The 57,671-nt window shown below is 32.3% G+C and carries 47 protein-coding genes and 5 tRNA genes (2 of these 52 cut by a window edge); 47 read left to right on the forward strand and 5 right to left on the reverse strand.

What is annotated here, in order from left to right; translation table 11 throughout:
* Both DK441_RS17345 and DK441_RS17350 read left to right on the forward strand, forming a co-directional pair.
* Window positions 1–1,841, forward strand: the 3' end of a protein-coding gene (locus DK441_RS17345; protein WP_109851820.1) for a gliding motility-associated C-terminal domain-containing protein. The gene continues 3,622 nt to the left of window position 1, outside the view; the window shows 1,841 of its 5,463 coding nt (coding positions 3,623–5,463); its start codon lies beyond the left edge, outside the window; its stop codon occupies window positions 1,839–1,841.
* Window positions 1,842–1,844: 3 nt separating this feature from the next.
* Complete coding sequence (locus tag DK441_RS17350) at window positions 1,845–2,771, forward strand: type IX secretion system membrane protein PorP/SprF (RefSeq protein WP_109851821.1); 927 nt, start codon at window positions 1,845–1,847, stop codon at window positions 2,769–2,771.
* A gap of 63 nt (window positions 2,772–2,834) precedes the next feature.
* Here the strand turns inward: DK441_RS17350 and DK441_RS17355 are convergent, their stop codons facing one another.
* The 4 genes from DK441_RS17355 to DK441_RS17370 form a co-directional block, all read right to left on the reverse strand.
* Entirely contained in the window at window positions 2,835–3,479 is a 645-nt protein-coding gene (locus DK441_RS17355) for a response regulator transcription factor (protein ID WP_025665910.1), read from the reverse strand.
* Between the two features lie 90 nt (window positions 3,480–3,569).
* Window positions 3,570–5,645 (reverse strand): tetratricopeptide repeat protein, encoded by a 2,076-nt coding sequence (locus DK441_RS17360; RefSeq protein ID WP_160112148.1) that lies wholly within the window; start codon window positions 5,643–5,645, stop codon window positions 3,570–3,572.
* A gap of 267 nt (window positions 5,646–5,912) precedes the next feature.
* On the reverse strand, window positions 5,913–8,078 hold the full coding sequence (locus DK441_RS17365; RefSeq protein ID WP_109851823.1) for a tetratricopeptide repeat-containing sensor histidine kinase: 2,166 nt from the start codon (window positions 8,076–8,078) through the stop codon (window positions 5,913–5,915).
* 69 nt (window positions 8,079–8,147) lie between these two features.
* Window positions 8,148–9,428 (reverse strand): exo-beta-N-acetylmuramidase NamZ domain-containing protein, encoded by a 1,281-nt coding sequence (locus DK441_RS17370; RefSeq protein WP_109851824.1) that lies wholly within the window; start codon window positions 9,426–9,428, stop codon window positions 8,148–8,150.
* A gap of 8 nt (window positions 9,429–9,436) precedes the next feature.
* On the opposite strand from DK441_RS17370, the gene DK441_RS17375 reads away from it, so the two are divergent.
* The 3 genes from DK441_RS17375 to DK441_RS17385 all read left to right on the forward strand — a co-directional run bounded on the left by DK441_RS17375 (window position 9,437) and on the right by DK441_RS17385 (window position 13,260).
* Entirely contained in the window at window positions 9,437–10,678 is a 1,242-nt protein-coding gene (locus DK441_RS17375; protein ID WP_109851825.1) for an ABC transporter permease, read from the forward strand.
* Window positions 10,679–10,770: 92 nt separating this feature from the next.
* Window positions 10,771–12,132 (forward strand): pyridoxal-phosphate dependent enzyme, encoded by a 1,362-nt coding sequence (locus tag DK441_RS17380; protein WP_109851826.1) that lies wholly within the window; start codon window positions 10,771–10,773, stop codon window positions 12,130–12,132.
* Between the two features lie 147 nt (window positions 12,133–12,279).
* The gene (locus DK441_RS17385; RefSeq protein ID WP_109851827.1) at window positions 12,280–13,260 is read left to right on the forward strand and encodes an AraC family transcriptional regulator; all 981 of its coding nucleotides are present in this window, start codon (window positions 12,280–12,282) and stop codon (window positions 13,258–13,260) included.
* Between the two features lie 374 nt (window positions 13,261–13,634).
* On the opposite strand, the gene DK441_RS17390 is transcribed toward DK441_RS17385, so the two are convergent.
* On the reverse strand, window positions 13,635–14,489 hold the full coding sequence (locus DK441_RS17390; protein WP_109851828.1) for a peroxiredoxin: 855 nt from the start codon (window positions 14,487–14,489) through the stop codon (window positions 13,635–13,637).
* Window positions 14,490–14,684: 195 nt separating this feature from the next.
* On the opposite strand from DK441_RS17390, the gene DK441_RS17395 reads away from it, so the two are divergent.
* From DK441_RS17395 to DK441_RS17600, 42 genes are all read left to right on the forward strand, one after another.
* Window positions 14,685–15,965, forward strand: a complete 1,281-nt coding sequence (locus DK441_RS17395; RefSeq protein ID WP_109851829.1) for a DUF2851 family protein — start codon at window positions 14,685–14,687, stop codon at window positions 15,963–15,965.
* Between the two features lie 29 nt (window positions 15,966–15,994).
* A complete protein-coding gene (locus DK441_RS27055) occupies window positions 15,995–16,216 on the forward strand; it encodes a PspC family transcriptional regulator (protein WP_024768898.1) in 222 nt (73 codons plus the stop codon).
* Window positions 16,213–17,229, forward strand: coding sequence for a TrkA family potassium uptake protein (locus DK441_RS17405; RefSeq protein WP_109851830.1), 1,017 nt, complete (start codon window positions 16,213–16,215; stop codon window positions 17,227–17,229). Before DK441_RS27055 ends, DK441_RS17405 begins: the two co-directional genes overlap by 4 nt.
* 99 nt (window positions 17,230–17,328) lie before the next feature.
* The gene (locus DK441_RS17410) at window positions 17,329–18,930 is read left to right on the forward strand and encodes a sodium:alanine symporter family protein (RefSeq protein WP_109851831.1); all 1,602 of its coding nucleotides are present in this window, start codon (window positions 17,329–17,331) and stop codon (window positions 18,928–18,930) included.
* 14 nt (window positions 18,931–18,944) lie between these two features.
* Entirely contained in the window at window positions 18,945–19,823 is an 879-nt protein-coding gene (locus tag DK441_RS17415) for a helix-hairpin-helix domain-containing protein (RefSeq protein ID WP_109851832.1), read from the forward strand.
* A 149-nt stretch (window positions 19,824–19,972) separates the two neighbouring features.
* Entirely contained in the window at window positions 19,973–21,139 is a 1,167-nt protein-coding gene (locus DK441_RS17420; protein ID WP_109853551.1) for an acyl-CoA dehydrogenase family protein, read from the forward strand.
* A gap of 240 nt (window positions 21,140–21,379) precedes the next feature.
* Window positions 21,380–22,759 (forward strand): alpha-amylase, encoded by a 1,380-nt coding sequence (locus tag DK441_RS17425; RefSeq protein ID WP_109851833.1) that lies wholly within the window; start codon window positions 21,380–21,382, stop codon window positions 22,757–22,759.
* An 88-nt stretch (window positions 22,760–22,847) separates the two neighbouring features.
* The gene (rpsU, locus tag DK441_RS17430; RefSeq protein ID WP_024768892.1) at window positions 22,848–23,042 is read left to right on the forward strand and encodes a 30S ribosomal protein S21; all 195 of its coding nucleotides are present in this window, start codon (window positions 22,848–22,850) and stop codon (window positions 23,040–23,042) included.
* 124 nt (window positions 23,043–23,166) lie between these two features.
* Window positions 23,167–24,057 carry a tyrosine-type recombinase/integrase gene (locus tag DK441_RS17435; RefSeq protein ID WP_109851834.1) on the forward strand — a complete coding sequence of 297 codons (891 nt, stop codon included), beginning with the start codon at window positions 23,167–23,169 and terminating at the stop codon, window positions 24,055–24,057.
* A 68-nt stretch (window positions 24,058–24,125) separates the two neighbouring features.
* Complete coding sequence (gene hpf, locus DK441_RS17440; protein WP_025665924.1) at window positions 24,126–24,428, forward strand: ribosome hibernation-promoting factor, HPF/YfiA family; 303 nt, start codon at window positions 24,126–24,128, stop codon at window positions 24,426–24,428.
* A gap of 101 nt (window positions 24,429–24,529) precedes the next feature.
* Window positions 24,530–24,603: transfer RNA gene (locus tag DK441_RS17445), tRNA-Thr, on the forward strand.
* A gap of 128 nt (window positions 24,604–24,731) precedes the next feature.
* Window positions 24,732–24,813 (forward strand) — tRNA-Tyr (locus DK441_RS17450).
* A 100-nt stretch (window positions 24,814–24,913) separates the two neighbouring features.
* Window positions 24,914–24,986 (forward strand) — tRNA-Gly (locus tag DK441_RS17455).
* Window positions 24,987–25,232: 246 nt separating this feature from the next.
* Window positions 25,233–25,304 (forward strand) — tRNA-Thr (locus DK441_RS17460).
* 58 nt (window positions 25,305–25,362) lie between these two features.
* Entirely contained in the window at window positions 25,363–26,550 is a 1,188-nt protein-coding gene (gene tuf, locus DK441_RS17465; RefSeq protein WP_024768889.1) for an elongation factor Tu, read from the forward strand.
* Window positions 26,551–26,608: 58 nt separating this feature from the next.
* Window positions 26,609–26,681, forward strand: a tRNA-Trp gene (locus DK441_RS17470).
* Window positions 26,682–26,783: 102 nt separating this feature from the next.
* Complete coding sequence (secE, locus tag DK441_RS17475) at window positions 26,784–26,981, forward strand: preprotein translocase subunit SecE (protein ID WP_025665926.1); 198 nt, start codon at window positions 26,784–26,786, stop codon at window positions 26,979–26,981.
* A gap of 9 nt (window positions 26,982–26,990) precedes the next feature.
* Window positions 26,991–27,545, forward strand: a complete 555-nt coding sequence (gene nusG / locus DK441_RS17480) for a transcription termination/antitermination protein NusG (protein WP_024768887.1) — start codon at window positions 26,991–26,993, stop codon at window positions 27,543–27,545.
* A 75-nt stretch (window positions 27,546–27,620) separates the two neighbouring features.
* Window positions 27,621–28,058, forward strand: a complete 438-nt coding sequence (gene rplK, locus DK441_RS17485) for a 50S ribosomal protein L11 (protein ID WP_024768886.1) — start codon at window positions 27,621–27,623, stop codon at window positions 28,056–28,058.
* An 18-nt stretch (window positions 28,059–28,076) separates the two neighbouring features.
* A complete protein-coding gene (gene rplA, locus DK441_RS17490) occupies window positions 28,077–28,772 on the forward strand; it encodes a 50S ribosomal protein L1 (RefSeq protein ID WP_074408232.1) in 696 nt (231 codons plus the stop codon).
* Window positions 28,773–28,787: 15 nt separating this feature from the next.
* Window positions 28,788–29,309 (forward strand): 50S ribosomal protein L10, encoded by a 522-nt coding sequence (gene rplJ / locus DK441_RS17495; RefSeq protein ID WP_024768884.1) that lies wholly within the window; start codon window positions 28,788–28,790, stop codon window positions 29,307–29,309.
* Between the two features lie 68 nt (window positions 29,310–29,377).
* The gene (rplL, locus tag DK441_RS17500) at window positions 29,378–29,755 is read left to right on the forward strand and encodes a 50S ribosomal protein L7/L12 (protein WP_025665929.1); all 378 of its coding nucleotides are present in this window, start codon (window positions 29,378–29,380) and stop codon (window positions 29,753–29,755) included.
* A 136-nt stretch (window positions 29,756–29,891) separates the two neighbouring features.
* A complete protein-coding gene (gene rpoB, locus DK441_RS17505) occupies window positions 29,892–33,701 on the forward strand; it encodes a DNA-directed RNA polymerase subunit beta (RefSeq protein ID WP_109851835.1) in 3,810 nt (1,269 codons plus the stop codon).
* 98 nt (window positions 33,702–33,799) lie between these two features.
* Window positions 33,800–38,098, forward strand: coding sequence for a DNA-directed RNA polymerase subunit beta' (gene rpoC / locus DK441_RS17510; RefSeq protein WP_109851836.1), 4,299 nt, complete (start codon window positions 33,800–33,802; stop codon window positions 38,096–38,098).
* Window positions 38,099–38,163: 65 nt separating this feature from the next.
* Entirely contained in the window at window positions 38,164–38,478 is a 315-nt protein-coding gene (locus DK441_RS17515; RefSeq protein ID WP_025665932.1) for a DUF3467 domain-containing protein, read from the forward strand.
* A 568-nt stretch (window positions 38,479–39,046) separates the two neighbouring features.
* The gene (locus DK441_RS17520) at window positions 39,047–39,619 is read left to right on the forward strand and encodes a hypothetical protein (protein WP_160112149.1); all 573 of its coding nucleotides are present in this window, start codon (window positions 39,047–39,049) and stop codon (window positions 39,617–39,619) included.
* 28 nt (window positions 39,620–39,647) lie between these two features.
* On the forward strand, window positions 39,648–40,244 hold the full coding sequence (locus tag DK441_RS17525) for an acyltransferase (RefSeq protein ID WP_109851838.1): 597 nt from the start codon (window positions 39,648–39,650) through the stop codon (window positions 40,242–40,244).
* A 75-nt stretch (window positions 40,245–40,319) separates the two neighbouring features.
* Window positions 40,320–41,285: a Gfo/Idh/MocA family protein gene (locus DK441_RS17530; protein WP_370444325.1), complete on the forward strand. Its 966-nt coding sequence runs from the start codon at window positions 40,320–40,322 to the stop codon at window positions 41,283–41,285.
* A gap of 58 nt (window positions 41,286–41,343) precedes the next feature.
* On the forward strand, window positions 41,344–42,786 hold the full coding sequence (locus tag DK441_RS17535; RefSeq protein ID WP_109851840.1) for a lipopolysaccharide biosynthesis protein: 1,443 nt from the start codon (window positions 41,344–41,346) through the stop codon (window positions 42,784–42,786).
* A 19-nt stretch (window positions 42,787–42,805) separates the two neighbouring features.
* A complete protein-coding gene (locus DK441_RS17540; RefSeq protein WP_109851841.1) occupies window positions 42,806–43,636 on the forward strand; it encodes an FkbM family methyltransferase in 831 nt (276 codons plus the stop codon).
* Complete coding sequence (locus DK441_RS17545) at window positions 43,637–44,728, forward strand: glycosyltransferase (protein ID WP_109851842.1); 1,092 nt, start codon at window positions 43,637–43,639, stop codon at window positions 44,726–44,728.
* Between the two features lie 32 nt (window positions 44,729–44,760).
* The gene (locus DK441_RS17550) at window positions 44,761–46,137 is read left to right on the forward strand and encodes a glycosyltransferase family 39 protein (RefSeq protein ID WP_160112150.1); all 1,377 of its coding nucleotides are present in this window, start codon (window positions 44,761–44,763) and stop codon (window positions 46,135–46,137) included.
* A 12-nt stretch (window positions 46,138–46,149) separates the two neighbouring features.
* The gene (locus DK441_RS17555; protein ID WP_109851844.1) at window positions 46,150–47,919 is read left to right on the forward strand and encodes an asparagine synthase-related protein; all 1,770 of its coding nucleotides are present in this window, start codon (window positions 46,150–46,152) and stop codon (window positions 47,917–47,919) included.
* The gene (locus tag DK441_RS17560; RefSeq protein WP_109851845.1) at window positions 47,888–48,946 is read left to right on the forward strand and encodes a RimK family alpha-L-glutamate ligase; all 1,059 of its coding nucleotides are present in this window, start codon (window positions 47,888–47,890) and stop codon (window positions 48,944–48,946) included. Before DK441_RS17555 ends, DK441_RS17560 begins: the two co-directional genes overlap by 32 nt.
* Before the next feature lie 22 nt (window positions 48,947–48,968).
* Entirely contained in the window at window positions 48,969–49,892 is a 924-nt protein-coding gene (locus DK441_RS17565) for a glycosyltransferase family 4 protein (protein ID WP_109851846.1), read from the forward strand.
* Complete coding sequence (locus tag DK441_RS17570) at window positions 49,892–50,893, forward strand: peptidoglycan bridge formation glycyltransferase FemA/FemB family protein (RefSeq protein ID WP_109851847.1); 1,002 nt, start codon at window positions 49,892–49,894, stop codon at window positions 50,891–50,893. The genes DK441_RS17565 and DK441_RS17570 overlap by 1 nt, the downstream gene beginning before the upstream one ends.
* 21 nt (window positions 50,894–50,914) lie before the next feature.
* Window positions 50,915–51,982: a DUF354 domain-containing protein gene (locus DK441_RS17575; protein ID WP_109851848.1), complete on the forward strand. Its 1,068-nt coding sequence runs from the start codon at window positions 50,915–50,917 to the stop codon at window positions 51,980–51,982.
* Window positions 51,979–52,743 carry a hypothetical protein gene (locus DK441_RS17580; protein ID WP_200822862.1) on the forward strand — a complete coding sequence of 255 codons (765 nt, stop codon included), beginning with the start codon at window positions 51,979–51,981 and terminating at the stop codon, window positions 52,741–52,743. The genes DK441_RS17575 and DK441_RS17580 overlap by 4 nt, the downstream gene beginning before the upstream one ends.
* Entirely contained in the window at window positions 52,740–54,176 is a 1,437-nt protein-coding gene (locus DK441_RS17585) for an MBOAT family protein (RefSeq protein ID WP_109851849.1), read from the forward strand. Before DK441_RS17580 ends, DK441_RS17585 begins: the two co-directional genes overlap by 4 nt.
* 1 nt (window position 54,177) lies before the next feature.
* Window positions 54,178–55,113, forward strand: coding sequence for a hypothetical protein (locus DK441_RS17590; RefSeq protein ID WP_109851850.1), 936 nt, complete (start codon window positions 54,178–54,180; stop codon window positions 55,111–55,113).
* A 444-nt stretch (window positions 55,114–55,557) separates the two neighbouring features.
* Complete coding sequence (locus tag DK441_RS17595) at window positions 55,558–56,718, forward strand: sugar transferase (protein WP_109851851.1); 1,161 nt, start codon at window positions 55,558–55,560, stop codon at window positions 56,716–56,718.
* Window positions 56,719–56,859: 141 nt separating this feature from the next.
* A protein-coding gene (locus DK441_RS17600; RefSeq protein ID WP_109851852.1) for a tyrosine-protein kinase crosses the window boundary here: on the forward strand, window positions 56,860–57,671 show its 5' portion. Its footprint extends 1,543 nt past the window's final position; 812 of the gene's 2,355 nt are visible here — the first part of the coding sequence; the start codon lies at window positions 56,860–56,862; the stop codon falls past the right edge of the window.

The raw sequence follows: 57,671 nt of genomic DNA on the forward strand, positions 1-57,671 counted from the left end.
CTTCTTCGATGGCTGTTGTAGGTGATCAAACTATTGATATTGGTGTTACAGGAGTAGAAATTACATCTTCAGATTTTACCTTAAGTACTACTACCATTACTATTCCTGATGGGATGACTATGGGTGCAGTGACTTTTACTATTGTTGATGATACTGTTATGGAAGGCATAGAAACAGCAATAGTAACGATTAGCAATCCATCTACAGGTATCACTCTAGGAAGGACTACGACGCAAAATGTTGTTATTACAGATAATGATTCAGAATCTACTCCTACTGTAAATCTTTCAGCTTCGTCAAATACAGGTACAGAAGCAGATGAGACAATAATAACAGTTAGAGCTACTTCTTCGATGGCTGTTGTAGGTGCTCAAACTATTGATATTGCTGTCACAGGAACAGGAATTACACCTTCAGATTTTACCTTAAGTAATAGTACGATTACTATTCCTGATGGGATGACCACAGGTATAGTGACTTTTACTATTGTTGATGATATTGATATAGAAGGCACAGAAACGGCAACATTAACAATTAGTAATCCATCTATAGGTATTGCTCTAGGAAGGACTACAACACAAAATATTGTTATTATAGATAATGATTCAGCACCTATCCCTACAGTGAATCTTTCAGTTTCAGCAAATGCAGGTACAGAGGCTGCAGGGACAGTAATAACAGCCACAGCTACTTCTTCGATAGCTGTTGTAGGTGATCAAACTATTGATATCGCTGCTGCAGGAGCAGAAATTACACCTTCAGATTTTACCTTAAGTAATAGTACGATTACTATTCCTGATGGGATGACCACAGGTATAGTGACTTTTACTATTGTTGATGATGCTCTTGTAGAAGGCACAGAAACAGCAATAGTAACAATTAGCAATCCATCTATAGGTATTGCTCTAGGAAGGACTACAACACAAAATATTGTTATTATAGATAATGATTCAGCACCTATCCCTACAGTGAATCTTTCAGTTTCAGCAAATGCAGGTACAGAGGCTGCAGGGACAGTAATAACAGCCACAGCTACTTCTTCGATAGCTGTTGTAGGTGATCAAACTATTGATATCGCTGCTGCAGGAGCAGAAATTACACCTTCAGATTTTACCTTAAGTAATAGTACGATTACTATTCCTGATGGGGTGACCACAGGTATAGTGACTTTTACTATTGTTGATGATGCTCTTGTAGAAGGCACAGAAACGGCAACATTAACAATTAGCAATCCATCTACAGGTATTACCCTGGGAACAACTACAACGCAAGATGTTGTTATAGAGGATAACGACGACCTTATAATATGTACTATAGAAGCAGGTGATGATGAAGAGATTATACAAGGGCAGGAGGTGCAATTAAATGCGACTGCTTCTGGTAACGGAACATTTGTTTGGACACCCTCAATAGGTCTTACTAATACTAATATTGCTAACCCAATAGCAAACCCTGATCAAACAACAACCTATACTGTTCTTTTTACCAGTGATCAAGGATGTATTGAAGAAGATACAGTTACCGTCTATGTAGAGGCACAAGAAGAAGATCAAACACGATATGGTTTTTCACCAGATGGTGATGGGATCAATGAATATTGGGAGATTCATAACATTGAAAATTACCCAAATAATAAAGTATCGATATATAATCGATGGGGAGATATAGTTTTTGAAGTTGAAGGATATAATAATACTTCAAGAGTTTTTAGAGGAATTGCCAATCGAAAGAGAAGTTTGGGAGGAGATAAATTACCCGAGGGGACGTATTTCTTCAATATCAAAATAGAGGGTTCTCATAATTTAAAAAAGCAAACTGGTTTCCTTGTTTTAAAGCGTTAATTTATGAAAAAAGTATATATATTATTGATAGTTGCAATACTATCTAAAGGATTTTTATGCCCAATATTTGGGCAGCAAACGCCGGTTTTTGCAAATTATAATTACAATACAGTAGTTATTAATCCGGCCCATGCCGGTTTCTATCCCGATTCTGATATTACTCTCACCAATAGAGGATATTTAAATCAGTTAGATGGTAGTCCGAGAAATATTGGATTAACAGTCAATTCGCCATTGCGTTCAAAAAATATGGGATTAGGAGCAGGAGTTTATAGTGACCAGGTAGGAGTAACTACAACAACAAGCTTATTTGGAGCATATGCTTATAAAATAGTTTTTGACCATAATTATAACCAGGCACGATGGTGGTCGTATAATCCCAACGTATTATCTTTTGGGATTACGGGAGGTGCAATGATTTATAATGAAAACTTGCTAGAATTAGGTATTGATAATGATCCTAATTTTGCAAATAATATTAATACTGTTATCCCTACTTTGGGAGTAGGAGTTTTGTATAATAGAGAGCATGTTTATATAGGGGTTTCTGCTCCAAATTTATTAGGAGATTCTTTGTCTTCTGAGGATAACATTAATTTAGAGACACCATATTATGCGTATGCAGGATATCGTTGTTTTGCTTCACGTTTTAAAGAAGTATTAATCACTCCCAGTGTTTTGGTTAAATATGTTTCTGGAGCTCCGATTCAGGTAGATATTAATACTACAGTGAACTACAAAAATAAAATTGAGATTGGTGCTGGATACAGAACGAGTTCTTCGATGAATTTTCTTGCAGGATTTTATATTTCTAATCACTTACGGGTATTGTATAATTATAATCAAACCCTAAGAGATACTCCCATTAATAATACACATGGGATTATACTTAGTTATCGTTTAGGGGATGGGTTTGGTAATAAGAAATAATTAGCCAGATCAAGATTCAATACCTCTTAATTTTAGTATTGATAAGAATAGAATTACACCTTATCAAGGTTTTATATATTTCATTTTTAAGGCATATTTAGTTAACCCTGCCAAGTTTCTAACATTAAGTTTAGCAATAAGATTTTTTCTATAACTTTCGATAGTATGTTTACTCAAAAACAATTGATCCGCAATTTCCTGTGTAGTATGCTCTTGCGCAATAAGGGTAATAACATCAATTTCTCTTTGAGTAAGTTTAATATCTTCCTTCTTTTTTTTAGCAAACTTATTTTCTAAATAAATATCTTTTATATCTTTTGAGAAATATTTCTCTCCCTTAAGTATTGTCTTTATAGCTTTTAAAAGCTCTTCTTTTTCAGCATTTTTTGGCACATATCCGTCTACATCATGTTCTATAAGATTATCAATCATATCTGCATCATTATGCATACTAACCACTAGAGTTCTTATACTTTTCTTTCTTTCTTTTATAATTTTGTTTAGAGAAATACCATCTAATTCTGGCATAGAAATATCGGTGATAATAAGATCGATTTTTTCATCCGGATTAATTTCCAGATATTTTGCAATATGTTTACCATCTTTGGCAGTTAATAAAATATTGTATTCTTTCTCTGAGTTAAGAATGCTTAGTAAACCATCCAAAAACATTTTATGGTCATCTGCTATGATTAAATTATATTTCATTGGTTTATTTTTTTGTAATTAGGTTTAAATAAAACTCACTATGTGCAATCCTAATCTTATTTGCCATCAGGTAGGCAAACTAGGATTGGTCTAATGATTATAACTCATTTTGTTATTAATTGATGTTAATGCCGGAACTTCTATATCTATAATAGTACCTCGATTAATTCTAGAATCTATATGAAAAGTGCCTGATACTTTTTTTAATCGATTTTTTATATTCTCAAACCCAAGTCCGGTAGCCTTGTTTTTTGCGTTAAAACCTATACCATTATCTTCGAATAGTACATTTATCATATTTTCTACTAGATTTAATTGAAGTTCTACAGAAGTAGCTTTGGCATGTTTAATAGTATTAGTTATAAGTTCCTGAATAATTTTAAAAATTTCGATTTGCAACGTTTCGTCCAAAAGATCAATTTCTGTTCTTGGGTATGCTACAAAAGAAGTACTTAGACTAGTCGTACCACCAATATTATTAAAATACTCTTCAAGGACATCACAAAAGTTGTTTTCACTAAATTTTTTAGGAATCAGGTTATGCGATAAATTACGTACCTGCTCATAAGTGTCATCTAATTGATTGTTAATAGTTGTTATTGTTTTTTTATTTCCATTAAGCACAGTGTTATTTAATTGTAGCTTTATAGCAGCAAGATTACCGCCGATACTATCGTGTAGCTCTAACGCAATTCGTTTTCTTTCTTTGTCCTGACCTTTAATAGATGCTTTAATTAGTTTTAACTCTTGCTCTTTAATTAAAGAAGAAATTTTTTGCTCACTTATCTCTTCCTGTTTTTTATTTAATTCATTCTGAGTCTGAAGTTTTTGATAGTATGTGAATAATAAACCAATAACCGGAATAAGAAGAATTAAAAAAGAGTACAAGATACTATTTTTAATACTTTTTTGCCGGGCTAATTTAGATTCTTGAATTTCCTGATCTTTTTTTAGTAGTGTAATTTCGTTAAGTTTTTTTTCTGAAGCATTCTGAAAAGATAAAATCTTGTTGTGAGTTTCTTTTTTTTCAATCTCTTGTTGTAATCTGAGATTTTTGATAGCTTCTTCCTGATTTTTTAAATCCAATTCTCGGTTTGCATTTTCGACCTGAAGAACTTTTATTTCTTTTTCTTTTTGAAGGGTGTTAAATTTTACTTCAAGTTCATTAAGTTCTTTACTCTTTTGTAATTTACTTATTGAATCTTTGATTTTTATTTCTTTTTTAAGATATGAATAGGCATCTTTATAATTATTCTGAGTTTTAGAAACTTCTTTGAGGTTATTGTATATTGTTATCTGTTTGTCAAGAAAACCTAATTCCTTTGAAATAGATAAGGCTTCATCATAAGATTCTTTAGCTTTATTATATATTTTTTTATCTTGATAAACCAAACCGATATTAGTTAGGATATCAATAAGTGCTCTATGAAATTCTGTTTCTTCCGCTATAGGGCGTGCTTTATAATAATACTCAATAGCTTTATCATGATCTCCCATAAGATGATATATGGCACCTATGTTTTGTAAAATTGCAGCTTTTATTCTCGAAGCTTTTTTATTTTTAAAAAAATCAAGAGCTTTTTTAAAGTAAGACATCGAAACTTCATAATTATCTTTAGAAGAATATGCATTGGCAAGATTATTATAAATCATAAACGTAAAATCTGGATCTTCTTTATACTCCAAACAAGCTTCTAAAAGTTTTATTGAATTATCATAATTGCCCAGTTTGATGTCCATGATTGCCAAATTATGTAATTTTACATAGTATTGCCTTTTTGGTTTCAATTTTTTGACGATTTCTAACCCTTTTAAATGCCACTTTTTAGCCTCTTCAAATAGGCCTTTGTGCGCATACGAAAGTGCTATTATATTATATGCAAATGATTTTCCGTGTGTAAAGATTGAATCATTTCTTTTACCAATGATTTGTAAAGTCTTGTTTCCGTAAAATAATGCTGAATCCCCTAGATTTCGTTCATTAAAATAAACTCCTAGATTTATGTAGGCTTGTAATTTTATTTTTCTATATCTGGTTTTTTTTAAGATTTTATGACTTACAATATAAGCTGTCCTATCTTTTTTTGTATCAAGATCTTGGAATGCTTGAGAGATTATTTTTTCCTGTGCTGCGTATGTATTTGATTCTAAGCGAGATAAAGGCATTGTTTTTTCCTTCACTTGTGCATGTAAACCAATTGAACAAAAAAATAAAAAAACCGTAAATAGTTTTAGTGAAAATTTTAACATATACAAATGTATCATTTCTTCTGTATACTGACATCCCTGAAAATAGGGGTTTTATAGAATTAAATAATGCTATTGATAGATGAGATATTGCTTTCTATTGGGGTTAATTTTATTTTGATTTTTGCAAAATTTGGCTAGATGTAATTCTGTTTGCCATCGAGTAAATCAAAATCGATTTAATGGTTATAGTATCTTATTATTAATCGGTGTGAATACCGGAACTTCTATATCTATAATAGTACCACGATTAATTCTAGAATCGATATGAAAAGTACCGGATATTTTTTTTAATCGGTTTTTGATATTCTCAAACCCAAGTCCGGTAGCTTTGTTTTTTGTATTAAAACCAATACCATTATCTTCGAATAGTACATTTATTATATTTTCTACCAGGTTTAACTGAAGCTCTACAGAAGTAGCTTTGGCATGTTTAATAGTGTTAGTTATAAGTTCCTGAATAATTTTAAAAATTTCGATTTGTAAAGTTTCATCCAAAATATCAATTTCTGTTCTTGGGTATGCTACAAAAGAAGTACTTAGACTAGTCGTACCACCAATATTATTAAAATACTCTTCAAGAACATCACAAAAGTTGTTTTCACTAAATTTTTTAGGTATTAAATTATGCGATAAATTACGTACCTGATCGTAAGTATCATCTAACTGGTTATTGATTGTTGTTATTGTTTTTTTATCTCCATGAAGTACAGTATTATTTAATTGCAGTTTTATAGCAGCAAGATTACCACCAATACTATCGTGTAGTTCTTGTGCAATACGTTTTCTTTCTTTATCCTGCCCTTTGATAGACGCTTTAATTAGTTTTAACTCTTGATCTTTAATTAGAGAAGAAATTTTTTGCTCACTTATTTCTTCTTGTTTTTTGTTTAATTCATTCTGAGTCTGAAGTTTTTGATAGTATGTAAACAATAAACCAATAACCGGAATAAGAAGAATTAAAAAAGAGTACAAGATGCTATTTTTAATACTTTTTTGCCTGGCTAATTTAGATTCTTGAATTTCCTGATCTTTTTTTAGTAATGCAATTTCGTTACGTTTTTTTTCTGAGGCATTCTGAAAAGATAAAATCTTGTTCTGAGTGTCTTTTTTTTCAATCTCTTGCTGTAATTTGAGATTTTTGACAGCTTCTTTCTGGTTTTTTAAATCCAATTCTCGATTCGCATTTTCGACCTGAAGGACTTTTATTTCTTTTTCTTTTTGAAGGGTATTGAATTTTACTTCAAGCTCATTGATTTCTTTGCTCTTTTGCAATTTAGCTACAGAATCTTTGATTTTTATTTCTTTTTCAAAATATGAATAAGAACTTTTATGATCATTTTGAGCTATGGCAACCATTTTGAGGTTATAATAAATAATGATCTGCTTGTCAAGAAATCCTAATTTTTTAGCAACGGATAATGCTCCATGATACTTTTTTATAGCTTCATTATACATTTCTTTATCTTGGTAGGCTTCTCCCAAATTAATAGCGATATTAACAAGTGTTCGGTTAAATTGCCTATCTTTTGCTATAAGATAGGCTTTATTATAGTACTCAATGGCTTTTTCTTTTTCCCCCAAATAAGAATAGTGAACACCAATGTTCATTAAAGTTGTTGTCTCTCCGTGTAGTGTGAGTCCTGTTAAGCTTTTGTCTTTTTTATAAAACTCGAGAGCCTTTTTTGAATATAATAGAGCCTTCTCATAATCACCTTCATAACCATAAAGTATAGATACACTACCATACACTTTAGTGATATACCTTGGATTTTCTTTATATTCAAGACAAATCTTTAGAAGTTTAAGAGCGCTGTCATATTCTTGTAACCTAATATGTATATTTGCTAGATTATTTAATTTGACATAATATGGCCATTTGTCTTTCAGTTTTTTAGCAACTTCCAACCCTTTAAAAAACCATTTCTTACTTTCCTTAAATAGGCCTTTGTGATTATATGAAATAGCTACTATATCACATGCAGATGATTTTCCTTTCATTGAGGTTGAATCATTTCTTTTTCCAATAAGTTGTAGTGCATTATTTCCATAAAATAATGCTGAATCTGACTGACTTTTATAATTAAAATATTTCCCCAAATTAATATACGCCTGTAACTTTGATTTTTGGTATTTAGTTTTTTTTAAAATGTTGTGACTTGTAGAATAGGTTTCCTTATCTTTTTTTGTTCCAAGATATTGATATACTTTGTTAAGCAATTTTCTCTCTTTGCTTTCGAGTGTAACCTCCTCGGAAACGAGTAAAGAATCTCCTTTTTTTATCTGCGCATTGATGATAAAAGGAAGTATTAATATGCCATATATAAATAGTAGATGTAGAAATCTTAACATAAACAAATGTATTAATTCTTCTGTATATCAATATCCCTGAAAACAGGGGTTTTTTAGAGCTAAATAATGTTATTGATAGATGAGATATTGCGCTCTTTTAATCTTAAATTTTTCGAGATCTTCTGTCCATGTATTTTTAATTTCTTGAAAAGAAAGACCTTGTTCAATTTGTTGTTGCAATTTTTTTGTTCCTGCGTGAATGGTGAATGATTTGGTATTAAAAAACTTTTCTTTGATTTTGGTATGATTATAGGCATTAATTAACCACTCTAAGTTTATAGAATCTAATGACTCACTTTCTCTTAAATCTTTTCCGTAACATACTTCTCCTCTATGTTTAGGATATTTAGAACCAAAATTTGGCTTGGGGATATAAGCATAATCATGTTTTTCTATACTCAAATCGGGAGAGCCAAAAATTTGAAACTGTGTTTCTGTACCACGGCCTGCATTAATGGTAGTTCCTTCAAAAAAACCAAGACTAGGATATAAATTGATAGCTTTATCATTAGGTAAATTTGGTGATGGCCGTATTGGTAAACTATATGAAGCAGTATGAGAGTAGTTTTTAACAGGAATAATATTGATCTCACAGGTCAAATTTTTTCCCAACCAACCTTCGCCATTGATCATTTTTGCATATTCGCCAATAGTCATACCATGAACTAATGGTATTGGGTGTACTCCCAGAAAACTTGAGTGGTCAGGTTCTAAGGTAGGTCCATCAATGTAATGTGCATTTGGATTTGGACGGTCTAGTATCAAGACAGGTATGTTGTTTTCTGCACAGGCTTGCATTACGTAATGTAATGTCGAAATATAGGTATAAAAACGAACTCCTACATCTTGGATGTCAAAAACAACAATGTCGATATTAGATAAAGCTTCTTTAGATGGTTTTTTGTTTTTTCCATGGAGAGAAAAAATAGGAAGTCCCGTTTTGATATCTTTACTATCAGCAACTAATTCTCCCGCATCTGCTTTACCTCTAAAACCATGTTCTGGAGCAAATACTTTCTGAATTTTAATATTTCTAGACAATAAAGAATCAACAAGATGTACATAATTTTGACTAGTAATACTATCTTTAAAAATAACAGAAGTTTGGTTTCCTACAATAGCTACTTTCTTATTTTCTAAAATAGGAATATAATCATCAGTAAGATTGGCTCCAACTACTATAGATTCTTGAATTTTTGTAGTATCTTGAGCAATATATGCTGCAGATATTGAGTTTTCAATTTTTACAGAAGTAGGGGGTAAAGTTGTTTTTATTCCACTTACACAAGAAATAAAAATTATGAAAAGGAATAAAAATGTATTTTTGAATGCATTTCTAACAAAAACCATAGTTAAGCTTGAATTTCGAGTATTTTATTGCTAAACGCCTCATCAAAGGTAAGGAACATAAAAGTAGCATTTCGACTCCAATTATAAAAATTGCAATCTTTGCTATTGCTGTTGGTATGATCATGATGCTAATTACAGTTGCTACTGGCGTAGGACTACAACGCAAAATAAGGGAAAAAGTTGCTGCATTTAATGGGCATATATTAATTTCTAGTTTTGATAATAACAGTAGTGTAGAATCTCTTATACCTATATCTACCGATCAAAACTTCTATCCAGAGTTTTCTGAGGTTGAAGGGATTGTTCATATGCAAGGTGTGGCAACAAAAATGGGACTTATACGCACAGCATCTGATTTTGATGGTGTGGTGGTTAAAGGAGTGAGTAAAGGTTATAACTGGGATTCTTTTAAAGAATATCTTGTAGAAGGAAGAATACCCGATTTTACAGGAGAGCTCAATGAAGAAATTTTGTTGTCTTCACATATAGCAAATCGTTTAGGGTTTAGTATTGGAGATAAAGTAATTACATATTTTCTAAAAAAGAACACTGCTTCAAACTCAAAAACTTTTATTAGAGCTTTTGAGATTGTAGGGATTTATAATTCAGGATTTTTAGAGTTTGATGAAACCTTCCTTTTTGCAGACATTAGGCATGTAATAAAAATGAATAAATGGAAACCGGATGAGGTCGGAAATTTTGAAGTTTTTATTGATGATTTTGATCAAATCGATAAAAAAGGGCAGGAAATCTATGAGAATATTCCTTCTACCTTAGATAGCCAGACAATTTCATTAAAGTATGCTACAATCTTCGAATGGTTAAAACTATTCGATCTTAATATTATTGGGATTATTGGGATTATTATTTTGGTTGCCGGTATCAATATGATTACCGCTTTATTGGTTTTGATCCTTGAGAGAACTCCTATGATTGGGATTTTAAAAGCTTTAGGAACAAATGATTGGAGTATAAGAAAAGTGTTTCTTTATAATGCTGCATATTTGATTTTGATAGGTCTGTTTTGGGGTAACCTTATTGGTATAGGTTTACTTCTTATACAAGAGCATTATGGAGTTGTAGGGCTTAATCCAGAAACGTATTATGTAAGTACCGCCCCAGTGTATATTGATATAGGATATATTGTGCTGCTCAATATAGGAACAATGCTATTATGTTTATTAATGCTACTTATCCCTTCATATATTATAGCAAAGATATCACCAACCAAATCCATCCGTTTTCAATAATTTGTTATTCTCTATTTTAAAATTGCCAATCGATAATCTAGGTCGTATCTTTGCCGTGTTGAAATACCCTATGGGGTTGTAAATTATAACGAGTGGAATACGCAAAAAACATACTAGAAACTATTGGAGATACACCATTAGTCCAATTGAATACATTGGTGAAAGATATAGACGCTTTGGTTTTGGCTAAATATGAAACTTTTAACCCAGGGAATTCTGTAAAGGATCGAATGGCTTTAAAAATGATAGAAGATGCAGAAGCAGATGGTCGATTACAGCCAGGAGGAACTATTATAGAAGGTACATCAGGAAATACAGGAATGGGATTAGCATTAGTAGCTATTATAAAAGGGTATAAACTGATTTGCGTAATGGCAGATAAGCAATCTAAGGAAAAAATGGATATCCTTAGAGCAGTAGGTGCAAAGGTAATGGTTTGTCCAACTAATGTAGAACCCGATGATCCAAGGTCGTATTATTCGGTTTCTAAGAGATTAGCAGAAGAAACTCCAAATTCCTGGTATGTTAACCAGTATGACAATCCTTCGAATGCTCAAGCACACTATGAAAGCACAGGTCCCGAAATTTGGAAACAAACAGATGGTAAAATAACACATTTTATTGTTGGAGTAGGTACTGGAGGTACGATATCTGGTGTAGGAAAATATCTAAAAGAAAAAAATCCTAATGTTAAAATCTGGGGAATAGATACCTATGGTTCTGTTTTTAAAAAATACCATGAAACAGGGATTTTTGATGAAAACGAAATCTATTCTTATATCACAGAAGGTATTGGGGAAGATATTTTACCAAAAAATGTAGATTTTTCGGTTATTGATGGATTTACCAAAGTGACAGATAAAGACGCTGCGGTTTATACTCAAAAACTTGCGAAAGAAGAAGGAATGTTTTTAGGTAATAGTGCTGGGGCAGCTATAAAAGGATTACTTCAATTAACCAAACATTTTACCAAAGATGATGTTGTCGTGGTTTTATTTCATGATCATGGCAGTAGATATGTAGGGAAAATGTTTAATGATGATTGGATGCGAGAAAGAGGTTTTCTTGATGAGGAAGTATATACAGCCGATGATTTAGTGAAAAATCATATAGAAAAACCATTGGTTACTGTTAAGACAGAAGAACTGGTATCACATGCTATTGAGCGTATGCGTAAATTTAAAATTTCGCAAATACCAGTAGTTGATAGTGATGGATTTGTTGGTTCTGTAGATGAGAGTGCACTTTTTACTGCATTTTTAGATGATAAAAATACAGGTAGTACACCAATTAAAGATGTTATGAAAGATTCCTTTCCGATTGTAAACGCTAAAACTTCACTTGATGAGATATCCAAACTTATTAAAAATGGAAGTTCTGCAGTTTTAGTTGAGTTAGAAAACGGAAAACACCACATCATAACAAAGTATGATGTTATTAGTCATATAAAATAAATTCTTATATTTAAATAATAATTCTCCCCCTCTATTAGCTTTTTTAGTAAGCTAATAAAGGGGTTGTTTTTGTGTTTATTTGTTTTTTTGGTTACCAGGAATACATCTACATGGGCCTAAAAAAGATAAGTGTAAATTGATGGTGGTATGTGTAAATATTTGTTTGATTTTTCTGACATAGACAAACTAAGTGACTATTTTAGATCTCAACTAAGTCCAAATAGTTCTACTGATCGAATTTATTTCCCTCCCGATATTGGAGAAGGGTATTTGTTGTATTATAAAATATCTCCAGAAGTCTTTCTTATTATAAACAATTATAAAGCTAATACAGATATTGAATATATTAGGCGACCCATCGGTGAAAAAGATATTATACTTCATTTTAGGAAATATGCTCTAGATCATCAATTAAAGGAAGATCAGATTATAAGCCAATATTCTGATAGTTATACTCCAGGTAATATGAGATGCATGGATGCTCGACAAGGAGAACAAGTTTTTATTACAAAAGGAGCAGAAGTAAAATCTACCATGATTGTGTTAAAAAGTTCATATACCAAACCTTTTTTTTTAAAGAATAACGATATGGCAGAAAAACTTGATAATTATATTCGTTATTCTCACCAACATATTAATAAATTTTATCTTTCTTATAAACAATCAAGTCTTTTTGATCAGATTGTACAACCTGATGTAGATAAGGTAGAGAATTACCTTTATTTTATCGCTAGAGGTGTTCGGCTATTAGAAACTTTTTGGAAAGATGTATTAAGATGGGAAACAGAAAGCAATCCTTTTAGTATCAATTGTGGACAAGTGGGTAATATTTATAAGGTAAGTGACTATCTAAAAAATAATCTTAAAGAACCTTTTGTTGGTGTTGATCAATTAGCAGCTATGGCACATATGAGTCGTACAAATTTTTTTAATATGTTTAAAGAAATTCATAATCAGACTCCTTTAGAGTTTTTTAATAATAAAAGACTAGAGATTTCATATAATATGATTATCGGAGAAGGATTATCAATACGTGAGGTAATGGATACGCTTAATTATTCTAATTCTTCAAAATTTAAAAAAGCATTTTTTAATAAGTTTGATATCTACCCAGATATGAATACATAAAATATGTAAAGCCCAGATGCTGGCTTTCTTATTGTTTGGATATATATAAAAATAAAGATGGTCGCCAAAAATGGCAACCATCAATAACCTAACACAAACTCAACTTAGCTTAGGGTTTTGTAATCTTAATATTTTTAGAATGAATTAATTTTCCCTTTAATTCATAACAAAGTAAAGAAATGAATTTGTGGTTAAGTTTTCCATTAATACATAAAATCTTACCAATAGTACATTTTTGTAAGGAATTAACTTGATTTTAAGAATATTAAGTAGTAATCGTACTATTTAAAAGGAGTTAGTTCTGTGTTTTTTGTGTTTATAGCAACTTTAACCTTCTTTTTTTGGGGGGTACTAACTAATGTTAGTATTTTAAACTAAAGACTGTGCTGATCAATAATTTTTAAAAATATTTCTGGTTCTGGTCGTACTCTATAATTATTAGTAAGGTCTGCAAAGATTATTTTTCCTTCTTTATTAGTTATGATTACAGTTGGCATTACAGTATCACTGCTATATCCTAGTATTTGGAAACCCATAGGAAGACCATTTTTTGAGAAAATTTGTAATTGTTTAGCAACTTTATTTCCTTGATCCACCAAATAATTGAAATTTAATCCAAATTTTTTTGCTAGAGATTTGGTATGCTTATGAGGTTGGGGACTAATAAGAACTATATTAATTTTTCTTTTTTCAAGCTCTTTATATTGCAAAGCAATTTCTTTGATCTGTGCCATGCATAATGGACACCAATTTCCGCGATAGAACAGAAAAATTGATGAGTTTCCTATAAATTTAGAAGTATTTATATTGTGTTTTTCTGGATCCTGTAATTCGAGTTCTGGTAACAGATCGCCTACTTTAATAACCGTGTTTTTTTCTCTATTCTTAAAAGTAGAATACCATCTTATATATAATACCCATCCTAAAAATAAACCAATCCCTGGTAAAGATCCATTTAAATCTTGTTCGATAATACCTCCAAATAATAGACTAATTAAGAAACCAATAGCAATAGGTAACGTGTATTTTTTTAGATTAGCATCGGTTCGTGCAACGGGTTTTACAAAAATCAAAATGAAGAGTGTTACAATAGAAAGCGAAATAATTAACCTTCCTATATATCTATAAGATACTCCATGATCAATCAGATGTATAACACTGTCAATAGCAAAATAAAAAGCAATTACAGGGAAAACAGATATGAAAATGGACTTTAAAATATTAGTCATTTATATGCTGATTTAAAAATTAGTCAATGTTATTTAGTAGAGCTTACAAGATTTTAATAAATTTTAGTATTTTCATCGTGTAAATTTTAGAAAAGCTATTCTTCTTATTTTCTATCCTACCCGAAATATTTAGTAGCTAATACCACCTGTTTGCTTACAGGTAGGTCTTATAATTATAAACAATCTATAGAATATATGACTGAGGATTTTTTACAATACCTTTGGAAATATAAAAAATTTGGGTTTGCTGATCTTAGAACAACAAGGCATGAGGAGCTTATACTTCAGCAAATAGGGACACATAATATAGAAAACTCTGGACCTGATTTTTTTAATGCAAGACTTATTATCCAAGGGCAAAAATGGGCAGGAAATGTTGAGGTGCATATCAGATCAAGTGACTGGTATGTTCATAACCATGAGAATGACCCTGCATACGATAATGTAATTCTTCATGTAGTTTGGGAAGATGATGTAGAAGTATACAGAAATGATAACTCGATTATACCAACATTACAACTTAAAGAATACATAAGAGAAGAGTTGTTGGTTCGCTATAAAAAGCTCTTTGATAAAAGCGCTCAACAATGGATTAGTTGTGAAAAGCAGCTTCCCGAAGTTTCGCGTTTTATGTTGTCAAATTGGCAAGAAAGACTGTATTTAGAGCGACTAGAAAAAAAATCGACTTTAATTTTGAAACTTCTAAACGACTCTGCAAATAATTGGGAAGCTGTGTTGTTTAAACTACTGTCCAAAAATTTTGGTTTGAAAACTAATGGAGCCGCTTTTTTGAGTTTGGCAAATTCGATAGATTTTGCAGTGCTTAGAAAATGTAGAGGCCAACTAGAAGAATTAGAAGCCTTATTTTTTGGTCAGGCAGGTTTCTTAGATGTTGATGTAAAAGGAGAGTATTTCAATACCTTGAAAAATGAATATCAATTTTTGAAAAATAAATTTAAATTGAGTACACATGGAGTAGATCCATTTCTTTTTTTTAGGTTAAGACCACCTAATTTTCCAACAATACGATTGGCGCAGTTAGCAATGTTATATTTTGAAAATCACCAACTTTTTAGCAAAGTGATCAATAGTAATACTATAGATGATTTTTATACTCTTTTCAGTGTAGAAACCAGCGAATTTTGGCAAAACCATTATACTTTCGAAAAAGAATCAAAGGCAAGTAAAAAGAAACTAACAAAATCATTTATTGACTTGTTGTTGATCAATACGATTATTCCTATAAAATTTGTTTATGCCAGAAGTGTAGGACAAAATCCCGAAGAAGATATTTTTGAGTTAATTACTAAATTACCTTTTGAAAAAAACAGTATTATTAGCAATTTTATGGACTTAAACGTACCAATTGAAAATGCAATGCATTCTCAAGCTATGATTCAACTCAAAAATACATACTGTGACCAAAAAGCATGTTTAAAATGTGCAATAGGGAATTATTTATTAAATGGTGAATAGAATTTAGGATAATATAATTATTTTGCGACATGCTTTATAATCTAAGACAATTTTTAGAACGTAACGGGTTTTATGTTTCCTCCAGGTTAGCCGATAGGTTGGGAATGCGAGCAAAAAATGTACGGTTGTTCTTTATTTATTTAACCTTTGCCACTGTGGGATTAGGTTTTGTAATATACCTTAATCTGGCATTTTGGCTAAAATTAAAAGATTTGGTTTATACTAAACGAACTTCAGTATTTGACCTATGAAAAAGATCTATAGATGGGGAGTGCCAAAAATATATATTGCATTAATTTTATTAATTATAGTAATTGCTATCGGAGTACTGGGATTTCGGTTTTTTTCTAACTATTCCTGGGTAGATGCCTTATATATGACAGTTATTACTTTGTCTACTGTGGGTTTTGGAGAAGTTCAACCATTAGATGATAGTGCAAAGTTATTTACTGTATTCCTTATCTCGACTAGTGTAGCCATATTTGCATATTCTGTATCAGTAATAACAGAATATATTGTAAGTAAAAATGATCCTAAAAGACTTCAATATCGAAAAACACAAAAAATGATACATCATATTGAAAATCATATTATTATAATTGGTTATGGCCGTAATGGTAAACAAGCTGCCGCCAAATTGTTAGCATACAATAAACCATTTATTATTATCGAAAAAGACGAAGCAGTAATAGAAAGATATCAAAATGAAAACCTGTTTTTTCTAAAAGGTAACGCCACAGAAGACGAAGTATTAATAGAAGCAGGTATTAAAAGAGCTGCTTGTTTAATATGTACATTACCAGAAGATGCAGATAACTTGTTTATTGTGCTTTCTGCAAGACAAATTAATAAAAAACTCAAAATAATTAGTAGAGCTTCTCAAGATACTTCTTATAAGAAAATACGATTAGCCGGTGCAGATAATGTTATTATGCCAGATCGTATTGGTGGAGATCATATGGCGTCTTTAGTAGTAGTGCCCGATTTAATAGAGTTTTTGGATAACCTTTCTATTGTAGGTAAAAAATCTATAAATATCGAAGAAATTTCTTTTGAAGACATGTTTGATGATAAAATAGAAAGAACTATTCTTGATATCGATATGAGATCCAGAACAGGATGTACCATTATAGGTTACAAATCACCAGAGGGAGAATATATTGTAAACCCAGAAGCTAATACCTTATTAAAACCAAGTTCTAAGATTGTAGTTTTAGGCCGCCCTGAACAAATTAATCTTTTAAATAAGGAGTTCGATATTTGAGAATTAGAAACATTTAACATCTAAAAAAATTGTAAACAAATGTTTTTTTTACCATCTTGCTCACTTCTTAACAATTAAATTCAATTAATTCACAAAATCATGAAGAGAATTCTTCTTTCACTTTTAGCACTTACCATTCCATTTTTTACATTCGCACAAGAGGTCACAGAAAAGGGACTTGATCAGAAAATAGATGAAGGTTTTAAACCTGTATCCGACTTTTTCTCTGCAGTAATTTTCTTTGAAGTTTTTGAAGGTGCTCCGTTTGTTATCATATTATTAGTATTAAGTGCCCTGTTTTTTACTTTGTATTTTGGTTTTCCTAATTTCAGGTATTTTGGAAAAGCCATTAATGTGGTACGAGGAAAATATGATGATGTTGAAGGACATAGCTTAGGAGATCCATCGGCTGCGGTAGATGGTGATATAAGAGATACCATACGTGATGAGTCTAAGGAAGGAGAAGTTAGTCATTTTCAAGCACTGGCAACAGCAGTTTCTGGTACTGTGGGTAACGGTAATATTGCTGGGGTAGCTTTGGCAATTGCACTTGGAGGTCCAGGAGCAACATTTTGGATGATTATTTGTGGATTATTAGGGATGTCTACCAAGTTTGTAGAATGTACCCTTGGAGTTCAGTATAGAGATGTAGGAGAAGATGGTACTGTATATGGAGGTCCTATGTATTATTTAAGTAAAGGATTAAAAGAAAGAGGATTTAATGTTCTAGGGAAAATTGCAGCAGTTATATTTGCTATATTTTGTATAGGAGGATCTTTTGGAGGTGGTAATGCAGCGCAATCTAATCAGGCTACAGTTGTTTTAAAGGAGCTTTTAGATCTTCAAAGTACAGGAGCAGGGTTTTGGATTGGAATAGTCCTGGCAATTCTTGTTGGAATTATTATTATTGGAGGAATTAAACGTATCGCTTCTGTAACAGAAAAGGTAGTTCCTTTTATGGCTATCTTATATTTGTTAGCTTGTTTATATATAATTTTTGGTAATTTCTCTTTAGTAGATGATGCTATTGGTTTGATTATTAGTGAAGCTTTTAATCCAACAGCTATTGGAGTAGGAAGTATTATAGGAGTTTTACTAGTTGGTTTTAAAAGAGCTGCATTTTCTAATGAGGCAGGAGCAGGTTCGGCATCTATTGCGCATTCTGCAGTAAAAACTAAATACTCTGCCAGTGAAGGACTTGTTGCTTTGCTAGAACCTTTTATTGATACAGTAGTGATATGTACAATGACTGCATTAGTAATTATTATTTTCAATTTTGGCGGAGCATTTGAGTATGGAGGTGATGGTTCTGGAGCAGTGTTCATTGATGGAGTATCCTATGAAGGTGCGGGGATAACTTCTATGGCTTTTGCAAAATATATACCTTATTCTAATGTATTTTTAACCATTGCTGTAGTGTTATTTGCGGTGTCGACTATGATTTCGTGGTCGTACTATGGTTTACAATCCTGGAAATTCTTATTTGGTAGAGGTAGAGCTGCTGATTTAACTTATAAACTATTGTTTTTAACGTTTGTAATAATTGGAGCAGCAGCGAGTATGAGTTCTATTTGGGCATTCTCTGATGCAATGATTTTTGCGATGGTATTTCCAAATATGATTGGACTGTTCTTTTTATTTCCTGTCGTTAAAAAACAACTATCTAGATATTTTGAGGCGATAAAAGCATCAAAAAGTTAAAAAGACTATTTTTTATGAATTATAAAAAATCCCATTTCGAAATACATTCACGTTTTCGAAATGGGATTTTTCTTTTATCAATTATCCTATTTGCTACACTTATAGGATATTATTTTTATCCAAAATCCCCTTCTCAACAGTATAGTTTTGCTGAACTTACCTCTTTTCAGAAGCAAATAGACTCGCTTAAGAGTGTAGCCGAACAACAAAAAAAAGAATATCATCTACAACCTTTTAACCCAAATTTTATCTCAGACCATAAGGGGTATATGTTAGGACTTTCTACAAGAGAGCTAGATCGACTTCATATGTACAGAAAAGATGATAAATGGATCAATTCTATTGCGGATTTTAAAAAAGTAACTCAGGTTTCTGATTCGGTTCTTTCGGTTATCTCTCCTTTATTTAAATTTCCAGAATGGACAAAAAAGAGTAATGCTACAGTATATAGAAAATACCCTAAAAAGAAATTCCCTGCTAAATCATATGATCAAAAAAAAGATTTAAACACAGTTTCTAGTGAAGAACTAGAGCAAAGTATTGGCCTACCTGATTTTGTTGCAGAAAGAATAATCAAATATAGAAATAGTATAGGAGGCTTCAATCTGGATATTCAACTTGAGGATGTTCGCGGTCTATATGATAATCAGAAAGATAAAATTTTATCCATGTTTACGGTTAAAACACCTAAAAAGATAAAAAAAATAAATATCAATACTGCGTCAGTCAATGAATTAGTAGAAATACCATATTTTGATTTTGAAATGGCGTTGGATATTAAAGAATTTATTGAAGACAATGGGAATATTTCAAACTTTAATGAATTAGGAAAAATTGAGGGTTTTTCTCTCAAAAAAATAGATAGAATAAAGTTATATTTGACATTGAATTAAGAATCATTAAAAAATTGCTGCGAATTTTGATGAATCATTAAAATAATAATTGATTCATAAGCCCATTTTATGAATTTCGGTTTTATTGTATTGAGGAAGTAATCATTATGAGTAGTAATATGTTAACTAAAAAAAACGAAGGTTGTCATATGAATAGTATGTATTTTACAGAAGAGCACGAATTATTTAGGCAAAGTCTCAGGGAATTTCTGAAAAAAGAAGTAACTCCACATATAGACAAATGGGAAAAAACTGGAGATATTGATCGGTTTATTTGGGAGAAGTTTGGTGAAATGGGGTACTTTGGAATTGCGTATCCAGAAGAATACGGTGGACTAGATCTCGATCTGTTTTATACTGTGATACTTTTAGAAGAACTACAAAAAATTAATTCTGGTGGTTTTGCTGCTGCTATATGGGCACATGCATATTTGGCGATGACACATCTAAATAAAGAAGGTGATCATAGAATTAAAGAAATGTACTTGAAACCCAGTATATCTGGTGAAAAAATAGGATGTTTAGGTATTACAGAACCTTTTGGGGGGTCTGATGTTGCAGGAATGAGAACCACAGCAATAAAAGAAGGAGATCATTATGTAGTTAATGGATCTAAAACCTTTATTACTAATGGTGTTTATAGTGATTATCTGGTTATTGCTGCAAAAACAAATCCCGAATTAGGAAATAAAGGGATAAGTATCTTTGTTGTTGACAGAGATACTCCAGGAATTTCTGCTACCAAATTAGAAAAATTGGGATGGAAAGCTTCTGATACAGGAGAAATTGCTTTTGATAATGTGAAAATTCCTGCGAATAACTTAATGGGAGAAGAAAACAAAGGGTTCTCATATATTATGCAACATTTTGCTTTAGAAAGGTTGATAATGGGAGTTAATGCACATGCGCGAACAGAGTATGCATTAGAATATGTTATACAATATATGTCAGAGCGAGAAGCTTTCGGGAAGACAATTGATAAATTTCAGGCGCTAAGACATACTGTAGCAGATATTGCAAGTGAAGTAGAAATGTGTAAAGAATTTAATTACTCTGTTGCTAAACGACTTAATGATGGGAAATATGTAGTTAAAGAAGCCAGTATGTCGAAGTTGATTTCTACCAAAATTGCTGACGAAGCAATATATAAATGCCTACAACTATTAGGAGGCTACGGGTATATGGAAGAGTATCCAATAGCAAGGCTATTTAGAGATAGCCGATTAGGTCCAATAGGAGGCGGAACTTCTGAAATATTAAGAGAAGTAATTGCTAAGATTATAATTGATAAAAAAGAATATAAAGCGGCAACGTAAAATAGTATAGATTTTTTTAATAAAATTTTATATACCAAAAAAACCTCGGGGAGAAATCTCGAGGTTTTTTTTATTCTATACTTTTTAGGTTTAAAATAAGTGCTTATTATTTTTTACTAGTAAAAAATAATAAAGTTTAAAGTTTTATCAACACGCAAACGTTTGCGTGAGATTTCAAACGTTTTCGGCTTTTGTAAAATACTTAATTTGATAAAAATTTAACACAAACATTAGTTAATTATGAAAATCAACACATTTTTTTATGGACTTCTCACTATAACGTTTTTGTTTATTAGTTGTAGTAAAGATGAGATTTTAGACGAAGCAGCACCTGAGTCTGGGGATTTACAGGAAGAGGTTTCTTCAAAAGCACTAAAACAAATTGGTTCGGGAGTAATGATGCAAGCTTTTTATTGGGATGTTCCGGCAGGAGGCACCTGGTGGAATGTTGTAAAAGGAAAAGTAAATAGTTGGAGTAATGTAGGTATAGATGCTATTTGGTTACCACCTGTTAGTAAGGCTATGAATGGAGGGTTATCTATGGGATATGATCCCTTTGATTATTATGATTTTGGGGAGTATAATCAAATGGGGAGCACCGAAACCAGATTTGGTTCGCGCTCAGAATTAACCAGTTTAATTACAACAGCACATAATAATAGTCTAAGTGTAATTGCAGATATAGTGATTAATCACAATAGTGGAGGAGATTCTGAAGCCAATATTTTTACTAATTCTAATACATATACAGATTATAACCCTCTATCTGGGTTGTTTGAAAGAACTCAGTATGATTTTCATCCAAATGATTACCATACTAATGATTCTGGTATTTTTGGAGGTTTTGCAGATATGTGTCACCACAAAAGTTATGTACAGGATTGGTTATGGAAAAAACCTAATTCTGTAGCGAAGTATTATAAAAATACTATGAAATTTGATGGTTGGAGATTTGATTACGTAAAAGGATTCGAACCTTGGGTTCCAAAAGAGTTTAGAAATGCAGTAGGAGGATTTGCTGTAGGAGAGTATTGGGATGGAAATGTAAATACATTAAAGTGGTGGACAGATCAGACACAGATGTCTGCATTTGATTTTGGGTGTTATTACAAAATGAGAGATGCGTTTATGGGGAATAACCTGAATGCGCTTAGCGGAGATATGCTATGGAAAAGAAACGCCTCTAGAGCAGTTACTTTTGTGGCTAATCATGATACCGATGAAATTATTAATAACAAAATACTCGCCTATGCATATATTTTGACTCATGAAGGATATCCCGCGATTTTTTATAGAGATTATGAGGATTGGTTAGATAAAAATAAAATGAATAATCTAATTTGGATCCATAACAATCTTGCAGGAGGAAACACAACAAACCTTTGGACAGATAATGACGAATATATCGCTAGAAGAAATGGAGGAAGTGGTAAAAATGGTTTAGTGGTATATATTAATAATTCAGATTCATGGCAGGAAAGATGGATCCAGACCAATTGGTCAAACAAGAAAATTAAAGATTATACCGGTCATTCGGGATGGGAACCAACTACGCAAGGAGGTAAATGGGTTAAAATTCAGGCACCACCAAAAGGCTATTCTGTTTGGTCTTTGAAATAATATTAAATATTATTGAAGAAAACTTTGTGGATAATAGTTTTGTATTATCTTTGCACCCTAATTATTTCTAAAGAAAGGAGGTGCCACTATGTTAATTATACCAGTTAAAGACGGAGAAAATATAGATAGAGCGTTAAAACGTTTTAAAAGAAAATTTGATCGAACAGGAACGATGCGTCAGCTTCGTAAACGTCAAGCGTTTTCAAAACCTTCTGTTGAAAGAAGAGCGCAGATTCAAAAAGCGCAATATATTCAACACTTAAGAGATCAAGAAGAAATTTAAAGATAAATAACGCTGTCTTTATAATGTTTCTTCTTACGAAGAAACTAGACTGCCGTTTTTCAGTATAAATTTTAACCGTTAGGATGCCAAAAGTTTTATACTTTTGTTTTCTAACGGTTTTTTTATGTTCATTTCTGAGTTTATAGAGTACTTACTTCATGAAAAAAATTATTCTAAGCATACAGTGACAGCTTATAAAGCAGATTTGCTGTCTTTTTTAGAATTCTATCAAATAGAATACGATACTTCGAAGATAGCCGATGCAAACTATGCTCAGATTCGTTCCTGGATTGTGAACCTCGTTAATGATGGTGTTTCTAATCGAACGATTAATAGAAAGGTGTCTTCTCTTAAAACATATTATAAATTTCTGCTTAAGTCAGAACAGATAGATAAGAACCCTCTGGCGAAGCATCAAGCTTTAAAAGCACCTAAAAAGCTTCAAATACCATTTTCTACGCAAGAAGTAGAAGATGTTTTGAATGATTTAAGAGATGATCAGGATTTCGAAAGTGTTAGAGATAGGCTGATTGTAGAGCTTTTTTATGCTACAGGAATAAGAAGAATAGAATTAGTAAATCTTAAACTATCAGATGTAGATATAAGTCAGAAGCAAATAAAAGTCTTGGGTAAACGTAATAAAGAAAGATATTTGCCGCTTCTTTCGTCGGTTTGCGATACGTTAAGCTTGTATTTGATCGTGAGATCTGATTTGATTACGGGGCAAGAACCTTCCTTTTTGCTTTTGACAAAAAAAGGAGTTAAAATCTACGAAACACTTGTGTATCGCATTATAAATAGTTATTTTAGTAAGGCATCTTCAAAAGTAAAAAAGAGTCCGCATATTTTAAGACATTCTTTTGCGACACATTTACTAAATGAAGGGGCAAATCTAAATGCTGTAAAAGAATTGCTTGGCCATTCCAGTTTAGCTGCTACTCAGGTATATACTCATCATAGTGTAGCTCAGTTAACAAAAGTATATAAGCAATCTCATCCAAGGAATAAAAAATAAAGATGAGTTGTTAGCTTGTCAATCTTTTTGGCTTAAAATTTTGTTCAATCTAATTAAACTAACAACCTATGAAAGTGAACTTGCAGTCCGTAAATTTTAATGTAGATCAAAAGTTGGTGAATTTTACTCAAACTAAATTGGATAAGTTAGAAACTCATTTTAATCGAATAATTCATGCAGATGTATTTTTGAAAGTTATGAATACGAGCAGTAAAGAAAATAAAATTACGGAGATTTTATTAAGTGTACCGGGAGATGAATTTATGATAAAAAAAATTAATAAATCCTTTGAAGAAGGTGTAGATGAGTGTGTTAGTTCGTTAGAAAGACAGCTTAGAAAACGTAAAGAAAAATTAAATGCACATGTTTGATTATTTTTTTTGAAAAATAGTTTTGTGAAAGAAATAAATTCTATACATTTGCAGTCCGTTAGAAATAGCGGACTTTTTTATGTTCTAAAACATGGTGAAAAGCCGATGTAGCTCAGCTGGCTAGAGCAGCTGATTTGTAATCAGCAGGTCGTGGGTTCGAGTCCCTCCATCGGCTCTAAAAAAGCAATTTTTTTAAATAAAAAATAAAGCTTTTTAAATAGAATTTTGAATTGTAAAATAAATGACTATTTTTGCGCACTCAAAATTCAATAAGTTCATTTTAAAATATTGAATTTTTTAATCGGGGAGATACTCAAGCGGCCAACGAGGGCAGACTGTAAATCTGCTGACTATGTCTTCGCAGGTTCGAATCCTGCTCTCCCCACATAATTTTAAAATAAGCATCAACTTAATTTGTCTAGATGTTTTTTTTAAAGAAGTTAAAAATAAAATTCTGTTCTGAAATTTTTAATTCAGAACTAAAAGCGGGAGTAGCTCAGTTGGTAGAGCGTCAGCCTTCCAAGCTGAATGTCGCCAGTTCGAACCTGGTCTCCCGCTCTAAGAATTTTCTTTAACCGATAAATGATCTTCTTTGAATTTTATATATCGGTAATAAAAAAAAGCAGGATGAAAAACTTGCATAGAGAGTGAGGCCTTATTTTTGAGGTTTTTAACTTTAAAATAGAGCAAATCTTAATTGTAAACTAATTAAGGTTGGATTTTTAACATAAATGTAATGATTGATCGGATTCCTTTCTTATAGTAATGAAAGTGCTCTGATTTGTCATTATACTCGTGTAAAAAGCCGGTGTAGCTCAGGGGTAGAGCGTTTCCTTGGTAAGGAAGAGGTCACGAGTTCAAATCTCGTCATTGGCTCTAGGTTCAGAATTTTAAATTGAACACTAATATATAACTAAGATTAAATAAATTAATTATGGCAAAGGAAACTTTTGATCGTTCCAAACCGCACTTAAATATTGGTACTATTGGACACGTTGATCACGGTAAAACGACTTTAACTGCTGCGATTACTAAAGTATTGGCAGATGCAGGTCTTTCTGAAGCAAGAGATTTCGATCAAATCGATAACGCTCCTGAAGAAAAAGAAAGAGGTATTACTATTAATACATCTCATGTTGAGTACCAAACGGAGAATCGTCATTATGCACACGTTGACTGTCCAGGTCACGCCGATTATGTAAAGAACATGGTTACTGGTGCTGCTCAAATGGACGGAGCGATCTTAGTAGTTGCTGCTACAGATGGTCCTATGCCACAAACTCGTGAGCACATCCTATTAGGACGTCAGGTTGGTATTCCTAGAATTGTTGTATTCCTTAATAAAGTGGATATGGTTGATGATGAGGAATTATTAGAGCTTGTTGAAATGGAAGTAAGAGATCTTCTTTCTTTCTATGAGTATGATGGAGATAATGGTCCTGTAATATCTGGTTCTGCACTTGGAGCTCTTAATGGAGAACAAAAATGGGTAGATACTGTAATGGAATTAATGGCTGCTGTAGATGATTGGATCGAGTTACCAAAGCGTGATGTTGAGAAAGATTTCTTAATGCCGATTGAAGATGTATTTTCTATTACTGGTCGTGGTACTGTTGCTACAGGTCGTATAGAAACAGGAATTGCTAATACTGGAGATCCAGTTGAGATTATTGGTATGGGAGCTGAAAAGCTTACTTCAACTATAACAGGTATCGAGATGTTCCGTCAAATCCTTGATAGAGGTGAGGCAGGAGATAATGCTGGTATCCTATTAAGAGGTATTGAGAAAACTCAGATTTCTCGTGGTATGGTAATCACTAAGCCTGGTTCTGTAACTCCACACAAAAAATTCAAAGCTGAGGTATATATCCTTAAGAAAGAAGAAGGTGGACGTCACACTCCATTCCATAATAACTACCGTCCTCAGTTTTATGTACGTACAACTGATGTAACAGGAAATATTGCTCTTCCTGATGGAGTTGAAATGGTAATGCCTGGGGATAACTTAACTATTACTGTTGAGCTAATTCAGACAATTGCAATGAATGTAGGTCTTCGTTTTGCGATCCGTGAAGGTGGTAGAACAGTAGGTGCTGGTCAGGTAACTGAAATTTTAGACTAATACAAGATAGTATATAAAAGTTAAGGTATTCGTTGATACGAATACCTTGACTTATGTTACGGGTTTAGCTCAGTTGGTAGAGCACTGGTCTCCAAAACCAGGTGTCGGGAGTTCGAGTCTCTCAACCCGTGCAAAGTCAATCAATATTGTATGTATACAGTATGGATTGTTATAATAATGAGTTTTATAACGAAATTAAAATTTGTTTTTGATTCGTTTAAAAAATAAACAAGATGGCTGGACTAGTAAATTACATTGCAGAATCATATAATGAGCTAAAGAATCATGTGACTTGGACCCCTTGGGCAGAAGCACAAAGACTTACTTTGATTGTAATCGTTTTTTCGGTTATTTTTTCCTTAGTTATCTGGGGTATAGATACTGCATTTAGTAATGTGATAGAATATTATTTTACTTTAGTTAAATCTTAAATTTTTAAAATGGCTGAAGTAGATAATACGAAGAAATGGTACGTGGTAAGAGCGGTAAGCGGTCAGGAAAATAAAGTTAAAGACTATATCGAGCGAGAGATTGCTCATATGGGACTTGAAGATTATGTTTCTCAGATTCTTGTACCTACAGAAAAAGTAGTGCAGATTCGTAATGGAAAAAAAATAAATAAAGAAAGAGTGTATTTTCCCGGTTATGTTATGATAGAAGCTAACCTTTCTGGAGAAATACCACATATCATTAAATCTATTAATGGTGTAATAGGTTTTCTTGGTGAAGTAAAAGGAGGAGATCCTGTACCACTAAGAAAAGCAGAAATTAATAGAATGCTAGGTAAGGTTGATGAACTTGCAGTTAAGACTGATAATGTTGCAATTCCTTATACAGTAGGAGAGACAGTAAAAGTTATCGATGGACCATTTAATGGGTTTAACGGTACTGTTGAAAAAGTAAACGAAGAAAAGCGTAAACTTGAAGTAATGGTTAAGATTTTTGGAAGAAAAACACCATTAGAGTTGAGTTATATGCAAGTAGAAAAAATATAATAATTGTTACATTATAGATCCAGAGTTGTTCTTTTGCTTCCACTTATAGAACAATTCTAATTTAAAATTAGAAAAATGGCTAAAGAGATAGGTAAAGTAGTAAAATTACAAGTGCGTGGAGGAGCGGCAAACCCATCCCCACCAGTTGGACCTGCTTTAGGTGCTGCCGGAGTAAATATCATGGAATTCTGTAAGCAATTCAATGGTAGAACACAAGATAAAGCTGGTAAAGTATTACCGGTTGTAATTAATGTGTATACAGACAAGTCTTTTGACTTTGTTATCAAAACTCCACCAGCAGCTGTTCAGATACTGGAAGCAGCAAAACAGAAAAAAGGTTCTGGAGAGCCTAATCGTAAAAAAGTAGCTAGTGTTACTTGGGATCAAGTTCGTACAATCGCAGAAGATAAAATGCAGGATTTAAATGCATTTACTGTAGAATCTGCTATGAAAATGATTGCCGGTACCGCTCGTTCAATGGGTGTAACTGTAAAAGGACAAGCTCCTTTTTAATCCAAAAACGTTTACAAAATGGCAAAAGTAACTAAAAAGCAAAAAGAAGCGAAAGCTAAGGTTGATAGCAACAAAGCATATTCGGTAGAAGAAGCTTCTTCTTTAATAAAAGAAATAACAAACGTAAATTTTGATGCTTCTGTAGATCTTGCTGTTCGTCTGAACGTAGATCCACGTAAAGCAAATCAAATGGTACGTGGCGTGGTAACATTACCTCACGGAACAGGAAAAGATGTTAAAGTATTAGCATTAGTAACACCAGATAAAGAAGCTGAAGCTAAAGAAGCAGGAGCTGATTTCGTTGGTCTTGATGAATATCTTGATAAAATTAAAGGTGGATGGACAGATGTTGATGTAATCATCACTATGCCTAGTGTTATGGGTAAATTGGGACCATTAGGTAGAGTATTAGGACCTCGTGGATTAATGCCTAACCCAAAAACTGGAACAGTAACCATGGATGTTTCAAAAGCAGTTTCTGATGTAAAGGCAGGTAAGATTGATTTTAAAGTAGATAAAACCGGTATTGTTCATGCAGCAATAGGTAAATCTTCTTTCGATGCCGAGAAAATAGCAGGAAACGCTAAAGAATTATTAACAACATTGGTAAAGTTGAAGCCACAGACTGCAAAAGGAATATATATTAAATCAATATATATATCTTCTACAATGAGTCCTGGTGTAGAGATTGATACTAAAAACTTTGCTGGGTAATTAAGATAAACGATTATGACAAGAGAAGAAAAATCACTAGTAATTGATGACTTAACTGCTCAGTTAGCTGATAACACTAATATCTATTTAGCTGATATTTCAGGTTTAGATGCAGGAACAACTTCAAATTTACGTAGAGCTTGTTTTAAAGCTAATGTATCATTAAAAGTAGTTAAGAACACACTCCTTGCAAAAGCAATGGAGAATTCAGATAAAGATTTTGGAGAATTACCAACAACATTAAAAGGTAATACTTCCATTATGTTTGCTGAAACCGGAAATGCACCAGCAAAGGTAATTAAGGAATTTCGTAAGAAATCCGAAAAACCTGTATTAAAAGGAGCATTTATAGAAGAGGCAGTATATGTAGGTGACGAAAACTTAGACGCTTTAGTTAATATTAAGTCTAAAGAAGAAGTTATCGGAGACATTATTGGTCTATTACAATCACCAGCTAAGAATGTTATTTCAGCATTAAAATCAAGTGGTGGTACTATAGCCGGTATTCTTAAAACATTATCCGAAAAAGAAGGGTAATTAATAGTAGTGTACGCACTTTTTAACAATTATATTTCAATTAAAAAAATTATTTAAAACGATAGAAAATGGCAGATTTAAAAGATTTCGCAGAACAATTGGTTAACTTAACAGTAAAAGAAGTTAATGAGTTAGCTGATATATTAAAAGAAGAATATGGTATCGAACCTGCTGCTGCTGCAGTAGCTGTAGCTGCTGGCGGTGGTGCTGGTGGAGGAGATGCTGCTGAAGAAAAAACAGAATTTGATGTAATCCTTAAGGCTGCAGGTGGTGCTAAACTAGCTGTTGTAAAACTTGTAAAAGAACTTACAGGTCTTGGTCTTAAAGATGCTAAAGGATTAGTTGATGAAGCTCCTAAAGCAATCAAAGAAGGAATATCTAAAGATGAAGCAGAAGCTCTTAAAGCACAATTAGAAGAGGCTGGAGCTGAGGTTGAGCTTAAATAAGCTTACCATATATTGACATATAGGTTTAGACCCATCATGCAATGATGCCTGATGAGGTCTAAACCATTTTGCGTATATAAACATTAAGTTACAAATACGCACCCTTTTTTAAATTTTAATTTAATTCCGTCCATTGATGTTAGCAACGCAAACTGAAAGATTGAATTTCTCTTCTGTAAAGAATAGACCTGATTATCCTGACTTCCTGGATATTCAGATCAAATCCTTCCAGGATTTCTTTCAACTAGAAACAAAATCTGAAGAAAGAGGAAACGAAGGTTTATACAACACCTTCATGGAAAACTTCCCGATTACAGATACTCGTAATCAATTTGTACTAGAATTTTTAGATTACTTTGTAGACCCTCCAAGATATGATCTGCAGGAGTGTATAGAAAGAGGTCTTACCTATAGTGTACCTTTAAAAGCCCGTCTAAAACTTTTCTGTACAGATCCAGAACACGAAGATTTTGAGACTATTGTTCAGGATGTGTACTTAGGTACAATTCCTTATATGACACCCAGCGGTACTTTTTGTATTAATGGGGCAGAGCGAGTAGTCGTATCTCAATTACACCGTTCGCCGGGAGTATTCTTTGGACAATCATTCCATGCCAATGGAACAAAATTATATTCTGCAAGAGTAATTCCTTTTAAAGGTTCTTGGATAGAATTTGCTACCGATATCAATAGTGTAATGTACGCTTATATCGATAGAAAGAAAAAATTACCGGTAACTACACTTTTCCGTGCAATTGGTTTTGAACGTGATAAAGATATTTTAGAAATATTTGATCTTGCAGAAGAAGTAAAAGTTTCTAAATCCGGATTGAAAAAAGTTTTAGGTCGCAAGTTAGCAGCTCGTGTATTGAATACATGGCATGAAGATTTTGTCGATGAAGACACAGGAGAAGTTGTATCTATTGAGCGTAACGAGATCGTTTTAGATCGTGATACCATCTTAGATAAAGATCATCTTGAAGAGATTATCGAATCTGGAGCAAAAACCATTTTGCTTCATAAAGAAGATAATCAAAAAGGAGATTATGCAATTATCCACAATACTTTACAAAAAGATCCTACCAACTCTGAAAAAGAAGCGGTAGAACATATATACCGTCAATTACGTAATGCAGAACCGCCCGATGAAGAAACTGCAAGAGGTATTATTGACAAGTTATTCTTTTCTGATCAACGTTACAACCTTGGTGAAGTAGGTCGTTATAGAATGAATAAGAAATTGGGACTTGATATTGCAATGGATAAGCAAGTGCTTACCAAAGAAGATATTATTACCATTATAAAGTACTTAATAGAGTTAATTAATTCTAAAGCTGAAATTGATGATATCGATCACCTTTCTAACCGTCGTGTTAGAACTGTAGGAGAGCAATTATCACAACAGTTTGGAGTTGGTCTGGCACGTATGGCTCGTACCATTCGGGAACGTATGAATGTTAGAGATAATGAGGTTTTTACACCGATTGATTTGATCAATGCTAAAACGTTATCATCTGTAATTAATTCGTTCTTTGGTACAAACCAGTTATCTCAGTTCATGGATCAAACCAATCCATTAGCAGAGATTACACATAAGCGTAGACTTTCGGCTCTTGGACCTGGAGGTTTATCACGTGAGCGTGCAGGTTTTGAGGTACGTGATGTACACTATACACATTACGGTCGTCTATGTCCTATTGAAACACCTGAAGGACCAAATATTGGTCTGATCTCTTCACTTTCTGTATTTGCAAAAGTGAATTCGATGGGATTCCTTGAAACTCCATATAGAAAAGTAGAAGAAGGAAAGGTTGATCTTTCTGGATATACATACCTAAGTGCAGAAGAGGAAGAAGAAAAATTAATAGCTCAGGCTAATATTCCGTTAAAAGAAGATGGCGCTATAGATTCTGATAAGGTAATTGCACGTATGGAAGGTGACTTCCCGGTAATTGACCCAACCAATGTTAATTATGCCGATGTTGCTCCTAATCAGATAGCATCTATTTCTGCATCTTTAATTCCGTTCTTAGAACATGATGATGCAAACCGTGCATTGATGGGATCAAACATGATGCGTCAGGCAGTACCATTATTAAGAGTTGATGCTCCTATTGTAGGAACAGGATTAGAGCGTCAGGTAGCATCAGATTCCAGAGTATTGATTAATGCAGAAGGAGAAGGAGTTGTTGAGTATGTAGATGCACAAAAGATTACCATTAAATACGATAGAACCGAAGAACAAAGAATGGTAAGCTTTGATGACGATTCTAAAACCTATGAATTAATAAAATTCCGTAAAACGAATCAAGGTACCAATATAAACCTTAAACCCATCGTTAATGTTGGGGATCGTGTTAAAAAAGGTCAGGTATTGTGTCAAGGATATGCTACAGAAAAAGGAGAACTTGCACTAGGTAGAAACATGAAAGTAGCCTTTATGCCTTGGAAAGGGTATAACTTTGAGGATGCGATTGTGATTTCTGAAAAAGTAGTACGAGAAGATATCTTTACTTCAATCCATATTGATGAATATTCTCTTGAGGTTAGAGATACCAAATTAGGTAATGAAGAATTAACTAATGATATTCCTAACGTTTCTGAAGAAGCTACCAAAGATCTTGATGAAAACGGAATGATCCGTGTTGGAGCAGAAATCAAACCGGGTGATATTCTTATCGGAAAAATTACTCCAAAAGGAGAAAGTGATCCTACTCCAGAAGAGAAACTATTAAGAGCAATCTTTGGAGATAAAGCAGGAGATGTTAAAGATGCTTCTTTAAAAGCTTCTCCTTCTTTACATGGTGTGGTAATTGATAAAAAATTATTTGCCCGCGCTATAAAAGATAAGAGAAAACGTTCTCAGGATAAAGAAGATATTGAGATTTTAGAAAGATCATACGATACAAAATTCGAATTACTAAAATCTGAATTGGTAGACAAACTATTTGCTATCGTTGGTGGTAAAACTTCTCAGGGAGTTATGAACGACCTAGGAGAAGAAGTGCTTCCTAAAGGTAAAAAGTATACTCAGAAAATGCTTAATAGTGTTGATGATTATGCTCACCTTACTAAAGGAACATGGACTACCGATGATGCTTTAAATAGTATGGTTGCGGATCTTATCCATAACTACAAAATTAAAGAAAATGATTTACAAGGTAATCTTCGAAGAGAGAAATTTACGATCTCTGTAGGAGATGAATTACCTTCTGGAATTATAAAACTTGCTAAAGTTTATATCGCTAAGAAACGTAAGCTAAAAGTAGGTGATAAGATGGCAGGTCGTCACGGTAACAAAGGTATTGTTGCGCGTATTGTAAGAGAAGAAGATATGCCATTCTTAGAAGATGGAACACCAGTAGATATCGTATTAAATCCACTTGGGGTACCATCTCGTATGAACATTGGTCAGATTTATGAAACAGTATTAGGATGGGCCGGACAAAAATTAGGTAGAAAATATGCTACCCCGATTTTTGATGGAGCATCTTTAGATCAGATTAATGAATTTACTGATGAAGCAGGAATTCCAAGATTTGGACATACTTATCTTTATGATGGAGGAACGGGAGATCGTTTCCACCAGCCGGCTACAGTAGGTGTGATTTATATGCTTAAGCTTGGTCACATGGTAGATGATAAGATGCATGCACGTTCTATAGGTCCTTACTCGTTGATTACTCAACAACCACTTGGTGGTAAGGCTCAATTTGGAGGTCAACGTTTTGGAGAGATGGAAGTTTGGGCGCTAGAAGCTTATGGTGCTTCTGCAACCTTACGTGAGATATTGACGGTAAAATCTGATGATGTTATAGGAAGAGCGAAGACATACGAAAGTATTGTTAAAGGCGAACCTATGCCAGAACCAGGATTACCAGAATCTTTTAATGTATTAATGCACGAATTAAAAGGTCTGGGTCTGGATATCAGATTAGAAGAATAGTAAATGCTAATTCGTACCCTGAGCAAAGTCGAAGGGTACGAATGAAACATAAAACTATTCAATTTTAAATTACAATAATTCTTTAGCAACCATATATTATGGCAAGAAATAATGATAAGAATACAGTAAAGAGATTTAATAAAATCTCTATAGGTTTAGCATCTCCTGAGTCAATTTTAGCGGCATCTCAGGGAGAAGTGCTAAAACCCGAAACTATCAATTATCGTACTCACAAACCCGAGCGTGATGGTTTGTTCTGTGAGCGTATTTTTGGACCTGTAAAGGACTTTGAATGTGCTTGTGGTAAATATAAAAGAATTCGTTACAAAGGTATTGTTTGTGATCGATGTGGAGTAGAGGTTACCGAAAAGAAAGTACGAAGAGATCGTGTGGGACATATTAACTTAGTTGTTCCTGTGGCACACATCTGGTATTTCCGTTCTTTACCAAATAAAATAGGATATTTATTAGGACTTCCATCTAAGAAATTAGATATGATTATTTACTACGAACGTTATGTAGTAATTCAACCTGGTATTGCCAAAAATGAAGAAGGCGAAGCTGTTCAGAAAATGGATTTCCTTACAGAAGAAGAGTATTTAAATATTTTAGATAGCCTTCCTCAGGAAAATCTATATCTTGATGATACAGATCCTAATAAATTCATCGCAAAGATGGGAGCAGAGTGTCTTATCGAGATCTTAAGAAGAATTGATCTTGATGCACTATCTTACGAACTAAGACATAAAGCAAATAACGAAACGTCTAAACAACGTAAAACTGAAGCATTAAAACGTCTTCAGGTTGTTGAGTCTTTCCGTGATGCAAATAAAAATAGAGAAAATAATCCAGAATGGATGGTCCTTAAAGTTGTACCAGTAATTCCACCAGAATTACGTCCTTTAGTACCACTTGATGGAGGTCGTTTTGCAACTTCAGATTTAAATGATCTGTACCGTCGTGTGATTATCCGTAATAATCGATTGAAGCGTTTAATGGAAATCAAAGCTCCAGAAGTTATTTTACGTAATGAAAAACGTATGCTTCAGGAGTCTGTAGATTCATTATTTGATAATACACGTAAGGCTTCTGCAGTTAAAACAGATTCTAACAGACCATTAAAATCATTATCCGATTCATTAAAAGGTAAGCAAGGACGTTTCCGTCAGAACTTACTTGGTAAACGTGTGGATTATTCAGCACGTTCTGTGATTGTTGTAGGACCAGAATTGAAATTATTCGAATGTGGTCTTCCAAAGAATATGGCTGCAGAACTTTATAAACCATTTGTAATCAGAAAACTGATCGAACGTGGTATTGTAAAGACAGTAAAATCTGCCAAGAAAATTATAGATAGAAAAGAGCCTGTAGTTTGGGATATCTTAGAGAATGTCTTAAAAGGACATCCGGTATTACTAAACCGTGCTCCTACGCTTCACCGTTTAGGTATTCAGGCTTTTCAGCCTAAACTTATCGAAGGTAAAGCGATACAGTTACACCCTTTGGTTTGTACCGCATTTAATGCCGATTTTGACGGGGATCAAATGGCAGTACACTTACCACTGGGACCAGAAGCAATTTTAGAAGCTCAGTTGTTGATGCTAGCATCACACAATATTCTTAACCCTGCTAACGGATCACCTGTAACGGTTCCTTCTCAGGATATGGTCTTGGGTCTTTATTATATGACCAAGTCTCGTAGATCTACTCCAGAATTAGAAATAAAAGGAGAAGATTTAACGTTCTACTCTCCAGAAGAAGTAGTTATTGCTTATAATGAAAAGAGATTAGATATTAATGCGAATATCAAAGTTCGTACTAATGATATTGAAGAAGGAGAAGTAGTAACTAAAATCATAGAAACTACTACTGGTAGAGTTTTATTTAATGAGAAAGTTCCAGAAAAAGCAGGATATATTAATGAGGTATTGACTAAAAAGTCACTTCGAGATATTATCGGAGGTATTTTGAAAGTAACAAGTGTTCCTGAAACAGCAGAATTCTTGGATGAAATCAAAACCTTAGGATATAATTTTGCTTTCCAGGGAGGATTATCATTTAGTTTAGGAGATATTATTATCCCTAAAGAGAAACATACCATGATTGCTGATGCAAATGCTCAGGTAGACAATATTGTAGCAAACTATAATATGGGTCTTATTACTAATAATGAGCGTTATAATCAGGTAATTGATATTTGGACATCTACAAATGCTGAGTTGACAGAGTTGTCTATGAAGCGTATTCGTGAAGATCAACAAGGATTCAATTCGGTATATATGATGCTTGACTCTGGAGCAAGGGGATCTAAAGAACAGATTCGCCAGTTAACCGGAATGCGTGGATTGATGGCAAAACCGAAGAAAGCGAGTTCTGCTGGTGGAGAAATTATCGAAAACCCAATTCTTTCTAACTTTAAAGAAGGACTTTCTATTCTTGAGTACTTTATTTCTACTCACGGTGCTCGTAAAGGTCTTGCCGATACCGCTCTTAAAACTGCGGATGCTGGATACCTTACACGTCGTTTGGTAGATGTTGCTCAGGATGTTATTGTTAATATAGAAGATTGTGGTACACTTAGAGGTGTAGAGGTAACTCCGTTAAAGAAAAATGAAGAAATTATAGAAGGGCTTGCTGCTAGAATAGTGGGTAGAACTTCATTGCAAGATGTTATTGATCCATTAACTCAAGAAGTATTAGCAGAAGCTGGTGTAGAAATTAATGATGAAGTTGCTAAGATTATTGAGAATTCTCCTGTAGAATCTGTAGAAGTTCGTTCTGCGCTTACTTGTGAAGCAAAGAAAGGAATCTGTGTAAAATGTTATGGTCGTAACCTTGCTACTGGTAAAACAGTACAGCGTGGTGAAGCCGTTGGTGTTGTAGCTGCTCAATCTATTGGAGAGCCTGGTACACAGCTTACATTACGTACATTCCACGTAGGAGGTATTGCAGGTAACATTTCTGAAGAAAACCAATTAAGATCTAAGTTTGCTGGTAAAGCAGAAATAGAAGAACTTAAAACCGTTAAAGGAGAAGATGGAGAAGGTAATGAGATCGATGTAGTAATTTCTCGTACGTCAGAAGTTAAAATTATTGATCCAAAAACTAAGATTGTTTTAAGTACAAACTTAATTCCTTATGGTTCTCAATTATTTATCCAAGATGGAGATAAAATAGATAAAGATCACGTAATCTGTCAGTGGGATCCATATAATGGAGTAATTATCTCTGAATTTGCAGGTAAAGTAAGATATGAAAATATTGAGCAAGGTATTACCTATCAAGTAGAGATTGATGAGCAAACTGGGTTCCAGGAAAAAGTAATTTCTGAATCTCGTGATAAGAAAAAAATACCAACACTACATGTATTAGGAAAAGGAGATGAAGTGTTACGTTCTTATAACTTACCTGTTGGAGCCCACCTTATGGTAGACGATAATGATAAGATTAAGGTAGGTAAAATCCTGGTTAAGATCCCTCGTAAATCTGCCAAAGCTGGTGATATTACAGGAGGTCTTCCAAGAGTAACAGAATTATTCGAAGCACGTAATCCTTCTAACCCTGCTGTGGTTAGTGAAATCGATGGTGTAGTATCATTTGGAAAAATCAAACGTGGTAATCGAGAGATTATCGTAGAATCCAGAATAGGAGAAATTAAAAAGTACCTTGTAAAACTTTCTAATCAAATTCTTGTTCAGGAAAATGATTATGTTCGTGCAGGAATGCCATTATCAGATGGATCTACTACACCAGAAGATATTCTTAAAATCAAAGGCCCTTCTGCAGTACAGCAGTATTTGGTTAATGAAGTACAAGAAGTATATCGATTACAGGGTGTGAAAATTAATGATAAGCATTTTGAAGTAGTAGTACGTCAAATGATGCGTAAAGTAAGAATCCAGGATCCGGGAGATACAATTTTCCTTGAGAATCAGCTAGTACACAAATCTGATTTTATCGAAGAAAATGATCAAATCTTCGGAATGAAAGTTGTTGAAGATTCGGGAGATAGTGAAAACCTTAAAGAAGGACAGATTATTTCTCCTCGTGATTTAAGAGATGAAAATTCTGCTTTGCGTAGAGATGATAAAAACTTAGTTACTGCAAGAGACGTTTCTCCTGCTACAGCGACTCCAATACTGCAAGGTATTACAAGAGCTTCGCTACAAACCAAGTCATTTATCTCTGCGGCGTCATTCCAGGAAACAACAAAAGTGTTAAACGAAGCTGCGGTAAGCGGTAAAATTGATAGCCTTGAAGGTCTTAAAGAAAATGTGATTGTTGGACATAGAATACCAGCAGGAACAGGAATGAGAGACTATGAAAGTATCATTGTTGGTTCAAACGAAGAGTTTGAAGAACGAATGGAACAGCGACAAGAAGTTAATTATAACTAATATAAATAGCCTGCCTTTTTAGGCAGGCTTTTTTTTGATCAAACGATTCTAAAATAAAATTAGATATGGCAGATAATAAAAATCAGAAACAAAATCAATTAAATATAGAACTAGATGAAGATGTTGCAGATGGGACATATAGTAACCTTGCAATTATTAATCATTCTGTTTCCGAATTTGTAGTTGATTTTGTAAACATTATGCCAGGTAGACCGAAAAGTAAGGTGAAAAGTAGAATTATTCTAACTCCACAGCATGCCAAAAGATTATTAAAAGCTCTTAGTGACAATGTAAATCGATTTGAAGCTGCTCATGGAGAAATTAAAGATTATGAACAAACACCAATCCCTATGAATTTCGGCCCTACGGGAGAGGCTTAGATAAGAAATATCATAAAAAAACCGACCTAAGTACTATATTTATGTAGTACTTAGGTCGGTTTTTTATTATACAAGTTTTAGGTTTCTTCATCTAAGTAAAAATAAATGCAACACATAGATAAAGTATTGGATGCTAATAAGGTTCTGGTTATTTTTTTTGATATTCTAGCAAAATAAAGATCACTTTGATTTTAAATATTGTATCTATAACTAGTAGAGTTTTAAAGAGCTGATACATAAACTTATATGGACCTAAAATATATAAAATAACTATTGGCAGTTATATTTTTGCGGTAAAACAGTAATTGACTTAAAGAAAAATCTGCTAAATTTACATAAGAGATATCTAAAATAAATCTTAAAAATAGAAGCTACAAGGTTTATTATAGAGCTCATTACTCACATTTGTCAAATAAATTTATATAGTTCACGAGTAATTAAAAGTGTTTTAGAAGAATTTATAACAATTCTTGATTTTGATTTACCCTAATCAAATGTATTAATCAATTTATAACCTCAAAAATTGATTTATATGATGAAAAAAACACATATATGGTGATCATAAAATATGATTTTGACACGACTTCTGTTGCTAGTCTTATTTGTTATTAATATATCTTTTGCTTATGCACAAGAAGATAGCCCTTGGGTAGTAGGCTTAGGGCTAAATGTTGTTGACAATTCTGGAAGTCGTTTTGATGAATTACTCAATATTGAAGATAATTGGAATCTATCACGTCTATTAAAAGTTACGGTAGAAAAGAGATTCAAATATGATTACGGAGTTGAACTATCGACATCAATCAATCAATTTAAGAGAGGTAAAAAAATAAATAGTGTTTTTAGTGTAGAAACTATCAATTATTTTGCAATTGACCTAATGGCTAAAAATTATACCTCTAACTATTGGAGCGATCCTAGACATGCAGGGTATACTGGATATTTGATAGGAGGATGGGGGGGGAATTTTTTTAATGAAGTTGTTAATAATACAATAAATATAGGTCTGGGGTTAAACATTAGACTTGGGGTATATATGTGGCTTAATTTTCAAACATTAGGAAAATTCTCTATAGATAATAATTCCCCAGGAAATGCAAATCATTTGCAACATTCTATTTCGGTTGTAATGTGGTTATAAATGAGTTGATATAATTAAAATATAGTATATGAAACCAAACTATTATGTACATGAAACTGCTGTAATAGATAATGGATGCGATATTGGTAAGGATACCAAAATATGGCATTTTTCTCATATTATGACCGATTGTAATATAGGTAAACATTGCAATATTGGTCAAAACGTAGTGATCTCTCCACAAGTTATTATAGGAGATAATGTGAAAATACAGAATAATGTATCTGTATATACAGGTGTTACTTGTGAAGATGATGTGTTTCTGGGGCCATCTTGTGTATTTACCAACGTTGTAAACCCAAGAAGTGGAGTAAATAGAAGAGGGCAATATAGCAAAACAAACGTAGGTAAAGGAGCAACAATCGGTGCAAATGCAACCATAGTTTGTGGTCATGATATTGGCGCATACGCTTTTATCGGTGCAGGAGCCGTTGTAACCAAGAATATAAAACCATATGCACTTGTGGTAGGAAATCCAGCTAAACAAATTGGCTGGATGAGCGAGTATGGTCATCGTTTAGAGTTCGATAAAGAAGGCATTGCTATTTGCCCCGAAAGCAATGAAATATATAAATTAGATAATCAACAAGTTTTTAAAACACAACCTGTCAAAAAGGAATTTTGATTCCTACTATACCCCATTCTGTAGTATCAGATACGTGATTGAATCTCTTAAAGTGTAATTAAAAAAGACATGATGATGAAAAAAAACTTTGCATTGATTGGCGCAGCAGGTTATGTAGCTCCAAAGCACCTTAAAGCTATTAAAGAAACAGATAATAACCTTCTGGCTGCATTAGATAAATTTGATAGTGTAGGAGTATTGGATAGTTATTTCCCAGATACCGATTTTTTTGTAGAATTTGAACGTTTCGACAGACATCTCGAAAAACTTAAAAGAAGAAAAGGAATTATATTAGATTATGTAAGTATTTGTACTCCAAATTATTTACACGATGCGCATATAAGAATGGCACTTCGCAGAGGAGCTAATGCAATCTGCGAAAAACCTCTCGTTTTGAATCCCTGGAATATAGAGCCTCTCATTGAAATTGAGGCAGAATGTGAGAGAAAAGTAAATACAATCTTGCAGTTGCGATTACACCACAGTATAGTAGCTCTTAAAAAAATGGTTGATGAAGGACCCAAAGATAAAATATATGATATAGACCTTACCTACCTTACCTCTAGAGGTAGTTGGTATAATAGCTCCTGGAAAGGAGAAATCGGTAAATCGGGAGGAATAGCAACTAATATAGGAGTTCATTTTTTTGATATGCTACTTTGGATATTTGGAGGAGCAACAGAGAACATTGTACACAAACATGATCTTTATAATGCCTCTGGATATTTAGAACTAGAAAAAGCACGTGTAAGATGGTTTCTATCTATAGATTATGAAAATATACCTGAGTCTGTTAAAATGAAAAACCAAAGAACATATCGTTCTATCCTCGTTGATGGAAAAGAAATTGAGTTTAGCTCTGGCTTTACAGAATTACATACCAAAAGTTATATAGAAATTCTAAAAAATAATGGTTTTGGATTGGTCGATGCAAAACCGTCTATACAATTAGTACATGATATTAGAAACGCAGAATTAAGCCCGTTAAGAGGAGAATATCACCCTTTTCTAAACAGGTCGAAAAAAGTACAGTATACCTAATTTTTCAGTACAAGATTTGGCTTTGAAATTTGGTTACTTTAAATAAAAACAACTACTCGTGAGTATTTTGAAAAGAAAAACAACTATTGGATTAGTGTGGAGTAGTATTGATAAGTTTTCGACGCTAATGATACAATTCATTTTAGGTATTGTATTAGCAAGAATACTTATGCCAGAAGACTACGGCCTTATCGGAATGATAGCTATTTTTCTTGCAATATCTCAGTCCTTAGTAGATAGTGGGTTTTTTACTGCATTGGTACAGAAAAAAAATGTAAACAATAATGACTACTCTACAATATTTTTCTTTAATATCATTGTAGGTTTTATGCTATATGGCATTTTATTTATTGGATCTGGTTTTATAGGAGATTTCTATGAAACACCAATACTAGTTGATATTATAAAGGTTATTGGGATCAATATTATAATTGTATCCACTACCATTGTTCACAGAGCATTTCTTACCACTAAAATTGATTTTAAAACATTGGCTATAATCAATATTGTGTCTGCACTACTAGGGGGGATTGTTGGGATTTACCTGGCAGTTAATGGATATGGCGTCTGGACTTTAGTATACCAAACTATTGTGAGAAGTCTATCAATTGCGATTTTATTCTGGGTCTTAAATCAATGGAAACCTAGTTTGATTTTTGATAAAGAATCTTTTAAGACCCTTTTTGGATTTGGCTCTAAACTAATGATTTCTGGATTACTTAAGATATTTTTTAAGAATATTTACCTTATTATAATTGGTAAAATCTATAAAGCAGAAGAACTAGGATATTTTACCAGAGCTACTTTATTTAAACAAATTCCAGAAACTCTGGTAACCACGATTCTTCAAAGTGTTACTTTTCCTGTTCTAGTAAAAGTTATTGATGAGGACTCAAAGGTTAAGAACCTTTTAGAGCGAAGTGTTAAACTTACTGGCTTCCTATTATTTCCTATCATTACTGTACTTATATTTTATGCCAAACCAATTATTTTGGTTTTAATCACTAGTAAATGGTTACCAACTGTTGTTTTACTTCAGATATTATCATTAGAAATTATTTTTCATCCGTTGCAGTATATCAATCTTAATTTTCTGAATGCCAAAGGAAGGTCTGATTTATTCTTAAAATTAGAACTCATAAAAAATGTGCTCACTATTGCTGCAATCCTGGTGACCTATAAGTTTGGATTGATTCCGTTAAGTATTGGATATATTTTAGTTTCTTTTTTAGGGTTTTTTATTAACTCATATTATACCAAAAAGTATATTAATTATTCAGGTTTTGACCAATTAGTAGATCTTTTTCCATACCTGTTAGTTAGTACGGTAGCTACAGGAATAGGTTTTTTTATTAGTGGAATATTTAGTAGCTATTTAATTCAACTCATCATAGGAGTAGGAATAAGTTTAGGGATATACTATGTACTATCCTATATATTGAAGTTTAAAGAATTGATTGAAATTCAGAACCTTATTACTAGCAAGATAAGGACAAAATAATATTTAAAAGTCTAAAGAGATGAAACAAATCATAAAAAAAATAATATCGGGAATACTCAATGGTATTATGACTTTGATTCCGGGAAAAACCCGTAAAGCATCTTTTTTAGGATGGATTAGTAGGATACTTGAAGATTCTAACAATCAAGTAGAATATGATGCAGATTATGATATGTATTGGTTAAAAAATAGAGAACAATATCTTTACCTGGTACAGCAACCATATTTCAATTTTAGTAAGAAGAAACTTTATCGAAGTATTGAACGGATAGCTTGTCAATATTATACGCCTAAAAAAGGAGATGTAATTGTTGATATTGGCGCCGGGATAGGGACAGAAACGTTATTTTTTGACGAAAAAACAGAAAATGAAGGTAGAATATATTCTATCGAAGCCAGTAGAGCAAGTCATCAAAAACTTGTAGAATTATGTGCTAAAAACCAAATTAAAACTTCCGAAAATTTAAACCTGGCTATTACCGATAGTAATCAAAAATTATGGATTGAAGAATCTAATAATTATCAAGTTGATTACATAAATAAAGAATCCAAAGGTGTAGAAGTAGATGGGATCACATTAGATCATTTTGTAGAAAAAAAGAATATAACAAACATTGATTTTCTTAAGGTTAATATAGAAGGATCCGAACTACAAATGATAGAAGGAATGGAAAATGCAATCAAGATTACTAAAAATGTTGCTATCTCCTGTCATGATTTTCTTTTTGATGATGACCGACAGATTAAGATTAAAATGTCAAAATTCTTAAAAGCTAATAATTTTCAGGTTTCCTATAATCAAACGGGACATCAGATAATAGACAGCTGGATATATGGAAAACAACTATAGATGAAAATTGTACATGTCATATCATCTCTGGATATCGGAGGAGCAGAAAATTTTGTTGTTCAACTTGCTAATGAACAATCAAAATCAAATGATGTATCCATCATTGCTCTAAAAATTACAGACCCGAATAAGAACTATATTGATAAAATAAAAAAAGAAATTCATCTATACCAATTGGGCTGGACCAAAAAGTATAGTATAAAACAATTTATTAATCTATATATTCTCCTTGGTAGATTAGCTCCTAAAACCATTTTTGTACACTTACATAATCCGTTATACTATATCTACGGGATCTCAATATTAAAACCCAAAATATCTTATATACATACCATTCATAGTAGTTTCGAGAATTGGAAATTAGTACTTGGGTATTTAAATAAACTTCGTTTTTTAAACAATAGAATTTTACATGTATGTGTCGCCCCAACTATTTATAAGGATCTCAAGAAAAGTTTACCAAAACTAAAGTCAACAGTTATACCCAACGGAATAAAAAGCCATAACCCAGAAAGAGCAGCAAGCGAAATAAAAACATTTTGGAATAGTTTCTCAATACAACCGCAAAAAGGACAGCGTTTTCTGGCAATAGGAAATATAAACCGTCATAAAAATTATAAACTACTATCCTTAAGTTTTGGAGAAGTGTATACTAAGTATCCTGATGCTATGTGTATTCAGATAGGGCGCGAGACAGATATGATTCTGGTTGATGAACTTAAGAGAATTAATACCCCTAATGTATTCTTAGCAGGACCAAAAAAAAATGCAGCAGACTTTTTACTGGATGCAGACGCCTTGATTGTAAGCTCTGCCCAGGAAGGTATGCCTATTGTAATTCTAGAAGCTTTATCAATGGGTGTTCCAATAATTAGTACTCCTGCAGGAGGAATCAAAGATATTATTATAGATGGTTATAATGGATTTCTTATCGATGATTTTGAAGTACCCTCATTAACATCAGCGATTCTAAAATTTATTGAATTATCACAAGCGAATAAAAAAATAATGGCAGCTAATGCTAAATCGTGTTTTGAGGACTGCTATGAAATACAAAAGGTAAATCAATCCTATCAAAGTAAATCAGCATAATGTACTGGACAAAGAGAAATACTAATGTTATCATGTTTTTTACAGTAGGAATACTGTTACTTCATGTAGTGATATTTCCAGATTACATTATGCCATTACCAATTCTATTTGCAGGCTTCGGAACCATTATCCTTTTTGTTACAGGGTTACAATATTATTCTCAATCTTGGGAAAAAAAAGACAATTTTATACAAAGAATCTTTCTGCACAGTTTTATATATCGTCTCATTTCAATTGGAGTTCTATATATCCTTACAATGCTCTATGATCCAGCAAACTTACCAATGGAAATAGCAGCATCAGATTCCTGGAACTACCATTATTCTGGATCAATAGTAGCAGATGCAATAGAAGACGGAAGACACATATTTGGCGTTTTATCTGGCTTTTGGAAAAACGAATCTGATTATGGATTCTCTATTATTATCGGTTTTTTCTATTTCATTTTTGGAAAGAATATTTTGATTATAAAAATTTTCAATGCCCTGCTGGGGAGTATCACGGTTATAAGAATATATCAAATAACCAGGATTTCTTATGATGAAAAAAGAGCTCGTATGGCAGGAATTATTACGATGTTAATGCCAGCATTGTTATGGTTTACAGGTTTTTTGTTAAAAGAAACATTTATGATATTTCTGATTGCAAATATTGCTTATCTAACCCAATTAATCATCATACAGAGAAAATTTAGAGTCTTATATTCATTACTTATTCTACTTCATTTTGGGATACTTTTTTATTTCAGAGTAATATTAGCTCCGTTACTCATCTTTTGCGTACTAATACAGATTTTGTTTTATAAGACGTCTAATAAAAATTATAAAATGTCGGCTGTATTTATTTCAATACTATTTATTGCCGGAAGTTTTTTTGTAATGAAAAAATTAGGAATGGATAAGCATGTAGAAATAGCAATAGAAGCAAGTAAAGATCAATTTGGGAATGAGTTAAGTAATACTTCTAAACAGAGAGGAATAAGCTATACAGCTGCTCTTGTAAGTCCACTTTTAATTGCTGGTGCGATTATTACTCCTTTTCCTTCATTATTAGATTTTGAAGCAGCACAATTAGGGATTTATTCCCATTTTCAAAACGAAATTGTACGAAACTGCCTATACTTTTTTGTATTTCTGGGATTGTATAATGCTTATAAAACCAAAAATAGAAGAGTCATTTTTGTTGGCGGATTTGCTATACTATATATTATAATTCTTGCAATATCCGGAATATCATTTCAGGATCGATTTCAAATACTATCACTGCCATTTTTAATCATTTTTATGGCAGATGGTATTGCTACAAAATATCCCAAACGTAATCAGCATTGGTTAAGCTATCTAACATTCATTTTTGCAGCAATATTGATGTGGAATTTATTTAAACTATCAAATCGTGGACTATTATAAACAGGAAAAGCTATGAGTGACTTTATACTACTTCATAAAAAGCAGATATCTAAATCAGAGAAAAAAAAATTACTCAGGTTAACCTCTAACTGGTATTTGACATTTACTGGTACGAACTATTTTGAATATAATATTGGAAAGTTTAAAGTAATAGTTGTTGGTGATTATATAGGTTCTGTCGAAGAAGTTTTTAGTGTTAATGATTATGAGATTGCTAAGCTTAAAGGACATTTTTATGCCATTGTAGCCAAAGAGAATTCTATAAAAGTATACAATAGTTTTTTTAGCATGCTACCAATTTATTATACAGAGAATGATTGCCTAATATCATCATCATTACAGTTAATTAAAGAATATCTTACTACAAAACCAGAAATAGATAAAAAGTTTATTCTCGAAAACCTTTTGTTTAACTATGGTTTTTTTAACAGAACGCTATATAAAAACATCAATTTACTTCCTTGTCATTCTTTTATTACTTTAAAGAATGATAAAATTACTGTTACCAAACATTTTGATATTTCCAGCTTGTTTGTTCCGTATCCAAAAGGAGGTAAAAAAACGGTAGATCAGTTAAGTAATCTATTTATAGAGACTGCAAAACAATATTTTCCGAAAGAAGAATTTGATATTGCATTTACAAGTGGTTTTGATGGAAGAACATTAGTTAGTTGTGCCACATATCACCAGCAAAAATTTAATACATTTTCTTTTGGTAAGCCAGAAAATGATGATGTAAGTATCCCTTTGGCTAATGCTAAAACTTTAAAAATACCATATCAATATTTTGACCTTGGGGCTACTCAATATATATCATCAGAGTATTACCAAAATGCACTAGAATATACCACATCGGGTTATCTGGGAAATGGACTTTTATATCCTCATTTTTTATATAGTACAAAAAAGATTTCAGAAAACTCGAAATATTTATTGTCTGGAGCAGGAGGAAGCGAATTGTTTAGAGCATTACACTCGGCCGGTGCCGTCACTTCAGAAACATTAACAAATGTCTTTAAAATACAAAACGAAGAAGAATTAGTAGAAATTATAAAAAATGCAGAACCTCTTCGCGTTTTAAATACATCTGCATTTACTGTAGAGCTAGATGAACTTACTCAAGAAATTATAGAATACAAAAAGTCTCTTCCTCAAAATATAACAAGGAATCAACAATTTTACATTTTTGTATTCGAAGAGATCTTTAGAAAATTCTTTGGGCAGTGGATTACACTACAGCAAAAATACATTTCGGTTAGAACACCATTTCTTGATTATAATTTTGTGAAAACATTACTTACTACAAAGTATGGAGGAGCTAATAATGACTTTTTTACAGATAACCCTATAAAAAGGATGAAAGGTCAATACCTGTATACAGATATCATAAAGAAGACTAATCAACAGATTTATACCCAGGTAACAGGAAAGGGGTATCGTCCTATAGACGTAAGAGACCTTAAGTATATTCATAATATTATTCTTCCGTTTTTGAAGAAAAAATTACTTAAAAAAGTTACAAAAACCAATTTAGACAATCTGGGTATTATTTCTGGAGTCAAAGCAAATGAGAAAGAATTACGCTTGACCATAAATAGTGATCAATTACTTTTTAATAGTAAACGATTAAATACCATGTTTACCGATTTATCTCCATATACACCAGAAAAATATCGAGATACATTATTAATGTCTTTGTCGATACTACACAATATGTCTAATCATTCTATTTCATCAAAAATAAATACCTATGAAGTCTATAATAGCATTAATGGATTATAAAACAAAATTTGGATCTAAACATTTTGATACTCCTTATCGTAGTGGGATGGATAAAGATAAGTTATCCGACTATTTTAATGATATGGGATTTCGGTTGGCGTATACCTATTTCAATGAAATTAACCTAAGTGAAGGTACTTTTAAAGGCAAAGATGTGATTTATACATCTTCAGAAGATATTGGGTATAAGTATAAGTCTTACATAGAAGATGTGATATATGCCTTAGAGTTATCTGGTGCGAATGTAATTCCTGCATACAAACACTTAAGAGCTAATAATAATAAAGTTTTTATGGAGCTTATGAGGCAATTCGAAGACTTGACAAATAATATTAATGCACAAGCCTATGGCTCTATGAAAGATCTTTTGATGCATTTGGATAAGGTTACCTACCCTGTTGTTTTTAAAACTTCTGAAGGTGCTTCGGGAACGGGAGTTTGTTTAATAAAATCTGAAAAAGAATTAATCACAAAAGTCAAACAAATAAATCAACGTAATTATCGTAGTGATTTAAGAGACTATGGAAGATCTCTCAAACATGAAGGATACATAAGAGAATCTCTATATAGGCAAAAATTTATACTACAAGATTTTATACCAAATCTGCAGAATGATTGGAAGATTTACATTTTTGGAGAAAAACTATATGTATTTAAAAGGCCATTATTGAAAGGACGTGGTATTAAAGCCAGTGGTGGTGGATATGATAATTATTTCTACGGATTAGAAGCCGAAGCGCCCGATGGCCTTTTTGATTTTGCGCAAGAAATCTATATAAAAATGAATGTCCCTCATATCTCGATTGATATCGTATTTGATGGGAGCGAATTTTATCTGATAGAGTTTCAATCCCTGTATTTTGGTACAGCTGGGATTCCTTATTCTGAAGGGTATTTTACTCATAAAAATGATGACTGGGAATTTGTAACCAAAAAACTAGAGGTAGAGAAAGTATATGCAGATAGTATCGTGCAATATTTAGAAAAAAAGAATGTGAAAAAAACAGAACCGATATATCACAGCTAATCATTAAACAATAATCCTTTTAATGAAAATGGATGTACTTTTTGTAAGTAGCGGAAATACAAAGAATGGAATATCTCCTATTGTTTTTAATCAAGGTAATTCTCTGATTAAGCTAGGGCATGATGTTTCTTTCTTTACAATCAAAGGTAAAGGGTTTAGTGGATATCTAAAACATATTTTTATACTAAGAAAATTTCTGAAACACCATTCTTATGACATTATTCATGCTCATTACTCTCTTAGCGCCATAGTTGCAGCTTTGGCAGGAGGAAAACCATTAATAGTCTCTCTAATGGGGAGTGATGTAAAAGCTTCTTTTTTGCTAAAATATCTGATCAGAATATTTAATTTCTTTTTCTGGAATAAGATTATCGTAAAATCTCTGGATATGAAAACGTCATCTGGTATTAAAACGGTAAATGTTTTACCTAATGGGGTAGATTTTAAAAAATTCAGACCGTTTTCTAAAAAAGAAGCCTTCGAAATTACACAATGGGATCCTAATAAGCGACACATCCTTTTTGCCGCAAATCCCAAAAGAAAAGTAAAAAATTATCAGTTGGCAAAAAGCGCTTTTGAATTACTTGATTATAAGGATATAGAATTGCAATCACTTATCGATATTCCTAATACACAAATGCCTGCTTATTTTAATGCAGCAGATGTAATTATTCTTACCAGTTTTTGGGAGGGATCTCCCAATGTAATTAAAGAAGCTATGGCCTGTAATTGTAAAATTGTAGCTGTTAATGTAGGAGATATAAAAGAGACTATTAGAAATACGCCAGGATGCTTTGTTACGGATTTTAATAAAACCGATATAGCTAATAAAATTGATAAAGCATTACAATATCCAAAAAAGACAGAAGGTAGAATTCATATTTCTCACCTGGATTCTGAAGTTATCGCTCCTAAACTAATATCCATTTATAAAGAAACTTTATAATGACTAAAACACTCACCATACATACAAGTACCAGTGGGATAAACCCAGAGGAATTAGAAGTGCTTTTAGAAAACGATTCTGCAAGTTTTTTTCAAACACCAGAAGCACTTTCCTTTTTTATCACTGCTGGGTATGAGACTTTTGCTTTTGCCATAGAGTATGACAAAAAAATTACTGCATTTGTTTCTGGAATCGTTCAAAAAGAAAATGGAATTAAATCCTCTTTTACCCGTAGAGCAACCATTTTTGGAGGCCCCGTTTTTTCTAAAGAAGTAGAAGAAGATCATGTTGTAGAATTGTTTAAAACGGTGATTAAACATTTAAAACATAAAGTAATTTATATCGAAACTCGTAATCTTAATGATTATAACCAATATAAAAATGCTCTTAATACAATAGGTTTTGAGTATCATCCTCATTTAAATTTTCATGTTGCATGCGATACCGAAGAAAAAGTAAAGCAAAGAATTAGCAGTAGTAAACTAAGGCAAGTTAAAAAAAGTTTAAAAGAAGGTGCGGTAGTACGAGAAGCCAAACATCAATCAGAGATAGAGGCATACTATGAAATTCTTAATGATCTATATAAAACAAAAGTAAAAACACCACTTCCAAAATTATATTTCTTTATCACTTTGTGGAGCCAGAGAGTAGCAAAATTTCTTTTGGTTTTTTATAAAGATGAAGTTGTTGGAGGCATTGTTTTTCCAATTTTTAGAGATAAAGCAATTTATGAATGGTATGTATGTGGTAAGGATAGAACATATAAGAATATATATCCCAGCATTCTCGCTACGTGGTCGGCTATGCTATATGCATGCAAAAATAACATTAGGAGATTTGATTTTATGGGAGCAGGAAAACCCGAAGAAGATTATGGAGTAAGAGAATTTAAATCAAAATTTGGAGGAGATTTAGTAGAGCATGGCAGGTTTATTTATGTAGCTAATCCATTTTTGTATAGCTTGGGTAAAAAAGCAGTTAAAATATTGAAAAACAGCTGATAAAAAATAAAAACTAGATATATGAAGATCCTTATCGATATTGGGCATCCAGGTCATGTTCATTTGTTTAAAAATTTTGCATTAGAGATGCAAAAAAAAGGACATGAATTTCTTTTTACATGCCGTGAAAAAGAATTTGAGATCGAGCTATTAAAAGCTGCTGGGCTTCGCTTTATTTCATTCGGCAAAAAATATAATACCACTATTGGAAAAATATTTGGCTTAGTAAAGTTCGATATTATGGAAATTCTTCATGGGTTGAGGTTTCGTCCTGATATTTTGATGAGTCATGGCTCTCCTTATGCGGCTCATGCATCGGCTATATTAGGAAAACCACATATATCGATGGAGGATACAGGAAATATGGAACAAGTACGTTTATATTTACCTTTTACAAATAGTGTTTTAACATCTAATGCATTTCATAAAGATTTGGGAGATAGACAAATATGGTATAATGGATACCATGAATTAGCCTACCTGCATCCTAATAGATTTGTTGCAGACCCAGGTATTTATGATATTCTAAAAATTAACCCTGATACTAAATATATAATACTCAGATTTGTATCCTGGAATGCAAGTCATGACGTAAATCAATCTGGATTATCTATACAAGAAAAACGAGAACTAATAGATTACTTAGAAAAGAAATATACCGTTTTTATCTCTTCTGAAGGAAAATTACCAGATGAGTTCAAAAAATATCAAATAAGGATACCACCAGAAGAAATGCATAATGTTTTGGCATATGCTTGTATGTTTATTGGAGAAGGAGCAACAATGGCCTCAGAATCTGCCGTACTTGGTACACCAGCATTATATATAAATAGCATCATGGCGGGAACCATTAAGGAACAAGAAAAATATGGATTACTGTTTAGTTTTAAAAATGGAGAAGGTGTACTGTCTAAAATTAAAGAACTTGATGAAATCCCTGATTTGAAAGAAGTTTTTAAAAAAAGACTAGAGAAATTATTAAAAGATAAAATTGATGTTACCTCCTTTATGGTATGGTTTGTAGAAAATTATCCTCAAAGCAAAAAAGCTATAATAGACAATCCAAAAATACAACTTGAGTATAAATGATAGATTTTACCGTACAGCGATATAGAGAATTGTTACGAGCATTAATGAACAACGGCTATCAATTTCAAACTTTTGCAGAATTCATAGCAAAACCAGGAAAAAAAAGCATTGTTCTAAGGCATGATGTAGATTTATTACCAAAGAATTCATTAGCTTTTGCAAAGCTTCAGGCTTCAAAAGGAATTAGGGGAACTTATTATTTTAGAGCCGTTCCAGAAAGCTGGAATGAAAAAATAATCCTTAAAATTGCAGAACTCGGTCATGAAATAGGATATCACTATGAATGCTTAACAACTACAAAAGGTGATTTAGAGGCAGGAATTCAGGATTTTAGAAATAATCTTTTTGCACTAAGAGAACTTGCGCTCGTATCTACTATTTGTATGCATGGTTCACCATTGTCTAAATATGATTCTAAAGACCTGTGGAAAACATACCGGTATCAGGATTTTGATATTGTTGGAGAACCTTATTTTGATATAGATTATGATAAAGTATATTATTTAACAGATACCGGAAGAAAATGGGATGGACATAAAACCAGTGTAAGAGATAGAGTAAATACTAGATTTACTAAGACTTTTCATAGCACTCCCGAAATTATTGAAGCACTAAAAAATGCAGCATTTCCTAACCAGGTTATGTTTACATTTCACCCTCAACGATGGAATGATAATATCATAAAATGGAGTAAGGAATTAGTGTTACAAAATGTAAAAAACGTAGTTAAGAAGCATTTTTATGTAAAAAATAACCTATGATTTTTAATTCGATCGATTTTGCATTGTTTATACCTATCGTATTTGTCTTGTACTGGTTTGTATTCAATAAAAATTTAAGAATACAGAACTTTCTTATTGTTATCGCAAGTTATGTCTTTTATGGCTGGTGGGACTGGAGGTTTTTATCTTTAATTTTTTTTAGTAGCATTGTTGATTATTCTGTTGGATTGGGTTTAAAAAAATACAAAGAAACGTCTAAACGAAAACTGTTATTATGGACAAGTATTTTAGTCAATCTTGGGTTTTTAGGTTTTTTTAAATATTATAATTTTTTCCTGGATAACTTTGTCACAGCCTTTACTTTTTTGGGAGTCGAAATTAAAGGCAATTCACTTCACATTATTCTTCCAGTCGGAATTAGTTTTTATACTTTTCAAACTCTAAGCTATACCATCGATGTGTATAAATACAAATTAGAGCCTACAAAATCTTTTATTGCATTTTCTGCTTTTGTTGCTTTTTTTCCTCAGCTGGTTGCAGGGCCAATAGAAAGAGCTACTAATCTCTTACCACAATTTTATAAAAAGAGAAGTTTTAACTACGATAAAGCTACCGATGGTTTACGACAGATTTTATGGGGGCTATTTAAAAAGGTTGTTATTGCCGATACTTGCGCGGGATATGCAAATACAATATTTAACGATTCAGAAATGTTTTCGGGTAGTACCTTAGTCATGGGAGCTTTATTTTTTACATTTCAGATTTATGGAGATTTTTCTGGATACTCAGATATTGCTATTGGTACTTCTCGGTTATTTGGGTTTAATCTTAACCGTAATTTTGCGTATCCTTATTTTTCTAGAGATATTGCCGAGTTTTGGAGACGGTGGCATATTTCGTTATCTACTTGGTTTAGAGATTATCTGTACATCCCGTTAGGAGGAAGTAGAGGAGGAAGTTGGGTGAAAATAAGAAACACATTTATTATTTTTCTTGTTAGCGGATTTTGGCATGGTGCCAATTGGACATTCATTATTTGGGGAGGATTAAATGCTATATATTTTCTTCCACTTCTTTTATTGAACAAGAACCGTTCAAATCTTAATGTTGTAGCTTCAAATAGTGTTCTCCCTTCGTTTCGTGAATTAATAAACATCCTTATCACTTTTGGACTTACTGTTTTCGCCTGGATTTTTTTTAGAGCAGAAAGCGTAACGCATGCCTTTAGTTATATAAATGAAATTTTTTCTTCGTCATTGTTTAAATACCCAGAAATATTCCCTAAAAAAGTAGTGTTGCTTATTGTCATGTTTATGGGGCTGGAGTGGTTAGGTCGTAAAAACGAATTTGCAATAGAAAATATTGATTATAGGTTCCCTGTTCCTGTTAGGTGGGCAAGTTATCTTATGCTAATCGGAATGATATTTTATTACTCAGGAAAAGTACAACAATTCATTTATTTTCAATTTTAACATGAAAAAGTTTATCATAAAAAGTTATCTGTTTTTTGGTTTAATTGTACTATTAGCTTGCACTTTATTTTTGTTTGAAGAAAGCCATGAGAGTACAACAGAATACCTAGCTTCGATGACAGATAAACATCAAAGAATAAAAGATATAAAGAGACAAAAAATGATACTTGCTGGAGGCTCTAATCTAGTATTCGGAATAGATAGTCAACAAATAGAAAACGAATTTAATATTCCTGTAATTAATTTAGGGTTGCATGCTAAATTAGGATTGGCGTTTATTTTAAATGAATTAAAAGATGTTGCAAAGCCTAAAGATATCATCGTTTTATCTATAGAACATTTAATGACTGTAGAGGGAGATCGAGAATTACAAACGATGACTTCGTACTATAATCCATTTGCATACAAATATTACCATCAAAAGGAAAACAACTGGAGTACTCAAGTTAAAATGAAACTTGATAATCACCATATGCTGTTTAAAAAAATAATTTCGAATACCATCGAAAAAGCTAAAAATGATCCTGTTTATACTAGAAATGGCCTAAATAAATATGGAGATGGGGTAAATCATTTGGGATTAATACAAAAAGATAAACTAGGGAGTAAGTCGATTATAAAAGATAATAAAGATGAAGAAATTAGAGTACTAAATGACTTTTATTCTTTCGCTAAAGAAAAAGGAATAGAAGTTGTTTTTTCTTATGGAGCATATGAAATATCTGAGTATGAAAAAAACATGAATGCACTTAAAAAGGTGCACGAAAAAATGAAACAAAATTTAAATATAGAAATGATAATGAATATAGACGATTTTGTATATCCGACCTCATATTTTTACGATAGCGTTTATCATCTAAACCAAAAAGGTCGATCGATTCATACAAAAAAAATGATTCAAAAATTAAAATCCAGTAGAGTACTAAAAAACATCTGATTTTATATCATTTTCTTTTAAAAATACTGTGCTATAATAGATTTTTAAACGATGTAGAATTGTTATGTTTTAGCTCAAAAACAAGTAACAAGAATACTTCTTTAAATTCTTTTGCCTCTTATTTTTGTTGTTTTGTCGATATTTAATTGGTTTTTAACAAAAAGTGTAAGTTTTTTTGTTAAGATTAACTTTTTTTCCTGTTAAAATTTCTTTTTTTTCTCGGTTTTTACAGGTAAAAATCTATGAAACAGGAGTTTAGCATAACTATTTTGCGGTAAACCCGTTACTGATTTTACTCTTCTTGTAGTATCTTTAAACTGTTAACCAAATCTAAATATCTATGCTACTAAAACATAGTTTTCTGAAAACAAAATCACTTGTTTTCAGTTCATCCGGTTGTTTGTTTTTTGCTTCATCTTCATTCTCTAAATTTAGTGTTGAAGTATGATGATCAGAACTATTAGTGCTGAAGCTTATACTATTTTAGATAAGAAGAATAAAGACCTTACTGATTCTATTTCTTCTGGCACTAAACCTTATGCGTTAAGGGGTAAAAGTAAGGTTGCAATCGAAAAAATGATTACCAGGAAATTGGGTAATGATGCTTGTGATTTTATAAGTAGTCATCTGCAGGAATTTAGGTTGTTTGATGTGTTGCTTTGTGATACCAGGGATAAAAATAATATTGAGACGTATCAAAAAGAATCATTTCAGGCGATTGTAAATCTACAAGAAGTTAACCATTACAGGCGAATTAATAAATTTCTTGAAATGGTAAATTATAAATTACCAGAAGGAGGGTTATTTATTAATACGATAGAAACTTATGAAACCCGTAAAGAAAAAATACTTAAAAAATTTCCTAAACCTTTAAATTACCTATATTATTTAGGAGATTTTATCTTTCATAGAGTTAGTCCTAAGCTAAAGTGGTCCAAAAAAATATATTTTAATATTACAAAGGGTTATGGTAGAGTATTAACAAAGGCCGAAGTGTTAGGAAGATTATATAGTTGTGGTTTTGATGTAATAGAGGAAAAAGTAATTGATAATAAATTATATTTTGTAGCAAAAAAAACAAAACTTCCTCTGTATGATATGAACCCTACATATGGGCCTTTAATTAGCTTGAAACGTGTAGGCAAAAATGGAAAACTAATTAATGTATATAAGTTGCGCACTATGCATCCGTACTCTGAGTATCTGCAACATTATGTTTTTCAAAAGAACAACCTGAAAAAAGGAGGGAAATTAAAAAACGATTTTCGAATATCCAATGCAGGTAAATTACTTAGAAAATATTGGATAGACGAACTGCCTATGGTTCTTAATTTTTTAAAGGGGGATATGAAACTTATAGGAGGGCGGCCTCTTAGCAGTCATTACTTTAGTTTATATACCAGAGAACTACAGGAGAAAAGAATTAAATTTAAACCAGGACTCATCCCTCCATTTTATGCAGATATGCCCGAGACACTTGAAGAAATTATAGCGTCTGAAATGAAATATTTAACAGCATATGAGAGAAACCCAATTTTAACCGATATTAATTATTTATTTAAAATCATTAAAAACATCGTGGTAAAAGGAAAAAGAAGTTTTTAAAATTATTGGTTTTAGTTTTTTGGCCTTATAGAATATTCAGCTTCAAGTACCTCATAGAATTTGAAATTCTTTCGTGATAGTTCATATATAATAGTTAAATTTACAATAGTTAATTCTCTTTAAACCGAAAGAATTCATAAAATGAATTATGAAATCGATGATGATTCTGAAAATCTATTCATCAAAGAATTACTAGAAAGGTATATAGCCCATTGGAGGTTGTTTATTGTTTCTCTTGTAATTTGTTTTGTGATAGGTTTTTTCTATTTAAGATATACTCCTAAGATGTATCGAGCTACATCTACTATATTAATTAAATCAGAGAATAATGGAGCAATGTCCGAACTTTCTGCTTTTGAAGACCTCTCTATTTTTAAAAACGCTAAACGAGAAGTAGAAAATGAGATAGAAATACTTAAATCACGGCCTTTACTCGAAAATGTTGTTAGAAAACTACACTTAAATGTTCAGTATTTTAGCAAAACCAAATACTCTAAACGATTTGTAGAACTTACTAAAAACTCACCTGTTAAAGTTAAGTTCCTGGAAGATTCTTATTATGATCAGGGATTAAATTTTATCATCACAATCCTACCTAATGCGCAGTTTGCTATAAAAGATACCAACGAAAATTTCATTCTAAAAGGAGAATACGGGAAATGTATAGGTTCTCCCTTTGGAGATATTTTGGTTGAACCAGATTTTAAAATTCTTCATGAGTATATAGGTACTAATATTTATGTAAATAGTACTCCGCTTCTGGATATGGTAGAAAGATATAAGTCGACGATAAAAATAGGTCTTACAGACCAAAATACAAGTGTAGTTACATTAACACTAACTACAATAGCTCAAGATAGAGCTAAAGAAATTTTAAATAGTCTTATTGAAGAATATAACAAAGATGTTATAAAAGATAAAAATCAAATCTCTGCTAATACTGCCGATTTTAT

The organism is Aquimarina sp. AU58 (genome assembly GCF_900312745.1).
Taxonomy (GTDB): Bacteria; Bacteroidota; Bacteroidia; order Flavobacteriales; family Flavobacteriaceae; genus Aquimarina; species Aquimarina spinulae.

What these genes read in the sequence shown, in the direction of transcription:
- DK441_RS17410 (WP_109851831.1), top strand. Translation starts at nt 17,329, where the DNA reads ATGAAGAGAATTCTTCTTTCACTTTTAGCACTTACCATTCCATTTTTT.
- DK441_RS17590 (WP_109851850.1), top strand. Translation starts at nt 54,178, where the DNA reads ATGAAAAAGTTTATCATAAAAAGTTATCTGTTTTTTGGTTTAATTGTA.
- DK441_RS17555 (WP_109851844.1), top strand. Translation starts at nt 46,150, where the DNA reads ATGAGTGACTTTATACTACTTCATAAAAAGCAGATATCTAAATCAGAG.
- DK441_RS17560 (WP_109851845.1), top strand. Translation starts at nt 47,888, where the DNA reads ATGAAGTCTATAATAGCATTAATGGATTATAAAACAAAATTTGGATCT.
- rpoC (WP_109851836.1), top strand. Translation starts at nt 33,800, where the DNA reads ATGGCAAGAAATAATGATAAGAATACAGTAAAGAGATTTAATAAAATC.
- DK441_RS17370 (WP_109851824.1), bottom strand. Translation starts at nt 9,428, where the DNA reads ATGGTTTTTGTTAGAAATGCATTCAAAAATACATTTTTATTCCTTTTC.
- rpsU (WP_024768892.1), top strand. Translation starts at nt 22,848, where the DNA reads ATGTTAATTATACCAGTTAAAGACGGAGAAAATATAGATAGAGCGTTA.
- DK441_RS17565 (WP_109851846.1), top strand. Translation starts at nt 48,969, where the DNA reads ATGAAAATGGATGTACTTTTTGTAAGTAGCGGAAATACAAAGAATGGA.
- DK441_RS17530 (WP_370444325.1), top strand. Translation starts at nt 40,320, where the DNA reads ATGAAAAAAAACTTTGCATTGATTGGCGCAGCAGGTTATGTAGCTCCA.
- DK441_RS17595 (WP_109851851.1), top strand. Translation starts at nt 55,558, where the DNA reads ATGATGATCAGAACTATTAGTGCTGAAGCTTATACTATTTTAGATAAG.
- DK441_RS17385 (WP_109851827.1), top strand. Translation starts at nt 12,280, where the DNA reads ATGTGTAAATATTTGTTTGATTTTTCTGACATAGACAAACTAAGTGAC.
- DK441_RS17575 (WP_109851848.1), top strand. Translation starts at nt 50,915, where the DNA reads ATGAAGATCCTTATCGATATTGGGCATCCAGGTCATGTTCATTTGTTT.
- DK441_RS17415 (WP_109851832.1), top strand. Translation starts at nt 18,945, where the DNA reads ATGAATTATAAAAAATCCCATTTCGAAATACATTCACGTTTTCGAAAT.
- DK441_RS17570 (WP_109851847.1), top strand. Translation starts at nt 49,892, where the DNA reads ATGACTAAAACACTCACCATACATACAAGTACCAGTGGGATAAACCCA.
- nusG (WP_024768887.1), top strand. Translation starts at nt 26,991, where the DNA reads ATGGCTGAAGTAGATAATACGAAGAAATGGTACGTGGTAAGAGCGGTA.
- DK441_RS17585 (WP_109851849.1), top strand. Translation starts at nt 52,740, where the DNA reads ATGATTTTTAATTCGATCGATTTTGCATTGTTTATACCTATCGTATTT.
- hpf (WP_025665924.1), top strand. Translation starts at nt 24,126, where the DNA reads ATGAAAGTGAACTTGCAGTCCGTAAATTTTAATGTAGATCAAAAGTTG.
- DK441_RS17520 (WP_160112149.1), top strand. Translation starts at nt 39,047, where the DNA reads ATGATTTTGACACGACTTCTGTTGCTAGTCTTATTTGTTATTAATATA.
- DK441_RS17405 (WP_109851830.1), top strand. Translation starts at nt 16,213, where the DNA reads ATGAAAAAGATCTATAGATGGGGAGTGCCAAAAATATATATTGCATTA.
- DK441_RS17540 (WP_109851841.1), top strand. Translation starts at nt 42,806, where the DNA reads ATGAAACAAATCATAAAAAAAATAATATCGGGAATACTCAATGGTATT.
- DK441_RS17420 (WP_109853551.1), top strand. Translation starts at nt 19,973, where the DNA reads ATGAATAGTATGTATTTTACAGAAGAGCACGAATTATTTAGGCAAAGT.
- DK441_RS17390 (WP_109851828.1), bottom strand. Translation starts at nt 14,489, where the DNA reads ATGACTAATATTTTAAAGTCCATTTTCATATCTGTTTTCCCTGTAATT.
- DK441_RS17360 (WP_160112148.1), bottom strand. Translation starts at nt 5,645, where the DNA reads ATGCCTTTATCTCGCTTAGAATCAAATACATACGCAGCACAGGAAAAA.
- DK441_RS27055 (WP_024768898.1), top strand. Translation starts at nt 15,995, where the DNA reads ATGCTTTATAATCTAAGACAATTTTTAGAACGTAACGGGTTTTATGTT.
- DK441_RS17425 (WP_109851833.1), top strand. Translation starts at nt 21,380, where the DNA reads ATGAAAATCAACACATTTTTTTATGGACTTCTCACTATAACGTTTTTG.
- DK441_RS17355 (WP_025665910.1), bottom strand. Translation starts at nt 3,479, where the DNA reads ATGAAATATAATTTAATCATAGCAGATGACCATAAAATGTTTTTGGAT.
- DK441_RS17435 (WP_109851834.1), top strand. Translation starts at nt 23,167, where the DNA reads ATGTTCATTTCTGAGTTTATAGAGTACTTACTTCATGAAAAAAATTAT.
- DK441_RS17550 (WP_160112150.1), top strand. Translation starts at nt 44,761, where the DNA reads ATGTTTTTTACAGTAGGAATACTGTTACTTCATGTAGTGATATTTCCA.
- rplK (WP_024768886.1), top strand. Translation starts at nt 27,621, where the DNA reads ATGGCTAAAGAGATAGGTAAAGTAGTAAAATTACAAGTGCGTGGAGGA.
- secE (WP_025665926.1), top strand. Translation starts at nt 26,784, where the DNA reads ATGGCTGGACTAGTAAATTACATTGCAGAATCATATAATGAGCTAAAG.
- DK441_RS17525 (WP_109851838.1), top strand. Translation starts at nt 39,648, where the DNA reads ATGAAACCAAACTATTATGTACATGAAACTGCTGTAATAGATAATGGA.
- DK441_RS17365 (WP_109851823.1), bottom strand. Translation starts at nt 8,078, where the DNA reads ATGTTAAGATTTCTACATCTACTATTTATATATGGCATATTAATACTT.
- DK441_RS17580 (WP_200822862.1), top strand. Translation starts at nt 51,979, where the DNA reads ATGATAGATTTTACCGTACAGCGATATAGAGAATTGTTACGAGCATTA.
- DK441_RS17350 (WP_109851821.1), top strand. Translation starts at nt 1,845, where the DNA reads ATGAAAAAAGTATATATATTATTGATAGTTGCAATACTATCTAAAGGA.
- DK441_RS17395 (WP_109851829.1), top strand. Translation starts at nt 14,685, where the DNA reads ATGACTGAGGATTTTTTACAATACCTTTGGAAATATAAAAAATTTGGG.
- rplL (WP_025665929.1), top strand. Translation starts at nt 29,378, where the DNA reads ATGGCAGATTTAAAAGATTTCGCAGAACAATTGGTTAACTTAACAGTA.
- DK441_RS17515 (WP_025665932.1), top strand. Translation starts at nt 38,164, where the DNA reads ATGGCAGATAATAAAAATCAGAAACAAAATCAATTAAATATAGAACTA.
- rplA (WP_074408232.1), top strand. Translation starts at nt 28,077, where the DNA reads ATGGCAAAAGTAACTAAAAAGCAAAAAGAAGCGAAAGCTAAGGTTGAT.
- rpoB (WP_109851835.1), top strand. Translation starts at nt 29,892, where the DNA reads ATGTTAGCAACGCAAACTGAAAGATTGAATTTCTCTTCTGTAAAGAAT.
- DK441_RS17545 (WP_109851842.1), top strand. Translation starts at nt 43,637, where the DNA reads ATGAAAATTGTACATGTCATATCATCTCTGGATATCGGAGGAGCAGAA.
- tuf (WP_024768889.1), top strand. Translation starts at nt 25,363, where the DNA reads ATGGCAAAGGAAACTTTTGATCGTTCCAAACCGCACTTAAATATTGGT.
- rplJ (WP_024768884.1), top strand. Translation starts at nt 28,788, where the DNA reads ATGACAAGAGAAGAAAAATCACTAGTAATTGATGACTTAACTGCTCAG.